This window comes from Candidatus Galacturonatibacter soehngenii (genome assembly GCF_008830185.1).
GTDB classification, from domain to species: Bacteria; Bacillota; Clostridia; order Lachnospirales; family Lachnospiraceae; genus Lachnotalea; species Lachnotalea soehngenii.
Genome location: NZ_WAGX01000002.1, coordinates 57,672 through 115,342, shown reverse-complemented (window position 1 = coordinate 115,342; position 57,671 = coordinate 57,672). Strand labels below are relative to the sequence as shown.

The window sequence follows — 57,671 nt, the reverse complement described above, 5'->3', positions numbered from 1 at the left end:
TTAATATTAAATTGTCTTCAATCTTCATTTTTGATACTACCTATCACTTTTAACTCTCGTTTTTTTATAGATTTTATCAGTACTTTAGGATATTCTAATCTATTTTAGTTGTTTTTCAACAATCTATTTATTATTTTTTAACAATTTACGCCTTGTTTTTTACAATAAAATAATCATTTTTAACCTCTAGAATCAAATTTAATATTTTATTTTTGTGTTTTTAACTAGTTTTTTAAATTTCAACGAGCCTTTTTATGCCGTTTTGTATATATGTATTTTATAACAGGGAAGTTCGAAGAACATTCCTATTAAAAAAAATCTACCTATTATGAAATAATAGATAGATTCAAAGTATAGACAAACGCTTTATGAAAGCAAAGAACTTAAGAACGTAACGTTCTCATATTCTTGCATTATAAAGACTCTGCTCTGTCCTTAATGTTTTTATTAAAATTAATTACTTGGTGTTCATATACCTCATTGATATAAGTAGATGTAATGATAAAGTCTGCTGTTGCTTTATTATTTGCAATCGGAATGTCATATACTTGAGCAATTCGAAGCAATGCCTTAACATCAGGGTCATGTGGTTGAGCTGTTAATGGATCGGAAAAAAAGATTATCAAGTCAATCTTACCTTCCACAATCTTTGCTCCAATTTGCTGATCGCCTCCTAATGGGCCACTGTTATACCCCTTTACAGGCAATCCTGACTTGTCCGTAATCATTCTGGCCGTCGTTCCAGTCCCACATAACTTATGATTTTTTAGTATATCATAATGTGTGATACACCATTCAATCAAATCCTTTTTCATATTATCATGCGCAATTAAGGCAATGTTTTTACTTTTATTAAGCGTCAGTGTTATGTAATCGTCGTTTATCATAATTTTATCCTTTCTGTATATAATCACTAACGTTATTATAAATCATTTTGATGAAAATTAGTACACCTTTTTCAAAAGATATTATTCTTTATAATATTCAAGAATGACATCCCCATTTATTCCAATTGGTTCTATCAGCATAAATTGTGACAGCCAGTCATAGTTTTCTCTTACTAGCGTAGTGGTCACCTCAATCACTAGCGTATTAATTCCTTTTTTCACGATTTGGGATACATCAAAGCAATACGGTCCGCAGATTTTACTTCCACCATCCATACCATTTATATATACGTGTGCGGTTTCATAAATGCCCTCTATTCTTAACTTTAATGCTGATGGTATTTCATTAAGCTCAAACAAAGTCTCATATCGCATGATTCCAGCAAAGTCATCTAAACTCTGTTTCATTCTACTACCAAAACGGTCTATCTTTTCGCTTGCATACACTTGTGGATAAGATTTTGCTTTTAAAAGATCAACTTCTACATTTCCTTTTAATATTTCTTCTTTAACCAATGTCAGGTCTTGATGTTCTTTGCAGTTATATTCTTCTTCAGAAAATACGAATACTTTTGATTCATATGCTTCTAAAGATAGCGAAATACTTCTTCCTTCTTTCTCCTTTTGAAGTAGAATATTGCTATGCAATGCATTGCTAAAAGCATCATACTGGTAACATGGTTTCGTGAAAGGAACTATGACTTTCGTATTAATTGTTTGATATGGATGTTCGTTTGTAAACATTACTATTGTTTCATTATTATGTTCATACTGATAATATCTTAAGTATGGCTCATATGAAGTTGTTGAAATATCAAACAACCCATCTTCTTTAATTGTAGTAACTAGCTTTTCTAAAGGAATCACTTTTATATTTGTTTCTTTCTCACACGCGAAAAGAAAAGGCGTTATATCCTCTCCCATACTTTCTCTTTCTGGTAAGGCATCTATAAAATAAATCTTATGTCCCTCTTTTGCTATGGCTAAAAGCTTATGAAGCAAATCATTTGGTAAGGCTTGTGAATAAGGTATGACAAGTCCTTGAAATACTTCTTTATGAATTGCTACACCTAATTCATTCACAAAAGATTTCAGTATTGCTTCGATTGGTAAAATATCAAAATCAATTTGATTTCTAGTAAGAAGTGCTGCTGGCTTTTGCATAAGCATATATTCACCTGCCCACTCAGCTTCTCCATGATAAAGTAAGCCGATTGGTGCCCTATGAATTCCGTCACTGAATAATTCACTTAAGCGATTCATGTATTCCATTAGTATCTTAAATTCTTTAAATTGTGGATTGTGCCCATGCGCATAAAAATGTGGCGGACAATCTGGGTCAGGATATTCTTTTAGTGTAAAAGAATGCGGTACAAATTCATTTACCCCTCTTACTAGCATATAGTCAGTAATCCACTTCATCATACGAATTCCTTCGGCCCAACCATACGCACCAAATACTTCACACATGACTTTACCCTTTTTATTCTCATCCAGATGACCAAGGGAACTTCCTAATTTACCAAGAACATAGTGGAAGAACTCGCCATCCCATCCAGAACTTGTCATTGATTTAAAATATCCGTGATCCATTCCTGGCAAGAGTTGGTGTAGTACTACATCAATTCCTGCCATATGTTGCCCTTTCATAGCTTTAAAAAAATGTCCCGCACCATATCCAAGTCTTGCATGTGCATTATTATCTTCTATTGTATGTCCAATATAAGATACTTTATGTGCTTCACACCATGCTCCAATTCTTTGACTAAAATGCTTCGAGTATAGGTCACTTACCAAATCCATATAGGCATAACGTACTTTATGTGCCTTCTCCCCTGCATCCACAAACAACAAAGGAAGATAAATGAGTGAGGATTCACCCATCTTTTGATCCATTTGCTCTAACATATCATTTCGCCATGGTAATACCATTTCATTTCTTCCAATTGAACTTAATGCGCCATGCACATTACCAAATCTAGGCTCATCGGAAAAAAATCCTTGAATTGTATTACCAAACTCTTCTTTATATCTTTGGTAATGTGCCTCATATACGGTATGAATCAACACATCCGTAGCCTCAGGGTCAATGGGGTTTAAATAATCCTCTGTTTGTTTTTCTCCACCATGATAGGTTGCCACTAACACCATTACTTTCCATACACCCTCGCCAAGGTCTAAATCAAGCGTCTTATTTTCTTTTACCAAATGAGTGATATTGATTAAGGTACTCGCATCCACCTCTTGATAACTGTTCTTCTTTCCAAGTATTACACCTACTAATTCATCGTTATCATCCTGAAATGCATATTTTATAATTGCCTTAGCATTTTGTATTGGACCAACAAACTCCAATTGATAAAGTTTTAGAAATCTCTTTTTAAGATGAGGATAACTCTTTTTTATTTCTCCATTTGCATACCCAGTTGGAAAATGCGAGTCATCTAAGATCCATACTTTCATATTTCTTTTTTTGGCTTCCTCTAGGATACAATCCATATCCGCCCACCACTTCTTCCCTAAAAAATCTGGATGTGGCCTAGCCTCAATACAAACTGCTTTGATTCCCGATTGTTCTATTTGTTTCATATATTCACGAATAACAACCTCATCTTCACCATGCATCCATAGAAATGGGAATATGTGATTATCATACTTGTTTTGTAATATTTGTTGTATTTTTTTCATTCTGTTGTTCTCCTTAACAGATAGAAAGCACGCTAAAGTGCCGTGCCTTCCATTTTTTTGATATTATTTTCCTTCTTTATTCGTTCCAAACAAAAAGCATAGAATTGCAGATATAACAAAAGCTACACTAGATGCAATTAACCAAGTAGTAAAACTACTATCGATTCCTGCTGGATTAATCATAACTGGACCAGCCAATAATCCTGCTCCACCAAATCCATATGTTCTAGCTCCAAGTACTGCGGTTATCGCTCCTGCAATACCCCCTCCCACAAATGCGCATACAAATGGTTTTTTAAGTGGTAAGGCAATCGAATAGATGATTGGTTCTGTAACACCAAGCAAACCTGATACTAAACTTGATACTCCAAGTGCCTTTTTTTCTTTATCTTTAACTTTTAACACATAACCAAACGCGCTTCCACATAATGCAAATACAGTAACTCCTAAAACTGCATTTACAGGATCGCTACCCATTGTTGTAAAATTGCTGATTAATACAGGAATAAAAGCATAATGCAAACCAAAAATAACAATTACCTGCCAAAATGCGCCTAGCAATAATCCCGCAAAAAGTGGACTCGTATTAAAAATAGCCATAGTAGCTGTTGCAAGTGCACCGGATACTAAGTTCATTACAGGTCCTATGGCTAAGAAAGTAAGTGGAACCATAATGATGATAACGAAACATGGTACAAACATTAATTGTAATATGTTAGGAATGATTTTTTTTGCAAATTTTTCTACCTTAGAAGCTGCCCAAGATGCTACTATAATAGGAAAGATAGAGTTTGTATAACTTGTCAAGGCAATTGGAATCCCTAAAAAAGTTAATGCTGTTCCAGCATTGTAAGCACTTATCATAGTTGGATAAACCAAAGACCCTCCAATCAATGCCGTTACATAAGGATTACACTGAAATACCTTTCCTGCACTAAACCCAATGACAATTGGGAAAAAATATAACAATACATCAGACGCTGCATATAGCACCATGTAAGTTCCACTATCTGCGGTTAAAACTCCTGTTGAAGTTAAAACGGATAAAAATCCCTTTATAATACCTGCTGCAATCATAACACCAAGTGTTGGAAATACACATCCAGATATCGTCTTAAAAAAGCGATTGAATAGCGTATCTTTTTTACCGCCTTCCTGATCTATCTGTGTTGGCATATCCTCTGATATTCCTAGAATCTCTTTTGCAGCTGCGCAGACATTAGCGACTTCATTACCGATAATGACTTGATATTGTCCCCCTTGTATCGCAACTCCAAGAACTCCTTTCGTTTCTTTTAACTGTGCTGTCTGTGTTAATTTTTCATCTTTTAACACAAATCGAAGTCTGGTGATACAATTGGTAATGCTAATAATATTGGAAGCTCCCCCCACTTTCTCTATTATCTCTTCTGCTAGTTTTTTGTGATCCATAACAATCCTCTCCTTTACCATCTTCATGCAAACATATGATTTGTTATCTTCATACTAACACTTGCTTTTCATTTGTATAATAACGGTTTTTCATGAATATATTGACCAAACTTCAGATTATTACACTTTCAAATTGACTTTTCTTTATAAACTCATTAGAATGAGACTAATATATTTGATTTACCTATTTATCTCTTACTTTAAGTCAATGGAGGAACTATGAATCTAACTTCTCTCGATGATAATTTACGTATGTATACCAAAAGTGAATTAAGATACAAAGCAGGATTTCAATCTAACTTTTGGGAAAAGTTACCCGTATCGTATTATAATGATAAACCAGTTTATTTGTTTAATTCTACTGGTTCTTTGTCTGATTCCATTCATAAACTGAGTGTAAAAAAACAATCTCGTTTTTCTCCTTGTCCTTTACACACACATACATGGGTAGAAATTAATTATATGTATTCTGGTTCATGCCCTCAGACCATTAATGACCAAAACTATATACTAAAAGAAGGGCAGGTTATACTAATTGATACAGATACCCCTCATTCAACCCAAGCACTTGGCGATAATGATATCATGATTAGTATTTTGATTGACAAAGATTACTTAAATACTAATTTTTTTAATCGTATGTCCAAAGACAGTATCTTGTCCCAATTTTTTATTAATGCCATTGCTCACAATACCAATCATAATAATTATATCCTATTTCACTCCAACCATAGTAGAAGGATTCCCATTTTTTTCAAGGAATTGTTATGTGAATTTTTTGATCCTTCGCTCAATTCCAATGATATGATTAATAGCTTATTTAATTTAATATTGTCAGAACTAATTAATGTTTATGAAAATGATATGGAAAAACAAAATATTAAGCTAAGCAACAAAATATCTATTATAGCGATACTGCGTTATCTGGAAGGTAATTTTAAAACTTGTACCCTTGATAGCACTGCTGCCTTCTTTAATATGAATCCAAATTATCTTACCACTTTGTTAAAACAACAAACAGGAATGTCTTACAAAGAGTTGGTTCAATACCAACGCTTGAAATATGCAGAAAAACTTTTAGCAAATACGCAACTTCCAATCACTGAGATAGCCAATAACATCGGCTATGAAAATATAAGCTTTTTTTATAGAAAATTCAAACAAGCGTATGGCTGCCTTCCAAAAGAGTATAGAAAAAAACACACAAGTTATTAGAGTTAGCTAATCACTCGTGTGTTCTTTCTAATCTGCTCTAGGACAGCTCAAATGCTCCTGTATAGAGTTGATAATACTTTCCTCTTTGAGAAATTAAATCATCATGACTTCCTCTTTCTATTATTTCACCTTGTTCTAACACCATTATGACATCTGAATTTTTAACAGTTGAAAGCCTATGAGCGATAACAAATACAGTTCTTCCTTCCATGAGTCGATCCATACCTTGCTGTACAATCGATTCGGTTCTTGTATCAATGCTTGATGTTGCCTCATCCAAGATTAACACTGGTGGATTGGCAATTGCGGCTCTTGCAATGGCTAATAATTGTCTTTGTCCTTGTGACAAACTACCTCCATCTCCCGTAAGCATAGTATCATAGCCTTGTGGCAAATGTCTGATAAAGCCATCTGCATTCGCAAGCTTCGCTGCTTCTATTACCTCTTTATCACTGGCATTTAACTTTCCATAGCGTATGTTATCCGCTACCGTTCCCGTAAATAAATGTGTATCTTGTAAAACAATTCCTAAGGATTGTCTTAAATCCGATTTATGAATCTTATCAATATTGATACCATCATATCTAATTTTACCATCCTGAATTGGATAAAAGCGATTAATCAAATTCGTAATTGTGGTCTTTCCTGCTCCTGTCGAACCTACAAAAGCAACCTTTTGTCCTGGCTTTGCATATAAGTTAATATTATGAAGTACCATCTTTTCTTTTGTATATCCAAAGTCCACCTCTTCAAATACAACATCACCCAATAGTTTTGTATAAGTTACGCTGCCATCTTCATGTGGATGCTTCCAAGCCCACATTCCAGTGCGTTCGTTTGCTTCTTTTATTTCTCCACTTTCATCTTCGACTACATTCACAAGCTTTACATAACCTTCATCCACTTCTGCTTGTTCATCCATAATTTTAAATATTCTCTCTGCTCCTGCAAGTGCCATAATAACAGAGTTTATCTGCTGAGACATTTGTGAAATTGGCATATTAAAACTTCTAGTCAACTGTAAAAACGAAGCGAGTGCGCCAAGACTAAAACCGCCTACCCCTTTTATTGCCAGAAGAGAACCAATTACGGCTGTTAATACATAATTAAGGTAACCTAGATTCATCATAATTGGCATTAGAATGTTTGCAAAAATATTTGCATTGTTTGCACTTTCAAATAAATTATCATTTAATTCATTAAATCTATTTTGTGCCTCATCTTCGTGACAAAATACTTTAACTACCTTTTGTCCTTCCATCATTTCCTCAATATAACCATTCACAGCTCCCAAATCTCTTTGTTGAGCCCCAAAATACTTACCACTCTTTCCGCCTACGCGTTTTGTTACCTGGAGCATAATGATAACGAATGCGAAAGAGAGTACTGCAAGGGGAATATTTAGTATAATCATTGAAATGAAAACACTGATAACTGTAACAATAGAAGTCATTAGCTGTGGCAAACTCTGACTTATCATTTGTCTTAGCGTATCTGTATCATTGGTATACAGACTCATCAAATCTCCATGTGCATTTTGATCAAAAAAAGGTATTGGAAGTGTCTCCATATGTGAAAACAAATCGTCTCTAATACGTTTTAAAGTCCCTTGCGTTACTTGAATCATGATTCTATTATACACGTAAGTAGAGATCACTCCCGTGTAATAAATACAAGCCATAACTCCAAGTATCTTTAATAATGGAACAAAATCTGGTACCTCGCTTCCAAGCAAGGGTAAGATATATTCATCAATTAGTTTTTTTAAAAAAAGTGTTCCAATTACACCTACGAAAGAACTGATAAAAATACAGATTGCAACAACAAAACAAGGAAGTTTATATTCTTTAAAAATATAAGCCAATAGTCTTTTCATGGTTTTTCCCGTGTTTGCACTAAATTTTACAGGGCCTTTATTATTATTTGTTCCCGCCATTATGCTTTTGCCCCCTTTACTTGTGATTCATATACTTCTTTATATATCTGATTCGTACTTAACAATTCTTCATGCGTACCAAATCCATCAATCACTCCTTCATTTAAAACAATGATGCGATCTGCATCCTGAATGGAGGAAATTCGTTGAGCGATGATTATTTTCGTAGTTTCTGGAATTTCTTCTAAAAACGCTTTTCGAATATAAGCATCTGTTTTGGTATCAACTGCACTTGTGGAATCATCTAAAATTAATATTTTAGGTTTTTTAAGTAATGCTCTGGCGATACAAAGCCTTTGCTTTTGTCCTCCCGAGACATTGCTTCCGCCTTGCTCAATATATGTATTATATTGAGCCGGAAATTTTTCAATAAATTCACTCGCTTGTGCCAGTTTACAGACTCTTTTTATCTCTTCCTCGGTTGCATCTTTGTTTCCCCAGCGTAAATTTTCAATAATCGTTCCAGAAAACAAGACATTTTTTTGTAGTACCATTGATACTTGATTTCTTAAGCTCTCAATGTCATACTCTCTTACGTCTACTCCTGCAACTTTTACCACTCCACTGGTTACATCATAAAGTCTTGGAATCAGCTGTACCAAAGTTGATTTTGCACTACCAGTACCTCCAATAATTCCAATGGTCTCACCTGATTTGATGGAAATATTAATATCATTTAAGACCAATTTATTTGGATCATTGCTATAACTAAAAGACACTTCGCGCATCTCAATTGATCCGTCTTTCACTTCATATTTTGGAGCTTTTCCATTTGCCAAATCACTTTTTTCCTCTAGTACTTCAATGATACGTTCTCCAGATGATTTTGCTAAAATTACCATGACCAATACCATAGAAATCATCATAAGACTCATTAAGATACTCATTGCATAAGAGAAAAAGCTCATCAATTGTCCAGTGGTTAAACTTCCTCCAACAATCATTTTTGCACCAAACCAAGATAATAACATGATACAAGTATAAATCGTGAATTGCATCAGTGGGGCATTCCAAATAATAATCTTTTCTGCTTTTATAAAATTATCATAGACTACCTTGGAAGCTTTCTCAAATTTACTTATTTCATGTTCTTCTCTTACATATGCCTTTACCACACGAATGCCAGTCAGATTTTCTTGTACACTCGCATTTAAATCATCATATTTTCTAAATACTTTAACAAAGTACGGATGTACCCCAGTCATAATAAAATAAAGTGCCGTTCCAAGAAAAACGGTTGCTATCAAAAAGATAAGTGCAAGTCTTGCATTGATAATAAAAGACATAATCATTGCACTGATTAGCATAAAAGGTGCTCTAACGCACATTCGAATTGCCATTTGGAATGCATTTTGCACATTGGTTACATCTGTTGTTAGTCTTGTGATTAATCCTGCCGTGGAATATTTATCGATATTTGAAAAAGAAAATTTCTGAATGTTTTCATACATATTTTTTCTAAGATTTCTCGCAAATCCTGCTGATGCTGTAGCGGCAAATTTTCCTGCCAAAGCTCCACTTACTAACGATAATATAGATATTACGACCATAAATAATCCAATTCTTATTACATAATCTATATTTTGCTTTTCTAAACCTTTATCAATTATCCATGACATCAATGTCGGTATAAAAATTTCAAATATAACTTCTAACATAATAAATACTGGTGTAAGATAAGTTTCTTTCTTGAATTCACCAATATAACTGTATAATTTTTTTAACATATTCTCCTCCATTTTAATGTTTTCTATCTCCTTGCAAGAGGAATGGTTCTAACTGTAATAGTTCGTCTTCTAACCATCTAATTAAAAAATAAAAACACTACTCTAAGGTACTTGTAATTTTTTCTACTGTTTGAAAAAAACGCTCTACTTCTTCTTCTGATAATACTTCATAGAATTTTTCTTCTCTTTTTTCCAAGCCATCGCCTATAATAGCGTTTACATTTCTTGCCTTATCCGTTAAGACTAACTTTTTTAATCTTGCATCTTCTATTACACTTTCTCTTGTAATATATCCATTTTTCTCTAACAATTGTAATACGCTTGTAACCGAAGATTTTCTTATTCGAAATTCTTTTTCTATATCTCTTTGAAATACATCTCTTTTTTTTGTTTCTACCTCCAAATACTTCATAATAACTGCCTGTGTTCGAGTCAGCCCATGCTTCGCAGCGGCTTGTTCAAGATCTCGCTTCAATTGATAGGATAAATCGATGATTACCTTGGCTATATGCCTTTTCTTGTACATAGCTCACCCTTCCTTAATAGTTTGACTTCTAACTAATTATAGTTCAATAATTTTTATTCGTCAACACAAAATTTATGGCATTTTAAAGGCTGTCAACAAAGTTAACAGCCTGAAGGCACGTGCTTATACGTTCCTTATTAAAAAATTTTTAACAAAAGTTCTTTACCGATATGCAGTTTTTAAAGCCTTAACTAAAACAATAGGATCTTTTTTATGAGGGGTTACCGGACATATTTTAACCAAAGGCAATCCTAGTAATTTGTATACCGCTATCCTAGCAGCACGTACTGAATATTCTTCAGTAAATACGATATCTTCAGGTATTTCAACAAATTGTCCTATCATAGCAAAGTTTGTTGAATTTGCTGGCACTACCATTGGTCTATCACTCATTTTTCTAGGTTGAAATTGTGCAGACACATATGGCATCATACAAGGAAACACATTTACAATATCCGCTTTTATTTCATTTGCCTTCTCTTGCAAATGTAAGTGATATAATAATTCATCTAGAATTTCTTCTCCAGTACAATCTCTCATTGGCTTTTGTACATAATTACCTGTGTTTCCTGTATAAAGTCCATACCCCCATAAGATGAATTCATCGATAGGTTGATTTTTAAAATGTGGCTGTGCAGTAACTACAATGCTTAATAGCCAATTGGAATCTTTAAAGGTCATGAGTGCCCCGCTTCCAGGAATGTTTCCAGAAAGATTTTCAATTAATTTGATCAATTTATCACTTCTACATGTAATGGTAAAACTTTCCCAATTTGTTTCCTCCGGTTTTGTAAAAAATGGTGTTGGATCTCCAAGCCCTTTTTTCTTTTTTGCTACCTTACTCCATAAATCTGCCGACATAGAATTTGCAGTATCCATTTTTGCAGGCGTTGTATAGTTACCAAGGCAAGAGCAATCTGTCATACATCCATTGGTCATAAAACACAAATCTTCATCTTTTAGCAAGATAATATCATCCATATCATTTCGCTTTAGATGCAATGTGGTCGCTGTAATTGTACTATCATCTTTAAAATCGATGTCTGTAACCACACAATCTGTGATAAAATTAACCCCATTATCCTGTAGAAACTGCTTAATTGGAAGAATAACACTATCATATTGATTATATGGTGTCCAAGTGACTCCTTCAAGTGTCTCTAATCGACTAAACTCCAATATCATTCGCTCGATATATCGCTTGAATTCCAATAGACTGCTCCACTTTTGAAATGAAAAGGTAGTTTGCCACATAAGCCAAAAATTCGTTTCAAAGAAATGAGGGGTATTCTTAAACCAATCCTGAATTGTCATATCATCTAACGTATCTTCTGACATCACCATAAGCTTTCCTAAAGCGATTCTATCTTCTTTTTGAAAGCCCATACTTTTTACATCAACAATTTTACCGTCCTTGTCAATTAATCTTGCTTTGGCATAAGTAGGATGAGCATGGTCAAAAGATATGATTTCTTCTGTGACATTTTTGCTTGAATTATCTAGTGATGGTATAGTTGAAAAGAGTTCCCAAAAATTTTCATAAGTATCTTCGTTTAGCATTCTGCCGCCTCGACATACAAAACCACTTTTTGGTGTCCCCATGCCATCATTGCTTCCTCCAATGATTTGTTTTCCTTCAAAAATTGTAATATTTTCGCCCTTAAAATTACAATCACGAATCAAGTAAGCGGCTCCTGCCATACTAGAAAGTCCCGCACCCACAAAATATGCTTTTCTCTCTCCTGGCTCAAAATGTTTCATTTTATCTTCCGCTTTTTTTATTTCCTGATTTTTGGCATTCTTTTTTACTGCCAAAATTGCAGCGACTGTAGCTGCTGCACTTGCGCTGGCCGCTATTGTTTTTACAGCTTTTTTATCCATAAATCATTTCTCCTTTTGAACAAATTTATATCCTTTTAAGAACAATTAATACAGCAAAATCTTTCACCATATCATAATATGTCACTATACATATTCCCTAAAAGTAATCTAATTTATTCAAAATTCAAAAACTAACTTTATTTATTATTATTTTTTAGATAATCTTCATAGGATAGGCGAATCCCATCTCTAATATGTGTCTTATAATTCCAACCAAGTTGTTTTAACTTTCCAATATCCAAAAGCTTACGTGGTGTACCATCTGGCTTTGATTTATCAAATACTAGTTTTCCTTCATACCCTATGATTTCTTTCACCAATAAAGCCAAATTTTCAATAGAAATCTCTTTCCCCGTTCCGATATTAACGGTTTTACTTTCACTGTAATGATTCATTAAGTAAATGCATGCATCCGCTAAATCCTCTGAATAAAGAAATTCTCTAAGAGGCGTTCCACTTCCCCATATTACGACTTCTTCACTTTTGTTTACTTTTGCAAGGTGCATTTTATGAATCATAGCTGCCATAACATGAGAATTGGTTGGATGATAATTGTCTTTTGGTCCGTATAGATTCGTTGGCATTACACTAATAAAGTTGGTTCCATATTGTTTGTTTAAATATTCACAGTATTTCATGCCTGATATCTTTGCCAAGGCGTATGCTTCATTTGTCGGTTCAAGTTCACCTGTTAACAAATATTCCTCTTTTATAGGCTGAGCTGCCATTCTAGGATAAATACAAGAACTTCCTAGAAACAATAATTTTTTTACTTTTTGCAAATGCGCACTTTTGATTACATTCATCTCTAACATCATGTTTTCATACATGAAATCGGCTGGGTAAGTGCTATTTGCCATAATTCCTCCTACCTTCGCCGCTGCTAAAAAAACATACTCAATTTTTTCCTTTGCAAAAAACTCTTCAACCTGTTCTTGTCTTGTTAAGTCTAGTTCAGCTCTAGTCTTTACTAAAATATTATGGTATCCGTTTAGTTTTAATTGTTTTACAATGGCAGAGCCTACCATTCCATTGTGTCCTGCTACATATATTTTTGCATTCTTTTCCATCCTCTTACCTCATTACCTATCCAATTCGTTCCATATATCTATATTGATTTACCATAGTTTTTTTTAATTGCTCTAAGTCAGCCTGTACCATCATAGTTATTAATTCTTGAAAACTAATTTTTCTTTTCCATCCAAGCTCTTTTTCTGCTTTTGTTGCATCTCCGCATAATAACTCGACTTCTGCAGGTCTAAAAAAAGCAGGATCTACATCTACTAATAGTTTACCTGTCTTCTTATCATATCCTTTTTCTGCAATCCCTTCTCCTGTCCATTCTAAGCTTACGCCTATCTCTTCAAATGCTAGTTCTACGAATTCTCGTACGGTATGTGTCTCTCCTGTTGCTAAAACATAATCTCCTGGTTTATCCTTTTGCAACATTCTCCACATTCCTTCTACATAATCTCCTGCATATCCCCAGTCTCTTTTTGCATTTAAGTTACCAAGAGATAATTTATTTTTAAGCCCTAGATGAATACTTGCTACCTGTTTCGTAATTTTTCTCGTAACAAAGTTCTCTCCTCTTCTAGGTGATTCATGATTAAATAATATGCCATTAGAAGCAAATATATTGTAAGATTCTCTATAATTAACAGTAATCCAGTACGAATATAATTTTGCAGCACCATAAGGGCTTTTTGGATAAAACTTTGTATTTTCATTTTGAGGTGCTGTTTCTGGTAGCCCTCCAAATAGCTCAGATGTAGATGCTTGGTAAAATTTTGTATTTGCATTTAATAAATGTATTGCTTCTAACATGCGTAATGTTCCAAGCCCTGTTACATCAGCCGTATATTCTGGAACTTCAAATGATACCCCAACATGAGATTGTGCCGCTAAATTATATATTTCATCTGGTTTAATTTTATGTAAAAGCTGATTGATATTACTGGAATCGGATAAATCTCCATAATGAATATGAAATCTATCATCACATAGTTGACGATCCTCTACCAAATGTTCTACTCTTTCCATATTACAATTACTATTTCTACGAACAATTCCATGAACTTCATATCCTTTATCTAATAATAGTTCTGAAAGATAAGAACCATCTTGACCTGTTACCCCAGTAATTAACGCTGTCTTTCCCATATCTTTTCCTCCAATAATTGTATGTTTAATATTGCTTCTCAAATTATCACTGTTCTTTAATATAACACAAGTATATTGCTAAATTAATCTATTTCTTTGCTCAAAAAAGGTATAATCTTGCTAATAGCAAGATTATACCTTTTCTTTTTATAAAAAACTATTTTCCTATCCATCAATTATATATTCATAACTTTTTCTAGTTAAACAATATCAAGCTGTCGAAGTTACACTGCTTTTGGAACTTATTTTAATTTTATGTCATATTTTGTATTTATTTGTTATTTTTTCATAAATAATAGTATCATTTCATTATATGTATTGTTAGTTTTATACCATTTTTTTAAATTTTCTTCTTTACATTTGGGAAATTTTATGATATCCTTTAACCATGTTGTGGAAGATACCACAATATAAACTAATTATTATTTTTTTTATTTATTATGGAGGTATATCATTATGAACAAAGGTACAGTAAAATGGTTTAACAACCAAAAAGGTTACGGATTTATTTCTGACGAAGAAGGCAATGATGTATTTGTACATTATTCAGGACTTGTTATGGACGGATTTAAATCATTAGAAGAAGGACAAGCAGTAGAGTTCGAAATCGTTAACGGAGCAAAAGGTCCTCAGGCTACAAACGTAAACAAATTATAATCAGTTATTTCAAAATGTGCCTTTTTCATTAATATAAATTTCGTTTGATTTTTTATTTTTGATTAAAGCTATTGTAAGTGACTAAATATGAAAGTGTGAGCAAATGCTCACACTTTTTTCATATAACGTAGGACTTCCTGATAGGACATATTTCCTCCAAACAAATCAAGGGCACTACCAATGGTTACATCTAAATGATTGTTTCCTAGTTCTCTAAGCTTTTGTAAATCATTAAAATTTCCAACACCACCTGCATAAGTAATTGGTATTTTTGCCCATCTCCCCAACATACTTACAAGCTCTTCTTCGATTCCTTGTGCTTTTCCCTCCACATCCACTGCATGGATTAAGAATTCATCACAATAGTCCTTAAAAAAATCTAATGTTTCTTCATTTACTATCACTTCGGTATACTTTTGCCAACGATCTGTTACAATATAATACTGATTGTTCTTTTTGCGACAACTTAAATCTAGAACAAGATTTTCTTTACCTACTTCTTGTCGAATGCGTTCTAGGTTCTTCATATCTACTTTTCCATCTTGAAATACATAGGAGGTCACAATAATATGACTGGCTCCAGCATCCAGGAAATATGCTGCGTTATCTGGAGTCATTCCGCCCCCAATTTGAAGTCCCCTCGGATAGGTTTTAAGCGCTTTTATTGCTTGGTCCTTTGTTTTGTTATAAAAAACGGAGTCCTTATTATTTAGAAGAATAATATGTCCTCCTTTCATTTGATCTTTCTTATAAAAATCTGCATAGTAGGATGCATCCAGTTCTGATACATAGTTTTCAACTGCCAAATCACCTAAATCTATTAAAGTACCACCAACAATCTGTTTTACCTTACCATTATGTATATCGATACAAGGTCTGAACTTCATTTCTTTTCCATCCATTCTTTATAATAATAAAAAGCTAAGTAAAACTTAGTAATTGTTTTACCTAGCTTTTTATTATTATATCCAAATTATACGTACAAAACAAGAATCTTAATTAATTATTTTTTGTTGTTGAAGTATTATTATCGGTCGTAGTGGTATTGTTACCCTCCACTGCATCCTCAACTTTATCACCTGCTGTATCAGCTGCATCTTTTACATCATCAGCCACTTCACCAACAACACCCTTATCTGTAGTGCCTGTAGTGCCTGTGGTGTCTGTTGTACCAGTTGTATCGGTGGTACTTCCTGTCGTATTTCCAGTTGTGCTACCTGTGGTACTATCATTTGTTGTGGTACCAGTATTGCCATTGGCTTTATTGGTATCAGTTGTTGAATTTGTTCCGCTTTCAGTCTTTGTGTTATTTTTTGCATTGTCCTTTGTTGCATCATTTGTACATGCAGTTAAACAAGCAATTGAAACTACCAAAAGCGCTCCAACACAAATTTTTTTCAACTTTTTCATAATTGGTTTCTCCTTTACATAATTACATATTGAATTTCAATATTAATATGCACTTAAAACCAAACTTTTATACATAATTTTTTATTCCTGCGTTGTTGTATCTGTTGAGTTTGAGTCATCTTGAACTTTTTTTAAATCATCTAAATTTTTATTAAAAAAAGTAGGAAAGTTATCAATTAAATAAACCGTATTATTTTCCTGTGTTTTAATATAATATCCATTTACGATTTTGTTTTCATTTCCAATATTAAAAATGACGGTTTTATCAAATTTATCGGTTACTTTAATGATATTGGTAGGATTATCAAGTCCATATTGCGATAAATCAGACGAATTTTCTTCTACTATTCGACTTGCTGATACGTCTTTGAATTTATGAATTAAATTATCCACTAAATTCTGATCAAGCTCAATACTTGTATCGTTTGTGCAAATCCATACATCATTTTCTTTTTGAAATAGATATTGTATCCCTTCGTATTGATAAGAAAAGGATATTATGTTTGCAACATCCATTTTGTGAATGGAAATACTGGCTTCATTCTTTGCTTCATTTGCCTTTTCTTTTCCCTTATTTACTGTTTCTACTACAAAATAAAGTACAATGAAAAGAACCAATAAAACAAATAATGAAATAAGTTTTCTCATTTTACTTTTCTTTGACATTATTTTTTTCTCCTTTTTAGCCATATCACGATTCCTGTTACAATTACGATAAGAGGTAATAAAATCATAATAATAAGACTCCAGAAGTTTATCTGGGCTGCATTTAAGACTAACTTTTGGCTATCCATGCTTTTTGCATGTATGGTGATAGTGCTTTCTTGCTCACAAATCCATTTCAAGGAATTTAAAATAAAATCACGATTCCCCCCCGCTACAGTTTGATTGGCTGAATCATCTAATAAATAATCAGAAGTTGCCAAAATCATTTTACTTTCTGTATTTTCATTAATTGTATTTGTAATGGCTACAGCTAAATCAAATGGGCCCTCTATATCTTCTGCCTCTTTTTCCGTAGACGAGGTATTCGAGGTTAGAAGTTTTCCATACGAAGCGTTTGTTGAACTTAACAGCTTCTCAATGGTTACTGTTTCAGGCTTTGTCTCTAATTGGGTAATACCAAGTGCATAAGGAAGCAAAATCTTTTCCTTTGCCAAAATGAGAGGAGAGGTAATCTCATGGCTTTCAATCACTGGAACAAGATAATGATTATAAGGTCTTGCATAATTATTTGCATCTCCTTCAAACACGACTTCATTTGTCTTTGCCACTCCATACGCCGCTAGTAATTGATTAAAATTCGTTAATTCATCTTCTGTATAGCCCGAAACGATAAATGCGTTTCCACCTGCATTTAAATAATCTTTTATTTTTTCTACTTCTTCTGTTGAAATGTCTTTAAGCGGAGAGTAAATCAATAAACTTTTACAATCACTAGGAACTGCTTCATTTGTTACAAGACTAAGAGATTGAATCGTAATGTTTTGTTTTTCAATCGCCTCTTTTAGTTCACTTGAAAGACTTTGTTCATTGTGCCCTTCCAACGTATAGATAATTGGTAAATTATCAGAGATTACAAAATCAATTGCGCTGGTAAGCTGTCCTTCTCCATCAAAATCTGTTTTTTTTTCATAAGTGGAGTAATCCGTTGTTACCTGATAGATACTACTATAATCAATCACCTTGGAGCGTTTTGCGCTTTCAACTATTATGCTGTTTTCATTTAGTCCGTCTGATGTATAAGCTGAGACAAAATTAGGATATAGTACAGGGTCTTTATATACAACGGATAAATTGGAGGAGAGTGCCTTATATTGATCTAAAAGGGTTACAATCGTCTTATCTTCGCTACCTGTCTGTGCAATCAAATAAAGGGTTACATCCTCTTTCATATTGCTTACTACGTTCTTTGTTTCTTCTGAAATAGTAAAAAGTTTGGTATCACTTAAGTCAAACTTTGTGTATGTAGATGGCAAGTTATGAATAACTAGATTCATTATTACAACTATCGCTAATACAAATGCAGTAATAACCATACTATAGGAACCATTTCTAAGGCTCTTTTTATTGATTAACTTTGGCTCTTTTCTTTCTTTTTTCTGATTCAAAAAATGCTTCATCTTTCATTCACCTCCCATTAACTCCAGCGTCTTTTTTGTACTGACTGAACCGTTAGAAATATAAATATTAAAATCACGGATACATAATAAACGATTCCTGTCACATCAAAGATTCCTTTTACAAAATTCTCGTATCGTGATGCTAGGTCAATGACATTTAATAATTTTGAAATGGAACTTGCAAACAAGGTTGCTTTATATAAGTATAATATTGTTGTGATGCATTCTAGTACAAGTGCCAATCCAGCTGAAAATGCCATATTTTTAGTCATGCTGTAAGCAATCACAGCAATTATGATAATTAGAATGGAAAATCCCATAAATGAGGCAAATGCTGTGCTCGATATAAATTGACTAAGTCCCGTAATCATATAACTTACAAGCAACGCTCCAAAAGAAAGAACTGCTGCTATTACTTGACTTTCTGTTAAGGAAGAAATAAACATTCCAACTGCTAAATAGGCGGCTCCTAAAAAGTAGTAGCCGATAATTGAGGTATAAGCCATCAAGTATGATACCGTACCAAACCTTGATAACAACAATGGATAGAAACAAAATAAGACGATTGGAATAGTAAATATGGTAAGTATTGCAAAGTATTTTCCCAAAATAATATCCATTACCCTTACAGGTGCCGTTAATAAAATTTGATCTGTTTTTTGTCTCTTTTCTTCCGCCAGCAATCTCATTGTTAAAATAGGTACAACTATTAAAAAAGCAAAGACAGACAAAGATAATACATACCCAAAGTGCGAATATCCATATGTCAAATTATATGCCGTAAAATAAATCCCAACCAAAAACATGATAAAGGCCATAAAAATATAACCCGTCATAGATGTGAGATATGATTTTAACTCTCTTTTATAAATTGCTATCATCTTCTTGTTCCTCCTCATTTTGCTTTGATTCAATAGACTGATTTTCTAATATAAGCTGACTTTGTCTTACCTCTTTATCTGTGGCGGTTAACTCAAGAAATACATCTTCAAGTGACATATTTGATACTTTCATTGCTAAAATAGGACATTTTTCTTTCGCCATTTCGTAAAAGATTTTTTCTCTGATATCTATTTGTTGCTTCGTTTTTAATGTAATATCAACTGCATCCTCTTCAACTGAACTATGTATACTAAATTCTATAATTTCTGTCATTTCATTTAGAATTTCTCTAACCTTTGCCTCTTCTTCTTTTATCGTAAGTTCTAAAGTATTAGAGCCAACCATTAATTTACTTAATTCTTCTGGCTTATCACTGGCAACTAACTTTCCTTTCGATAAAATCATAACGTGGTCACAAACTGCACTTACTTCCGATAAAATATGTGAACTTAATATAACCGTATGTTTTTTACTCAGGCTTTTGATTAAATCTCTAATTTCAATAATCTGCTTTGGGTCTAATCCTACCGTTGGCTCATCTAATATAATTACTTCTGGATATCCAAGTATTGCTTGGGCAAGTCCTACTCTTTGCTTATACCCTTTTGACAGATTCTTAATGAGTCGATTACTTACATCTGTTATTTTTGTAAGTTTCATTACTTCATCAATCATTTGTTTTCTTTCTTTTTTTTCAATCTTTTTTAATTCGGCTGCAAACTTTAAATATTCATATGGTGTCATATCTACATAAAGAGGTGGTATTTCAGGTAAATATCCAATCGATTTTTTTGCCAACTCTGGCTCTTCAAAAATATTATGACCATTGATGATTACTTCCCCATCAGAGGCTGCAATATAGCCTGTAATGATATTCATTGTAGTTGATTTACCCGCACCGTTTGGTCCTAGGAAACCATAGATTTGTCCTTTTTCAACTGTAAAGTTTAAATGATCTACTGCGATATTGTCACCATACCTTTTTACAAGGTTTTTTACTTCTATCAACTTTTGTCCCTCCTAGAATTATTATTAGAACAAAGTGTGTGCTTAAATTGGAAAAAAACACACTTTATTACCCATGTAGTAGCATAGTAATAAAATGTGTTTTTTATGAAATATTTTTGTGTATTTTTCGTGAACTCATTCGACTGTTTTTTACACTATAAATATCTTTTCTTAAAGCTCTTTTTCGATTAATGTACCCCTTCTATAAGCACGAAGTAAAGCCTCTAATTCTTTTATTTTTTCTTTTAATTCTTTTCCAATATCGGTATCTCCTACACATCTTCTGTTAGAGAAACTCTCAACAATTGTGGTATCTGAATGAATGTCCTTTTCATTTACGATGGCATCCTCTGCCGATTCGAATGGCTCATGAGAAACCAAGCGAAGACCTACGGAGTTAGAAATTAAAGTATAACCTGCTATTCCTGTTTTTCTTTGATATGCCTTAGAAAACCCTCCATCAATAATCAATAGTTTTCCATTGCATTTAATTGGATTTTCACCTTTTTTAAGTTCCACTGGCATATGCCCATTTATAATATGTCCAGTTTTACTGTCTACATTAAATTCCTCTAGAATTCGATTGACTACATCTTCCTCCTCTAATAGAGAATAATAGTAGTTCTTTTGCTCCTTATGCATCTCTTTGTCGCTTAAAAAATATCGTTCAAACGTAGCCATTTTCGTTTTTCCAAACAAAGGTGAGTTTTCATTCGACCAGATATACCATATGATGTCTTGTCCTTTTTGCCTAACTTCAATATCGTCCTCACAGTAATAAGCTTTTCTTGCATAATTTTCAAGAAAATCATACCAAGCTTTTCCACTGTATTGTTTTCCAAATAATGTAATGGTCTTAAAACTTCCATCTTTATTTAGAGGAACACAGCCGTGATAGAGGAGATTCGAATTATAAACTTTATACAAGCTACCTTTTGAAAATAAGAAACGAACATGCTTTTGCAGTTTTTCACATTTTAAAAATGCCGACTTTAAGCGCTCCATAACTTGTTCTTCTTCTACTGTAAGCTTATAAGGATCTTGTCTGTCGATGGTTGGAAAGTTGGAATCTAACAACTCATATTCTTTTCCATCTATTAGAATACGATTCGTGTCAAAATTAATCTTATCTAAAAGCAACCTATGATTCATTTGAAAATCTGGTCTTCTCTTAATTAACTGTCCCTCAAGCTTAAACTGAATGATTGAAATTGCTTTGTGCATTTTATTGTCTAAATCCAAGTCTTTATCATAATCTCGTGAGGAATTATTGATGTGGAAACATTTGCATTTGTCGTCATTATACGTATTTAATGCAAAAGTTGCAAGCGGTATGAGATTAATTCCATAGCCTTCTTCTAGCATATCTAAATTACCATGCTTTGCAGAAATACGCACAACATTCGCAATACATGCAAGATGCCCTGATGCTGCTCCCATCCATAAAATATCATGATTGCCCCATTGAATGTCTACGGAATGGTATTCCATTAGGGTATCCATAATAATATGCGGCCCTGGCCCTCTGTCAAAAATATCACCAATGATATGCAAATGATCAATAACAAGTCTTTGAATTAACTTGCTTAAGGCGATAATAAATTCCTTTGCTCTACCTATTCGAATAATCGTATTGATAATCTCATTGTAGTACGCTTCTTTATCCAAGACCTCGGCTTTTTCTGTAATTAATTCTTCTATGATGTATGCAAAATCTTTTGGTAAAGCCTTTCTTACCTTTGATCTGGTATATTTAGATGCTACTCGTTTGCTAATTTGGATTAATCTATGTAATGTAATCTTGTACCAGTCTTCAATATTTTCTTCTTCTTTTAAAACAATTTCTATCTTTTGTTCTGGATAGTAAATTAACGTTGCAAGCATTTTTTTGTCTCTGCTGCTTAACGTATTTCCAAATGCGTCATTAATTTTACGAATGACGGAACCTGATCCGTTTTTAAGTACATGCAAAAATTGCTCATCTGCACCATGAATATCAGTCAAAAAATGCTCTGTTCCTTTTGGTAAATTAAGGATTGATTGCAGATTGATTATTTCCGTTGAAGCCGACGCTATCGTTGGATATAGATTCGCAATACTTTTTAAATATTTTAGCTCCAAATCATTCATTCTATTGCCTCCATAAACTAAGTTCACTCCTATGATTCTTTTGGTTTTATAATAATTTTCCTTATATACTTTAACATAAAAACTATGCTATGGAAACCTTTTAGTTCGTTAATTAATTAACCACTAATACCTTTGTCTTTATAGGTACAAATAGCGAGAAGGAAGATTCTTCCTTCTCGCTATTGTATCTTTCTTTATTGGTTAAAAGAGCACTTCGTTATTTTTCCAACTACTACATCTTTACTGCTACCACTATTAGATATACATCCTGTAAAACTATGGGAACCTGAACTTGGTGCTTTTGGAAAGTAAAAGTTTACTTTATTTTTTGTTCCTGTACAGTTGACTAGTGTAACTGCTCCTGTATTGTTATTTTGGTCAAATCCTCTTGCTTTATTTCCAATTGCAGTACAATTCTCCAAATAATGTTTGTCAGCTGTAAAGTTTCCACCAACCTTAAATCCTTGACCATTGCCATCACCACGACCATTGTAGGAAGCTTCACTTTTATAAACCTTTACCGCATTACCTGCTTGATAAAAATCAAATCCATCATCTGAATTGTAGTATGCTTTGCAATCAGTGAATGTGTTACCTGGTCCAATATTTAGTTTTGCTGCAAATCCATCCGCATTTTCACCATTCGTTGCGTTGTCATAATGATACGTGGATGTCACACTAATGATTTGGTTGTTTGATGCTCCATTACTCAATTGTAAACCAGTATCGTGACATTTTGTAATTTCACAATTTTGAACAATGTTATTATTTCCAGTAATATAAATACCATTATCTCCAGCCTCTTGAATTTTTAAGCCTGATATCGTCCAGTAGCTTCCAGATATTTGAAGCCCTCTGTTGCTCGTATTTTCAGGCATCGCTGAAAAATCAATTACTGGTGTACTTCCACTATAGTTAGTTATCTTAATTCGCGAACTAGAAGTCCCATTTTTAGACAACTTAACCGTTGAGGAATAGCTGTGTGTTCCACTCATCATATAAATTGTGCTCCCAGCACTGGCACTTGATACTGCCTTGGCCAGCGTTTTATACGGTTTACTCGAACTGGTTCCCACGTTCGAATCACTTCCACTTGGTGAAACATAATAATTGGTTGCCGCAATGACTGGAACCTCACTGATTAATACCAAACTAGCTAACATCACGCATGTCATTAAAATACTAAATACCCTCTTCATTCTCTTTACCCCTTTTCATTTTATTAGATCCCTCTCAGTTGCCTGAGATGGTAATCTTCCCTCATCTGCAAACGTTTGCAATAACTTGTAAAACTTAAAGCTAGAGATTATTCTAACTTTAATATTATTATATCATTTATTGTTTTTATTTCAATACAATTTATTAAAATAGTCTTGTTTTTATCGCAAAATAATACAAAATATGACAGAGTTCGATAACCTTCTCTGTCATACTTAGAATATTTATACTTCGTCAATTGCTTTTCCTATATCACTTCTACAATATTTATTGGAAAAATCTATCCATTTGGTCGCTTCGTAAGCATTGGCTCTTGCTTGCTTTAAGTCAATACCTTTTGCCGTTACACCAAGAACGCGTCCCCCATTTGTTACAATTTTATCCTCTGTCTTTGATGTGCCAGCATGAAATACATAGTATCCTTCTTTTTCTTTGAAAGACTCAAGGCCTTTAATAACCTTTCCTTTTTCATATGAAACGGGATAACCCTTGGATGCTAACACAACGCAAACTGCGGCATTGTCTTCAAATTCTAAATCAATTGAATCTAGTGTTCCATCAATACATGCTTCAAATACTTCAACTATATCATTTTTCATTCTTGGAAGTACCACCTGTGCTTCTGGATCTCCAAAACGTGCATTATATTCTAATACCCTTGGTCCTTTTTCAGTCAGCATAAGACCAAAGAAAATTATTCCCTTAAATTCTCTTCCCTCTAAAGCCAAAGCATCCACTGTAGCTTGGTAAATATACTGATTGCAAAAATCATCAACTTCCTTTGTATAAAAAGGACTTGGAGAAAAAGTTCCCATTCCTCCTGTATTTAACCCTTTATCACCATCTTCGGCTCTTTTGTGATCTTGCGCAGATGTCATGGTCTTAATGGTTTTTCCATCCACAAAAGCTAAAACAGATACTTCTCTTCCTGTCATAAATTCTTCCACTACGATACGACTTCCCGCTTCACCAAACTGCATATCAAGCATCATGAGTTTTACTCCGTCTTTGGCTTCTTCTAAGGTATTACAGATTAATACGCCCTTACCAAGTGCTAAGCCATCTGCTTTTAATACAATCGGATATTGGGCTTGTTCTAAATAAGCAATTGCCGCATCTGGATTCTCAAACGTTTCATAGGCAGCGGTTGGAATCTTGTATTTTTTCATAAGATCTTTTGAAAAAGCTTTAGACCCTTCTAAAATGGCAGCATTTTTCCTTGGTCCAAATACACGTAATCCTGCTGCCTCAAAAGGATCTACTATTCCACCTACCAAAGGATCATCTGGTCCTATCACTGTTAGGTCAATCTCTTTTTCTTTTGCAAAAGAGACTAGCTTATCAAACTCCATAACTCCTATATTAATGCATTCTGCATATTCCTCAATTCCAGCATTACCTGGGGCACAATATATTTTATCTACCTTCTTGCTTTGGGCAACCTGCCTTGCGATAGCATGTTCCCTTCCGCCTCCTCCAACAATTAATACTTTCATTTCCTTCCTCCTTTGCTCCTTATTTATAAATAACAGCTTTTCCTTCTATTACTTCTACTTTATGATTAGCAATTAAATGAATTGCTTCTGGCAAAATAGACCATTCCGCTTCTTCCATCACTCTTTGTTGTAATGTCTTTGGAGTATCTCCTTGCTTTACTTCTACCGCTTTTTGAAGAATAATCGGTCCTGTGTCTGTACCTTCATCTACAAAATGTACTGTTGCACCTGTTACTTTTACGCCTCGATTAAGAACTGACTCATGAACGTTCAGTCCATAAAATCCTATGCCACAAAATGCAGGTATTAGGGACGGATGAACGTTAATGATTCGATTCGTATACGCCTTTATCATCTTTTCAGGTAATACAACTAAGAATCCTGCAAGTACGATTAAATCAACCTGATAAGAATCAATTCTTTCTAGCAAGGCTTCATTAAATAACTGCCTTGACTTAAAATCCTTTGGAGACACACATTCTGCCTTTATGTTATTTTGTTTTGCTCGCTCTAATGCATATGCACCTTTGTTGTTGCTGACTACTACCTCAATCTTAGCATTGGTTATTGTTTTATGATTAATTCCATCAATAATTGCTTGTAAATTGGTCCCCCCACCAGATACAAGTACTGCTATCTTTAGCATAATGTTACTCCTGTTTTGCCATCTTCAATATGTCCAATGATTACGGCTTCTTCGTTTGCTTCTTTAATTGCTTGTAGTGTCTTTTCAACGTCCTCTTTTTTCACTGCTAGAATCATTCCAATTCCCATATTATAGGTGTTATACATCATCTCTTCTGCAATTTCACCTTTACTAGCCAATAACTTAAAAATAGCAGGTACTTCATAGCTATCCTTTCGAATTACCGCATGTTTTCCTTCTGGAAGCATTCTAGGTACATTTTCATAAAAACCTCCCCCTGTAATATGGCTGCATGCTTTTATTCTTACGTTTGCATTCTTTACATTTCTAAGTGCCTTTACATATATTTTAGTTGGCGCTAACAACGCTTCTCCTAACGTTTGATTAAGTTCTTTATAATGCGTATTTAAGGAATCTGTTGTCATATCAAATACTTTTCTAACGAGGGAAAAACCATTGCTATGCACACCTGAGGATTTTATTCCAATCAATACATCCTCCGCTTGTAATTCTTTTCCAGTAATTAAATCTTTTTCATCTACCACTCCAACTGCAAAGCCAGCTAAATCATATTCATCTTCTGGATAAAAGCCTGGCATCTCTGCTGTTTCACCACCAATTAATGCCGCATTTGACTGGCTGCAACCTTCGGCTACACCTTTTACAATCGTAGCAATTTTCTCTGGTACATTCTTTCCGCAAGCAATATAATCTAAGAAAAATAATGGTTCCCCACCTGCACAGGCAATGTCGTTGACACACATAGCAACACAGTCAATGCCAATCGTATCATGCTTGTCTAAAAGAAATGCAAGCTTTAACTTTGTTCCTACCCCATCGGTTCCTGACACTAAGGTAGGCTTTTCCATATTTTTAAATGCCTCCATTGAAAAGGCACCCGAAAACCCTCCAATATTCGTTAAAACTTCTGGACGCATTGTCTTTTTTATATGCTCTTTCATTAACTCAACTGATTGATATCCTGCTTCAATATCTACGCCTGCTTTTTTGTAATCCATTTTTCTTCCTCCTAGATTAGGTCAAACTGTATTTGTTTGGTTTCCCTTTTTATATCTACATTTGTTCTAAGTATGCTTTGTATTTTAATTCTTCTAATTTGAAAGACTTATTTTCTACCATATCTTCCAGACTTTTTGCATAAGTCTCTACTCTTTTTGATAATTCTTCATCATTTGTTGCAAGAATTTTTGCCGCCAGTAACCCTGCATTAAGAGCACCATTAATTGCTACGGTAGCCACTGGTATTCCTGGTGGCATCTGAACAATTGAATAAAGTGAATCCACTCCACCTAATGACTTTGTCTGTACTGGCACACCAATAACTGGAAGCGTAGTCATAGATGCTACCATACCAGGTAAATGAGCTGCTCCTCCTGCTCCTGCTATGATAACCTTTAATCCTTTTTCCTTTGCTGTCTTTGCATAACGATATAATTTATCTGGCGTACGATGTGCTGATACAATACTAAGTTCATAAGGTATCAAAAGCTGATCAAGCATTTCAGCCGCCTTCGACATCACTGGTAAATCTGAATCGCTTCCCATGATAATTCCAACTACACTGTTCATAACTTCCTCCATTCTAAGTTAAACCAAATGCTCCTCACTAATAACTTAACTGATCAAACGCACCTCGTACATAAGAAAGTGCTTCTTCTATTGTCTCACCTGTTGCTGTTATGTGTCCCATTTTTCTGCCAATTGAAACGGTTTCTTTCCCATAGATGTGAACCTTTACGTTGCCATAACGATATGCTTCTTTCAGTCCCTTTAACTGTGCCTCTCCCGTTTTATCACCGATGATATTTTTCATGGCGGTTGGTTTTATTAGATTTGGATTACCAAGTGGCAATCCAAGAATTGCTCGAATGTGTTGTTCAAATTGAGAAGTATAGCATCCTTCTATCGTATAATGGCCAGAATTATGTGGTCTTGGAGCTAATTCATTAACTAGTATTTTATCATCCTTAGTCACAAATAACTCAATGCATATCATCCCGTATGCATCAAACGCTTCTAGGCAGGCTTTTGCAACTTGAAACGCTTCTTCTTTCGCTTGCTCTGTAATCTGAGCCGGAACAATGGTTTCATCTAAAATGCTATTTTTATGCACATTTTCTGCCACTGGAAAGACTGCAATCTCACCATGAATACTTCTACATGCTAATATTGATACTTCTTTTTTAAAGGGAATAAATTCTTCTATCATAAGAGGAATTCGCCCAGCACCTAGTGCTTCATAAGCAGCTTCTTCTTCCCCTGCTTTTAAAATAACTGCATTTCCTTTTCCATCATATCCTCCCGTACAAGTCTTAAGTATCATTGGATATCCAAAGGTCTCATGCGCTTTTAATAGCTCTTCTTTATTTGAAATCAATATATAATCTGGGATTGGTATGTGATGCTCTCTGAGCCAATTATTTTGCGTGTATTTATTTTGAATATAGGACAAAGTCTTACTAGTAGGATAAACCTGATGCCCCATAGCTTCAAGTTCTTGTAAGGCTTTTAAACTGATATGTTCAAATTCATAGGTAACTACATCGGTTTGACTTGCTAGTTGCTTGATTGCCTCGTGATCATCGAAGCTAGCAACAATATGTTCATCTGCGATGCTATGTGCAGGACAATTGAATGTAGGGTCTAAGATAACAAAATAATAATCCAGTCTTTTTGCATCTAAAATCATCATTTTTCCTAACTGTCCACCACCTATGATACCGATTCTTTTCATGACGTTCTCCTTAAAAAACAATTTTTCTTATAAGTCTAATTGCTAAATATAACTTTATTTATAAGTAATTTTACTAGGTCTTTCGAAAGTAGTCAACTGTTTTCAAAGCATTCTCCTATTAGATTTTCTAATCAATATTAAGAATCTTTTGATACTGTGAATATAAGGAAAACTCCGCTTTACTTGGCATTAAAACCTTTTTTGTAAAACGGAGTAATACGTGCTTTATTCAATCACGTCAAATGGTTTATTTAATTCTTGGGTTCCTTCTAATACAAAACGAGAATCTTTTATAATGGTAATCATATCCCCATTTTCTGTAACAACTGCTATCTCTCCTAATTCTTCATAAGGAAGGGTAATGTCTGTATGACAGTTAAAATACGCCTTACTTATATCTTCTTTTCTTAAAATAGAAATCTCGTTATCTTTTGCTACAATCTCTTTTTTATTTGGATTGTATATCACATTATCTTCTGACCAACTATAGCAGGTGTCTCCTACTGCAAAGTGAGGTCCCATCTTTTCTGCAATTAAGATAGGAAGTTTATCCGCAATGTCGTATTTTTTCGCCACCATATAAGCAGTTGTGTTCGTTCCTATGGCAAATTCTCCCATTGGAAGTGTTTCGTGATTATATAATAGGTTCTCCTTGATGAATTTTTTATTCTCAGCTTCTGTTTCAAAATTTTTGCATCGATAGTCTTTTATTTTACCATCTTCAAATTCTATTTCCAAATCTACATATTTTAATTCATTTAAATACACTTGGCTTACGTGCAAGATACCATTTGTTCCTGTAAGCTTTGGAGATGTAAATACTTCCCCAACTGGTATATTTACATCTGCAACACAGTTTTCAAAATTGGTTTCTTTGTTTTTGTCCTTTAATGTATTTAATTGTACGGTAAGATTGGTACGATTTCCATTTCTTCCTTTAATGACAACATGTGTGCCTCGGTCAAGAGCATCAATTATAATTTGCTGTATTCCTTCATATAATTTATAATCTAGTGTATTAATCTTAACGATTTCATCAAAGATTTCTTCGTAATTTTCTCCAATATCTGGAATTGGATAGGCAATGATTGTAAAGCTTCTTTCTTCTCCTTTGATGTATTGATTTGTAATCTGTCCAGATTCCCTATCATATTCAACCGAAAGCTTTTGCTGTTTGTCAGATAAACGAAAACATTCTTTCTTACTAATTGGAGCAAAAGGATGTTCTCCAAATATCTCCATCACTGCTGGTCCTGCAAATTTAGATGCCTCTTTTTTATATTTTTCATAGGAAACTTTAAGAACACCTAGCTTCCTTTCCACAAATGCTTTGTCAAGGTAAATGGCATTGTCCGCTTTATGATCATAATCAAATTGCTTGTTTGGAATCGCTCCATAATAACCTAATCTATGATGCTGTTTTTTATTAATCGAATTAACGGCCGATCGATGAATGGCAGGACGTAGGCCCATTTCTTTAAACTGTTCAATGGCTCTTTTTACAATACGTTCAAATCCTAAATGATATCGAATATTCACAATTTCTTTTTTAGAAAGATCCTTATTTCCTAGTATAAAGCCCATACGATATCCTTGTGTATAGGTTCTTGCCATAGCATCAATTTGTTCTTCGCTCATAGAATTTAAATGCATTGCTGTTTTTATTTCATTCTCTGTTACGAATTCACCAAATTGATACAAATAGCGTATATCATTTAAATCACTATTTAAAATGATATCAGTCGCAAAAGATAAATCCGTATCAAGTTGCTCTCTAATTCTATACTCTACCGTCATATCGGAATAATCACTAACAAACCAATACAAGACACTCTTTACTTTTTCCACGGATAAGTCTTGCACTTGTTCAAATAGGTTGTAGATTTCAATAAATAATTCATTATGAATTGTAATATCCGTTAATCTACTTTCAAATGCATACACAATCATACCTCTTATTTCAGCATATAAAAAGCTTAGATATGTCGCATAATCCTCACCAAGCATTTTCACCGCATATGTTGGATTGGCATAACTCTTATCATAGTTTGGTCCTAAAATTTCTTCATATAATGCATGATTTAGTGTCTTTAACTCATCCAATGTTTTCTGTTTGAGTTCATCTTGTTGAACCATTTTAACTAGGTCTTTTATTTGCAATATAAACCTAGCTGTTCTATGAAAAAAATCAAGAAATGGCATATCCACACTGTTTTCATCCAATATACTCTCTATTCTTTCCATGGAAAGCTCATATCTTTCCATAATATTGTCATTTTCTTCTTTAAATAACTCATAATACTTCATAATACTTCTCCTTTAGTTCAAAATTACTGCGTGTATCCATACAATCTCATTCTATTTATTATAGATACCAAGTTCCTATCACATAAATAGCAATCCACAAGGTGATGATTATAGCATTTAAAATGGAACCGATTTTGGAAAAAAGATAATAACGCTCCCTTTCTTGGAAGCTTTTGATTCCCTTTCCCAAACCAACAAGCGCAATGATGAATGCCATTAAGCCAATCGAGCCGATATAAATACCTGCTTCTCCTTTATACATATAGGAAAACATCACCAAAGCTAACATGAATATAATGGATATACTCCCAAGAATAGTAGAAACAACACCATTTACTGCATGGCTTTTATCCGTAAACTTTATATATTTTTTTCTCCGTTTCACTTTTTTAACCACTTTCTATATATTTTTACCGCCTGATCAAATAGGAGATATCCGATAACTCCCCCAATTGTATTCAGTACCAAATCATCAACATCAAAGCTTCCTACTTTAAAAATGAGTTGGGTCACTTCTATCACTAAGCTTAACTCAAAACTAACTAAAGTAACCAAAGAAAGCTTTCTCATTTTTGTGCTAAGGACTGGAAGCATACATCCAAAAGGGATAAAACAGATGATATTCCCAAAAATATTGGTAAATACAGCCATCATTCCAAGTTCTCGTCTATATTTTATAAATCTTTTAATCTCCTTAAATAAAATAAGATTATAAGAATATTTTCTATCATAAATGGTTCTTCCCATGCTTTCTGCAAAAAACAAGAAATATACCAAGAAAATTATATATATAATAAAAAGCAAAGTTCCTATCTTTTTTACCTTATTTGCTTCTTTCTCTTTCAAATTCACTTCCTCTTTTCCAGCACTTTTCGTATTACAGCTAAAGCTTAATGCAAACCTCTTAGTAACAAAGTGGACAAGTAGGCTTTGTCCCTTTCTTATCCACTTTGTTATATTTAAAACATTATTTCTGATTTATTTTTATGAAGTCTGCCTCCACCAACAATAAGTAAGATACCTGAAACCACTCCTAGAACCAACACAACGATTCCGACCGTAATATTCAACGCTCCTACTCTGCTCATTGATTTATACGCTTTTTCACCCATATTAATACACCTCCTAAACTATTTTACGCCATATTGCTCATAGTATGCATCAATTGCACGTTTCAGATTATCATCGATTATCACCTTACCGTTATAAGGTTTATTATACAAATGCTCAACTACTTCCTCCATTGTTACAATTGCAGTTGTCTTGATGTTATAAGTTTCTTGGATCTCAGCCAAAGCACTTTTTTCTTTTTGTCCTCGTTCCATTCGATCCACTGATACAACCAGTCCTATTACATCTACATTCCCCTGTGCTTTCATAATTGGTAAGGTTTCTTGAATGGAGGTTCCTGCTGTTGTTACGTCTTCAATGATAATTACTCTATCTCCATCCGAGATAGGACTTCCAAGTAAAATACCAGTATCTCCATGATCTTTTACTTCTTTACGATTGGAACAGTATTTGATGTCTTTATTATATTTTTCACTGATTTGCATGGTGGTTGCTACGGTTAATGGAATTCCTTTGTAAGCTGGCCCAAATAACACATCAAAATCCACTCCAAACTTATCATGAATCGCCTGCGCATAATATCCACCAAGCTTTCTAAGTTGCGCACCTGTTCGATAAAAGCCCGTATTTACAAAAAACGGTGTCTTTCTTCCACTTTTCGTAACAAAATCTCCAAACTTAAGTACACCACAATCCACCATAAACTCTATAAATTCTTTCTTATAATCGTTCACCGTATCATTCCTCTTTTCTCTTTACTTACTTTACTGCTCCGACTAACTCTTTTATCTCTTGAATACTATGCTGCTTCATATAACTTTGCATTCCCTCCAGTACTTCAATTGTCGCATAGGGATTTGCAAAATTAGCTGTTCCAACAGACACGGCGCTTGCTCCTGCAAGAATAAATTCTAATGCATCTTCATAGGTTGCAATCCCTCCCATTCCAATAATTGGAAGCTTTACTGCATTTGCAACCTGATAAACCATGCGAACTGCGATTGGCTTGATAGCTGGACCTGATAATCCCCCTGTCTTATTGGCTAGAGCAAAGCATCTTTTATTCACATCAATCTTCATGCCTGTCAGTGTATTAATCAGGGATAAAACATCTGCGCCACCAGCTTCTGCTGCTCTTGCAGTTTCTGTAATATCAGTGACATTTGGGCTTAGCTTCATAATAATTGGCTGCTTTGCATATTTTTTTACTTCTTTTGTAATGGCTTCCACAGAATTACTATTTTGACCAAATGCAATGCCTCCCTCTTTTACATTTGGACAAGATATGTTAATTTCTAGCATATCCACAGGCTCATCTGCAAGTCTTTCCACAACCTCACAGTAATCCTTTGTGGTTTTTCCACATACATTTACAATAATCTTTGTATCAAACTTCTTAAGGAATGGAATGTCTCTCTTTGCAAAGATTTCTACGCCTGGATTTTGAAGACCAATTGCATTCATCATTCCACCATTTGTTTCGGCAATTCTAGGAGTAGGATTGCCCGCCCAAGCAACATTGGAAACTCCTTTAGTAATAACTGCACCTAGTCTATTCAAATCAACAAATTCACTATATTCTTCACCTGATCCAAACGTACCAGAGGCTGTCATAACAGGATTTTGAAACTCCACTCCTGCTAGATTAACTTTTAGATTCATTCAAACTCCACCTCCGTCGCTAAGAATACAGGGCCTTCTTTACATACTCTTTTATTATGAACATTGGTGTGTTCATCTTTTTCTTTGGATTTGCAAACACACGCTAAACAGGCACCAATCCCACATGCCATCTTTTCTTCCAAAGATAACCATGCCTCGATATCATGCTCCATCGCATATGCTTTGACTGCTTTTAGCATTGGAGTTGGTCCACAGGCATAAATAACTGACGCTTTTAACTTATTTTCCTTTATGACATCAATGACGGTTCCTTTGGTACCAATACTTCCATCCTCTGTTGCTATAAAAAGTTCTCCATATTTCTTTAAATCATCTTGTAAAAATATTTCATCACGATATCCTGAAACAATATATTTTTCACCTTTTAATGCCTTGGCAAGCTCAACCATAGGTGGAATACCAATTCCTCCACCAATTATAATTGCGTTTTTATCTGTGATTGGAAATCCATTCCCAAGCGGGCCAAGAATTCTTATCTCATCTCCTACCTGATAAGTTGCAAATTCTTCGGTTCCCTTTCCTAAAACTCGATATACAATTCTTAACGCGTTTCTCTCTTTATCTATTTCACAAATGCTAATAGGTCTTGGAAGCAACCTGCTACCGTCCTTGCAATAAACCGAAATAAACTGCCCAGGTTTTGCTGCTTTAGCAATCTTCTTTGTCTTTATCCACATGCTATAAACACCAGTTGCTAATGTATCCTGACTCAAAATCAATGCTGTTTCTTGAAATTTTTCTGACATATTCATAATTGTTATCTCCCAATGGCCTGATTAATATCCGCTATCATATCAAGTACTGCTTGTCTTGAAGCATCTGCAAAAGCTGTCTCTCCAAAATGCTTATATGCTTCTTGCTTATATGCAGCAATAATTCCTCTGGAGGAGTTAATGATTGCACCCAAACCATCTTCGTTAAAATAAGGTTTTAAATCCTCTGCTTTTCCACCCTGTGCTCCATAACCAGGCACAAGTATGAACGATTTTGGCATGATTTTTCGAAGTATTTCACCCATCTTAGGATAAGTCGCTCCGACTACCGCTCCAATGTAGCTATAGGAATCTCCCATACAATCTTCTCCCCACTTCGCTACTTTTTCTCCAACGTGTTCATACAACGGCTTTCCATCAATTAACCTGTCTTGAAACTCTCCACTTGATTGATTTGAGGTCTTAACTAAAATAAAGAGCCCCTTTTTTTCTTCTTTACAAACATCCACAAATGGTTTGATTCCATCTGATCCAAGGTATGGATTTACTGTTACAAAATCTTCATCAAAGCAGGAATAGCGTTTTGATCCCACTTGTACTTTGCCAAGATGACCTACTGCATATGCTTCTGATGTAGAGCCAATATCTCCTCTTTTAATATCACCAATGACAACTAGATTCTTTTCTTTACAGTAATTAACGGTCTTTTGAAATGCCTTTAAGCCTTCGATTCCAAATTGCTCATACATTGCTATTTGTGGTTTAACTGCAGGTATCAAATCATAAACTGCATCAACAATTTCTTTGTTGTATTGCCAAATTGCCTCTGCTGCACCTTCTAAGGTTTCTCCAAATTCTGCAAACGCACGTTTTTGAATATGAGGCGGGATATAATTTAACATCGGATCAAGTCCAACAACAATTGGTGCATTTGTTTTTTGAATGTTTTGAATCAGCTTATTTATCATATTTACTCCTTTATCACATCTATTTTGTATATTGATAAACTACCTTGCCATTTACGATGGTAGCCATAACTTGTCCTTTTAATTTCATGCCTGCAAAAGGTGTATTCTTACCCATGGATGCAAAGTCTTTTACATCTACTGTGTATTCCATATCTGGGTTAATAATTACGACATCAGCGACTTTTCCTATTTCTAAAGTTCCTTTATCAAGTCCTATTATCTTAGCTGGATTATAGCTTAGCTTTTCTGCCATCTGCATCGGAGTCAAATAGCCTTTATCCACTAACTCAGTTATCGTAAGCCCAACTGCCGTTTCCAGTCCAACAATTCCAAAAGGAGCTTCTTTTAAGGACTTTGCTTTCTCACTTTCATGATGTGGAGCATGATCTGTCGCTATTACATCCATAATATCATTTTTTAGCCCCAATTTTAAAGCTTTAACGTCTTCTTTCGTTCTTAGAGGTGGATTCATCTTATAGTTTGTATCTCCATTAATAATATCGTCCTCTGTTAATGCAAAATGATGTGGGCAAACCTCTGCTGTTACTTGTATGCCCTTTTTCTTTGCTTCTTCCACTAGCGTTACACTATCTTTTGTAGAACAGTGGCAAAGATGAAGTTTGGCATTTGTTTCTTTGGCAATCATGATATCTCTGGCTATTATGACGTCCTCTACCAGATTACTGATTCCCTCAACTTGAAGCTGCGTGGCTTTTTCTCCTTTATTTAATACACCAGCACCAACCAAATTCTTATCTTCACAATGTGCCATTACAGGAATCTCACATTTTTTTGCTAGCTTCATAGCCTCTTCATATAATTTGACATTCATGACAGACTTGCCATCTTCACTAATAGCAATCGCTCCTGCCTTTGCCATCCCTTCTATATCAGCTAGTTTTTCCCCAAGCTGAGAAACTGTAATTGCTCCGACTTGGCATACATTTACAGGTGCAACCTGCGCCGCTTTATTTAAGACAAACCTCACTTTATCCGCATTATCAATGACAGGTTTTGTGTTTGGCATGGCGCAAATAGTTGTAAATCCTCCTCTTGCTGCCGCACTCGCACCAGAGGCTATTGTTTCTTTTTGTTCAAAGCCCGGCTCTCTTAAATGCACATGCAAATCAATAAATCCAGGCATGACAAAACAACCCGTTGCATCAATTGTGACAAGTTCTTTTAAGTTATCCTCAATCGAAAGCTTCTTTTTTACTATTTTACCGTCTTCAATGAGTAAATCCATCACTTCATCCTGTTTACTGCCAGGATCAATCACTCTACCATTCTTAATTAACAGCCTCATATTTGTTCCTTTCTAAATCAATCATTACAAATATTTCTTTTTATTGTATCACACTACCAAGTGTGTCACAATATGAAATCGTAGCGCTTTTATTAAGTATTGAACTATTATACATTTCTGGTCGTTTGATTAATAAAACGATAAAACGTCATTTTCCTATTTGGTAAATATATGAATTCTTACTGGTCCAATCAATCCAGAGGTTCGACTTATTTTACAAATCTGATTGGACCTTGTATTCCTCACTTCAATGCAAAGTGTATTCATGCCATTTATTAGTATGTTGGAAATATCAAAGACATATGGCCCCCACAATGCTGCCTTTAATTGCTTTCCATTTAAACTAACCTGTGCAATTTCATGTACCTGCCCCAAATCCAATTCAATAAACTGCTTTTCTCTGCCTTCAAAAGAAAAAGTAGTCTGATAAAGCATTGTTCCTGAAAAATGCTTGTATTCTTCGATTTCATTAAAGGGTATCAGTTCATTGTTTTCTTTCATAGAATCTAACGTCGTCCCCATTCTCCATGAATCCTTTAAATCAATCGTTGTACATTCTGGTTCTTGATATATTTTCTTAATCGTTGGTAATGTTTCTTTCTTAATATAGTAAATCACTGCTTCTCGTCTTTTCAGCACTAACTCGATTTTCATACTATCTTCATTTATTTCCTTAACGATGTCTATTTTTTTTATTTCACCAAGCATTGCATCCCATTTTTCAATCGTACCTATGGTATGAATCGTAGCGTCTGTTTTAATTGCTTCTTCTCCTTCATTTACAAAATAATAGAATTCACAGTCACCTTTTTTTAGATGTGTCATTCGAAGCTCCTTTACAGGAGTCTTTGTTACAAAATCTCTTTTTAAATATTTTACTACAATATCTGCTGCATTTTCCACCTTATCTAACTCTATCATTCCAGCTATCTTTTCTGACTTTTCGTTATGTAATACAATAATTTTAATTCCCTCTTTTATACACTGCGTAAGCTTCTTTTTATTGCTTTCATTGATTAATTCGTAATCCTCAATTAGTATGATGCGATAATTTTGTTTTTCTATCTTAAGCTGTCCTCCTTCTATTCTACACTGTGTAGATGTAAAGAGTTCGTTTTCGAGATAATTAAATTCTATTTGATTCTCGTATAAAGAGGTTACAATTTTCCAAGGCAAATTACGTGTCCCACACAAAACTGCTATTTGCGCTTGATTTACTGCATCCGTTATTAATTCGCACATTCGCTTACAATAATCAGAAATTTGATTATAAAATGGCCACCAAATGTTATTTGGTCCAACATCGGGAGGTCTTTCTCCTATTCGTCTAGGGCCATCGATAGAGTAATAGAATGCATGAGGAAATAATAAATTCACCCCTCTTACAAACATCCAGTCCATGTACCACTTCATATCTTCTGCTGTAAAAGCCCATTCAATATTGTCTATGCCACAACAAGCAAAACACTCATTCCCATTTCGTCGCACGTTACGATGTCTTGCACTATCTGATGTACACTTTGCCATGGTACTATGTTGTCCCCTAATTGCTAATCCATTCTCTGGAGCAACCCAGCGCCACACTATGTCTTGTGCTGGAATATGAAAATACTTTAAAAATCCAATATCATCACTTTCATGTGGGTGACCCGTCTGAGCTATTTTATGCTGTTCACACCACGTATAAATCGGATGATAATAGCTCTCCTCCATTTTTTTATGGATTGCTTCTTCATACTGTTTCACTGTCATATTGGCGATATCATTTGAGCGATAGAATAAAAAAGGCAAATCAAGCTCTTTATTCCCTTGCTTGACATAATACGTAAGAAAATTAGTTGTCCAAGGAATCAAACCTGTCATATCCCCTCTTCCCATAATACAAGGTTCGTCGGTAAACATAGCTATTATTGTATCTCCAAAATATTCACTAAGAACTTCATAGTATCGTTCATGGGTTAGCTTGATAAACTCTTTCATTGCTTCGCTATTTAAAAGATCTGCAGAAGCAGGTGCAAAGGGTTCTCCATCATCCTCTCCAAAATGAATGCCTCGAATGTTTCCTTTTGTAAATGTTTCAACAAAAACTAGTACAACCCAGTTTGCCTCTCCTTTTGTGTCAAAATGAACCCTTTGGTTTATTACATCTACTTTTTTTATACTATCTGCAAGGATTTCATTATCTGAAACTTTTTGAACTGCAAGAGTAGATATGATTGTTTCTCCTTCTTTTTTGTCATTAAGTTGTATCCCTTCTTTTGTATAGGGATATTCCAATACCTTTAGTCCTTTACTTGCATAAGAAGGATTCTTCTTTACAACCATGCCATGGGCAGAACCCGAAGGATACATTGCTTCGTCATATAGAATTACCTTCATATTTAGCTTTTTTGCTTCTTTTACTGCAAGGAGTACATATTTCATAAATTCATCTGACAAATATTCTATTTCTTTTGGAATACCAATGCGTGGATGAATGACGAAGCCATTTACTCCTTTTTGATAAAAGTCATTAATTTGGTTGGTTATTTTCTCTTCTGTTAAATTGTCGTTCCAAAACCAGAAAGGATATGGTGTAAATTCTTCACTTGGATATAAGAATGACTGTTTCAAATTCTCTATCATTTTTTCTCCTTCATCGTCATACTAAAATTCTTTTATAACCCTATCATAATTTTATTTCCATAGCAATTAAAATCTTCTTATCATTTTGAGTTGGGCATAACTGGTCACTACAAATCATATGATATAAAAATAATTCTTATTGGAGTAATATTGGAGGGAATATATTGGCTAATGAAATAATCAGTGAGGATTATATCGACATATTGGTAGATAACGAAATTTTGCCTTTATTCAATAATGTAAACTCCACCACTATTGCTTTTGTTAATTCTGTCCTTCATGTTCCGAAAAGTAATTTTGACAAATGCAGTTTAGGCAAAGGACTTTTTCCTTATTCTGTATTTCCTATTCTATATACGTTAGAATCTACTATAAGTCTTGAGAAATCTGGTGTCCAGCAAATTCAACTAAATCCCAACTTTAGCCTTTATGGCCAAGGTGTCTTAATTGGAATAGTCGATACTGGAATTGATTATCAACACGAAGCTTTTCTTGGAAGAGATGGAACTAGTAAGATTATATCTATTTGGGATCAAACCATTAACGATGGCGGGCCTTCTCCCGTTGGCTTTACTTTTGGTACGGAGTATACAAAATCACAAATTGATGCTGCTTTAGAAAGTGATGACCCTTTATCCATCGTTCCTTCCACGGATTTAGACGGACATGGCACAATGATAGCAGGAATTATTGCAGGAACTCCAAATGTATCTGAAAACTTTAGTGGAATTGTTCCAGATTCACAAATTGTTGTCGCCAAATTAAAGCCAGCCAAATTAATTAACAAGGAAATTTTATCTGTTTCTGCTGATAAACTATGTTATCAGGAAAGTGATATTATGTTTGGAGTTAGTTATTGTTTGTCAGTTGCTCAATCTCTTAATCGTCCCTTGGTTATATGTATTGCGCTAGGAAGTAGTCAAGGAGGGCATGATGGGTATGGAGCCTTAAGCAGATATTTGGGCTATGTAACAAGGCTTCCAAGTACTGGTGTAGTAACGTCAGCTGGAAATGAGGGTAATTCCAAAAGACATTTCTTTGGAACGACAAGATTAGCAAACGAAACAACTGAATTTGAAGTAAAAGTAGGAAATCAGGATAGAGAATTCTTTATGGAAATATGGCAGCAAGTTCCCTATCGTTTATCTTTGGATATACGTTCTCCGACTGGGGAATATATTGCACCGATTTATCCAACGCTAGAAGAATGTATTGAAATTAATTTTATCTTTGAACCAACTATTCTTTATGTGAATAATATGATCTTTGATATCCAATCGGGCGACCAGCTTATTTTAGTGCGATTTTCCAACGCTCAAGAAGGAATTTGGAGATTTGGTGTTCGAAACATTGAAAGTACCCAATCAGACTTTAACGTATGGTTGCCCTCAGGGAATCTGATATCAGAAGAAACGTATTTTCTAAACTCAAATCCTGATACTACCATCTCTTCTCCTGGAAACTCACAAGATCCTGCAACCATTACCGCTTATGATCCAACCACAGAAGGTATTGCCACTTTTTCAAGTCGAGGATATACAAGACTTGGAGGAATTAAGCCTGACCTTGCTGCTCCTGGTGTTAACCTAACCTGTCCTACTCTTAACAACAGTTACGGTAGCGTCTCTGGCACAGGTGTTGCAGCCGCCCATACAGCTGGCATTGTGGCAATGGTCTTAGAATGGGGTGCGGTTGAGCAAAATTATGTATTAATCAATGGATTTATTGTAAAGGAATTGCTAATACGTGGCGCAAAACGTTACCCTACCATAACTTATCCCAATAATATTTGGGGATATGGTAAAGTTGATGTCTATGGGCTATTTCGTATGTTAATCGTGTAAGATGTAGAACAATGAGATTGCCTGATAGAAAATTTTAAGAACGTTCCTGCTTCTATAACAAATCCCCTTTGTTAGATGAATCATCTAACCAAAGGGGATTTGTATTAATATAGAATTATTATTCTTTATGCTTACTCTCTACATATTTTTTAATATTAGAAGCGTTTACATATTTTGAAACATCTTCGTTTTCAATTACAATTAAGGTAGGTGCCTGCATCACACCAAATTTTTGAGCCATAGTAATATTTTCTTCTGCATCAATTAGCTGATAGTCTTCATTTGTCAAATATTCTTTTGCTATTTTACAATTTGGACAGGTCTTTGTTGTGAATAAATATTTGGTTCCCTGATTAGCTGGTGTAATGGTAACTTCATCACTTGAAATGGTAACAAAACTTTTATTAGAAGTTACATTTTCATCACTGCTGCAAGCTGTTTCTTTTAATACATTACCATGATAAGAATGATCCACCTCATAAGTAGTACGATTCACATATTCTTGCGCTTTGCCTTCATTCCAGTTTTGTACAGGTCGATAGTATCCAGTAATTCGACTATAGACTTCTGCTGTATTTCCACAAGTAGGACATTTATAATGTTCCCCGCTGATATATCCGTGATCCTTACATACAGAATATGTAGGTGATATCGTATAATATGGAAGCTTATAATTTTCTGCAATTGTCTTGACTAATTTGGCAGCGGCTTTCCAATCTGGTAATTTTTCCCCTAAGAAGGAATGAAATACGGTTCCAGACGTATATAAAGTTTGTAACTCATCTTGTATATCCAATGCTTCAAAAATGTCTGCTGTATAATCGACTGGTAAATGAGAACTATTGGTGTAGTATGGCGTATCACCCTCATGACCAGCCGTGATAATATTTGGGAAATGCTTTTTATCATGTTTTGCAAGGCGATAGGTTGTTGACTCCGCTGGTGTAGCTTCTAAATTATACAAATCACCATATTGTTCTTGGTAATCAGAAAGACGCTCTCTCATATGATTTAAGACATCTTTTGTAAACTCTTGTGTCTCTTTGTTGGTTAAATCCTTGCGAAGCCAACTTGCATTAAGGCCTACTTCATTCATACCTATTAGTCCAATTGTAGAAAAATGATTATCAAAACTGGATAAATAACGTTTTGTATATGGGTATAGACCTTCATAAAACAACTTAGTAACAACATCTCTTTTAATTTTCAACGAACGTGCAGAAAGATCCATCATGCGGTCTAGCCTTTGATAAAACTCTTCTTTACTCTTTGATAAATATGCAATTCTTGGCATATTAATTGTAACTACACCAATTGAACCTGTACTTTCTCCTGAGCCAAAGAATCCGCCTGTCTTTTTGCGAAGCTCTCTCAAATCCAATCTCAAGCGGCAGCACATACTTCTTACATCACTTGGCTCCATATCACTATTGATATAATTTGAAAAATAAGGAGTTCCATATTTTGCTGTCATTTCAAACAGTAATTTATTATTCTCTGTTTCTGACCAGTCAAAATCTTTTGTGATAGAATAAGTCGGAATTGGATATTGGAATCCTCTTCCATTTGCATCGCCTTCAATCATGGTCTCAATAAAGGCTTTGTTAATCATATCCATTTCTTTTTTACAGTCTTTGTATTTAAAATCTACTTCTTTTCCACCTACAATTGCATTTAGCTCCGCCAAATCATCTGGTACGGTCCAATCCAAAGTAATATTAGAAAAAGGTGCTTGTGTTCCCCAGCGACTTGGAGTATTCACCCCATAAATAAAGGACTGAATGGCTTGTTTTACATCATAATAGCTTAAATTATCTACTTTTACAAATGGTGCAAGATAGGTATCAAAGGAGGAAAAAGCCTGTGCCCCTGCCCATTCATTTTGCATAATTCCAAGGAAATTAACCATCTGGTTACAAAGTGTTGAAAGATGACTTGCGGGTGCGGAAGTAATCTTTCCTGTTATGCCTCCAAGCCCTTCTTTAATCAATTGCTTTAAAGACCATCCTGCACAATATCCTGTTAACATTGATAAATCATGTAAATGAATATCTGCATTTCTATGTGCATTAGCAATTTCTTCATCATATATTTCAGACAACCAATAATTAGCCGTTACTGCTCCTGAATTACTTAGAATCAGTCCTCCCACAGAATAAGTAACCGTAGAATTTTCTTTTACTCGCCAATCTTCTACCTTAACATAACTATTTACTATATCCTTGTAATCTAAGATTGTGGATTTCATATTACGGATCTTTTCTCTTTGTTTTCGGTATAATATGTATGCTTTCGCAACATCTGTATAACCAGCTTGCTCTAGTATTGTCTCAACACTGTCTTGAATGTCTTCCACATGAACCTGTGTCTTAGACATCTTCTTTTGAAAATCAGCTGTTACCCTCAATGCCAATAAATCAATAATATCGTTATCGTATTGCTTTTGTGTTGCATTAAATGCTTTTGAAATTGCCTCAGTTATTTTTTTTAAATTAAATTCAGCGATTTCACCATCCCGTTTTACCACATGAAACATTACAATCTCCTCCTTGATTTCAAAAATACAAATGATTTCGTTACCAAAAATTGTAGCAAATAAAAAATCCTTCGTCAACAGAAAGCACTACATATTGTGCTTTTTGTTAATAATACACAATATGTAGTGCTTTTGTATTTTCTACTTGACATTCCATAACCACTTAGTTTATGACTGTTTCATAATATCTCATCGGTATATAAGCTTTTACATAAATACCATCATTTTTGTATTCTTCTTCTAAAAGTTCTCCATATTTTCGAATCATCTGAATTTTTCCAGCTTCATCATATGGAAATAATCGTTCAATTAAAATATTTTGCTTTCTTAAAATTTCTTCTAATTCATTTTGCAGTGATAGCAGACCTTCACCGCTTTTTGCAGATACATTTAGAATCTGATCTGCACGAAAATCTCTCAAATTGATTTTTTCTTCCAACTTATCTTGTTTATTAAAAAGTGTAATAACTGGTTTATCCTTAATCTCAAGGCTATCAAGCGTCTCATATACAATATGCATTTGTTTCTCAATTTGAGGATTTGACGCATCCACTACATGAATAATAATATCTGCATATTTAGCTTCTAATAAAGTACTTTTAAATGCCTCAATCAAATGATGTGGCAGCTTTCTAATAAACCCTACTGTATCTGTAATTAAAACCTGCTGTTTGCTTGGTAATACAAGCATTCTTGTAGTTGGATCTAGTGTAGCAAAAAGCTTGTCCTCTTCCAGTACACCTGCTCCTGTTAAAGTATTTAAAAGGGTTGACTTCCCTGCATTGGTATAACCTACAATAGCCGCCACTGGTGTTTTATTCTTACTTCTTTGGCTTCTTGCCACTTCTCTGTGACGTTCTACTTCTTCAAGCTCTCTTTTTAACTGTGAGATACGATCCTTAGCAAGTCTTCGATCCATCTCAAGCTTTTTCTCTCCTGGACCTCTTGTTCCAATACCGCCTCCAAGTCTTGATAAAGAACTTCTAAGTCCGACCAATCTGGCTAAACTGTATTTTAGTTGCGCAAGTTCGACTTGTATTTTTCCTTCACGTGTTGTGGCTCTTTTTGCAAATATATCAAGAATTACCATAGTACGGTCCATAACTTTTGTACCAAGTGTCTCTTCTAGATTACGAAGCTGTGCGGGTGATAATTCATCATCACATACAACACCCGTAGCTTGAAGCTCTTCAATCAATTCTTTTGTCTCTTCCATTTTTCCTTTACCAATATAGGTACCTGGATGAATGGATTCTCTATTTTGAATCATGGTAGCAATTGCATTTGCTCCTGCCGTCTTTACCAAATCTGCAAGTTCCTCTAACGACTGTCTTGTGTCATCTTCATCATTGATACTCACACCGATTAATATTACATTTTCTTGTATTTCATTAAGCTCGATTAATTCAGCCACGCACGATACCTCACTTTATTACTATCTTGTTTTTAAAAACTCATATTCTCTTTGTGCTAAGCTATCGTTTGGATACAAGCTTATATATTCTTGTATCTTTTGCGAAGCTGTTGTAAAATCACTTAGATATTCATATGCTACGATTTCATTGAATAATAATTCTTGAATCGATTCGCCTTCATTTAATGCAATCCCTGCACTAAAATTAGTTAAGGCTTCTTGATAGTTGCCACTTTCCATATTACACATTCCTATTGTGTTATAGACTGCTCCAAGCCCTTGTGTATTTTGAGCTTTTGCAATGTACTCTTCATATAAAGCCACTGCACTATCGTTGTCCTTTTGTAGTTGATATACTTTTCCTAGATACAACAAAGCCTTTTGATTACCAGAATCCTTTGATTGATTTAAAAACTTCATCGCATTTTCAGTATCTCCTAAATAATAATATATCATACCCTTATTTAGTCCATCATCTTTGCTGTCCTTAATTCCTAATGCTTTGGTTAAATATCCTTTTCCTTGGTCTACATAGCCTTTATTGTTTAGGTTGTTAAAAATATTGATATACATCTCATAATCATTTACATTTGTATTTATTGCATTATCAAAATCGGCTAACGACTTTTCTAGTTCTCCATCTGCAAGATAAACGCATCCTCTTAAATAATATGCCCTTGCATCTTTATCATTGAAATTAAGTATATTCGTATAGGTAGAAATAGCTCCTGCACGATCACTATTTTTGTATTGTGCTAATGCAAGATAAAACGATGTATCAATCTCCAAATCCGTTACTTTTCCTGATGCTTTTTTTAAAGCAAGTTTTAAATTCTCAATCGCTGGTTCATAATCACCTTTTCCAATATAAGCAATCCCTTTTCCTCGAAATACTAGCTGTGCATCTTCCTTTTTATTTGCAGCTGTTTCAAAATAAGCCAACGCTTCATCATAACTTTTATTATCTATTGCATCCATTCCCTGTTTTGTAAAGGAGGGCTCTTCACTGGTTCTACCACAGCCAGCTAGCGTCACGATTACCATTACTATTATGAACAAAAATTTCTTCATTTTATCCTCCGTTTAAACTTTTAAAAATTCTTTTAAAAACCCATGACGCTATTATAACATTAATTTTATGAGAAATACAGATAATATTAAAGATATCCTTTTGTTCTTAGCAAACTACTAAACAAAAGGATATCTATGTCATCTTACTATTTTATAAGGAGTTTATGAAACGTTCAAATGCATCTCTTCCTTCTTCATTGCATTTATAAACTCCTGCATCTTCTAATACTTTTGAAAATACAATGCCAATCTCTTCTTTTAAGATATCCATAATATTTTCCTCATTGATTACACCATACTTAGGCAAGAACTCCTCTACCCATTTAGCATGCTTTCTTATATTATCATTTTCTAGTATATTCTTTCCTGTCAGAATGTATTGTGCTAACTCTTGCATTTCCTCTTTTAATCTAGCAGGCAAAACGGCCAGTCCCATGACTTCTATTAATCCAATGTTTTCTTTTTTAATATGATGTAGTTCATTGTGAGGATGATAGACTCCAAGTGGGCATTCTTTTGTTGTAATATTATTTCGAAGGGTTAAATCTAGTTCAAATTTGTCACCAGATTTTCTTGCAATTGGAGTTATTGTGTTATGTGGTTCGTTTTCTGTATATGCAAAAATAAATGCTGCTTCGTCTGTATACTCACGCCATTTCTTTAAGATATGATCTCCTAGGTCTATCAAACGATTTGCATCCTCACATCGAATACGAAGTACAGAAAGTGGCCAATGTACAATTCCCACTTCCACATCCTCAAAGCCTTTTACTTTATAATATTTTTCAATTGGTGCTTTTGCCATAGCAAATTCATAATTACCGCCTTGAAAATGATCATGGCTTAAAATAGATCCTCCTACAATCGGCAAATCTGCATTGGAACCAATAAAATAATGTGGAAACAACTTAATAAAATCAAATAATTTTCGAAACGTTGCCTTGTCTACCTTCATTGGAACATGCTCGCCATTAAAAACAATGCAATGCTCATTATAATATACATAGGGTGAATATTGTAATCCCCACCTACTCTCATTTATTTCAATTGGAATAATTCTATGATTTTGTCTGGCTGGATGATTGATTCTACCTGCATAACCTTCATTTTCTTTGCACAACAAGCATTTTGGATAACCACTTTGCTTTGCTAACTTTTCTGCTGCAATCGCTTTTGGATCTTTTTCTGGCTTTGAAAGGTTAATGGTAATATCCAAATCTCCATATTTTGTTTTTGTTATCCACTTCATATCCTTGTTAACACGATATCGTCTAATGTAATTGCTGTCTTGACTTAATTTATAAAAGTAATCGGTTGCTTTTCTTGGTGATTTTTCAAATAGTGCCTGAAAGGTCTTAATTACTTCACTTGGTCTTGGTACCAATGTATTCATAATCTTCGTATCAAATAAATCTCGTGTTACGATTGAATCGTCATGAATTATTTTTTGCTGGAGCGCATAATCACAAATCTCTTCCAGTATATCTTCCAATGAACGCTTTTTATTTTCTTTTGGCTCCATATATTCATCTAGTTTAAGAAGTTCTAAGATTTGATTGGTCGCATAGATTTCATCTTCTTTTTCAATTAGACCTGCTTCTAATCCATACGTAATAAGCTCTTTGATTGCATTGTTAATCATGTCATATCTCCTTAAATACTTTGAAAGCCTTGTGGATGGGCTTTATGCCATCTCCAAGCGTCGGCTATAATTTCTTCTAAGTCTGCATGTTCTGGTTTCCATCCAAGAATTGTTTTTGCCTTATCACTTGACGCAATGAGTTTTGCTGGGTCTCCTGCTCGTCTTTTCGATACAACCGCTTTGATTTCTTCCTTTGTTACCTTTCTTGCTGTATCAATTACTTCTTTTACTGTAAAACCTATTCCATTTCCAAGGTTAAATATATTACTGTCATTTCCCTTCATTAGATATTCCACTGCCAGAATGTGTGCCTGAGCCAAATCGGTAACGTGAATATAATCTCTAATACAAGTTCCATCCTTCGTATCATAATCTTCTCCAAAAATAGTAATGGCCTCTCTTTGCTTTAAAGGTACTTGTAAAATAAGAGGAATTAAATGCGTTTCTTGTTTATGTGCCTCGCCAATCATTCCGCTTTTGTGTGCTCCGCAAGCATTAAAATAGCGTAGAGAAACATACTTTAATCCATGTGCCCTGTCTGTCCATTTGAACATTTTTTCCATTGAAAGTTTTGTTTCTCCATACGTATTCGTTGGCTCTGTCTTATCCTCTTCTAAAATAGGAATACGTTCTGGCTCGCCATAAGTAGCTGCGGTTGAAGAAAAAACAATCTTTTTCACATCATGTGCAATCATGGATTCTAATAACACCTTCGTACCACACAGGTTATTATCATAGTATTTAAGCGGATCTACCATGCTCTCTCCTACTAATGAATTTGCCGCAAAGTGAATTACCGCATCAACTTTTTCATTATCTAGCACATAGTCAACAAAAGCTCTGTCTCTGATGTCTCCCTCATAAAATCTGGCCTTCTTATGAACTGCCTCTTTGTGCCCTGTCTCTAGATTATCAATAATTACAACTTCATGTCCTTTATCAATTAATTCATATACCGTGTGACTTCCGATATATCCTGCTCCACCAAGTACTAATATATTCATATATCTCTCCTTTTTACTCTATATTTCTCTTGCTCCATCTCCAATGTCAACTACATAAAAATCTGCTTCATATCCGATTTTTTCCTTGTATTTTTTGCCCACATGCAAAATAAAATCTTCTACCTTATCATTTTTTACAATACTAACACTACATCCACCAAAACCTGCACCTGTCATTCTAGAACCTATTACACCCTCTTCTTCCCAGGCTGCTTCTACTAAAGTATCAAGTTCCATTCCTGTGACTTCATAGTCATCTCGCAAGGAAATATGTGATTCATTCATTAATTTTCCAAACAATTCTAAATTATTCGCTTTTAAAGCCTCTACCGCTTTTATCGTTCTTTGATTTTCATAAACTGCATGTTTTGCTCTTTTTCTACGAATTGGGTCTTTAATTGCTGTCTGAAGTTCTTCAAACTCCTCTTTTGTTAAATCTCCTAATGTTTTAATATCCTTTACTTTTTGAATCTCTGACAATGCCGTCTCGCATTCGCTTCTTCTTTCGTTGTATTTGGAATCTCCTAGTCCACGCTTTTTATTACTAGACGCAATCACAATTTTACTGTTTTCTAATTTAATTGGAGCATATTCATAAGATAGATTACTGGTATCTAAGAAAATAGCATGATCTTTTTTCCCCATAGCACTCGAAAACTGATCCATGATACCACAGTTAACTCCATTAAAATGGTTTTCGGAATATTGACCAATTAATGAAATGTCTACCATGGAAAGTGTAAAACCAAGCATATCTTTTAACATAAATCCAGTTACCACTTCAACTGATGCAGAGGAAGATAAACCAGATCCATTTGGAATATTTCCATATAAAAGAAGATCAAAACCATTTTGTACTGGATATCCTTTCTCAATAAATGCCCATATTACACCTTTTGGATAATTCGTCCAATCTGCTTCTTTACGAAATACAAGGTCATTAAGATTAGATTCCAATACACCTAACTCTTCGAAATTCATAGAATAAAAACGAAGCTTATTGTCCGCTCTTTTTCTTGCAATTGCATAGGTTCCAATGGTCAAAGCGCAGGGAAAAACATGCCCCCCATTATAATCTGTATGTTCTCCAATTAAGTTTACTCTTCCTGGAGCAAAATATGACTTAATTTCGCCTTTATCCCCGAAAATCTCTTCAAACTTCTTTACTAGTTCCTTCTTCATTCTTATTCTCCTTTATATATTATTTTTTCTGTTTTAAAACATATTTTTTGTTCTTTATTCTATTATAACACACTTAGTATGCTTGTAAATATGAAATTCTATTTTTATTATTAATATTGTAGCTCTTTCTAATAAATGTTATTGTAAATTTATCCGTGAATCGTTGCAACAAAATGAACAGGAAATACTTCTTAAATAAGATTATCATTTATAGGAAAGGAGGTTACAAATGAATCCATTAGCACATTTTAATGAAGCAATGTCCTACATTGAGAAAAATCTGATGCATGATATTGATTTGACTCAAATTTCCATTCTTTCTGGTTGTTCCAAATATCATTTTCGCCGCATGTTTTCGTTTCTCGCTGGAATGCCTCTTGGTGAGTATATTCGTCGTCGCCGATTATCACAAGCAGGCATACTCTTGCAAACGGAAAAGATAAAGGTAATTGATTTGGCTTTACAATTTGGCTATGAAACACCAGAAGCTTTTAGTAAAGCATTTCAATCTATGCATGGCGTTACCCCATCTCAGGCAAAAAATAAGAATGTTGAACTAAAAATTTTACCACCATTGACTTTTCAGTTAACTCTTAGAGGAGGAATAGAAATGAATTATCGAATCGTAGAAAAAGAAGCCTTCTATATTATAGGTTTTAAAAAAAGAATTTCGTTACAGTTTAAAGGTGTAAATCCACATATGGAGGAATTGACAAAACACCTTACTCCAGATGTAATCACTACATTAAAAAGTCTATCCGATACACAACCAAGTGGAATAATAAGCGTTTCTGCTAATTTTTCAGAACGCACTGTTGAAAACTCTGAACTTGATCAATATATTGGTGTTGCAACTACCCAAGAAATAAACAGTTCTTTTGATATTTTACCAGTTGAAGCATCCACATGGGCGGTTTTTAAAGTAATAGGAAAATTCCCAGATGCGGTACAAGAAACTTGGTCTAGAATATATGGTGAATGGTTTCCATCTTCTGGATACGAGCTAATTGAAGGACCTGAGCTTCTTTGGAACGAAGGTTTGGATATGAATAAGTCCGATTATAAAAGTGAAATCTGGATTCCTGTTCTGAAAAAGTAAATTTAGGAGCCACAAGGGGCTGTTGCAAAACCATTTCGTTTTGTAACAGCCCCTTGATTTCTCTATTTAATTACATCACTCATATTATAAAGGCCAGGAGCTTTCCCTGCTAAAAATTTAGCGGCTTCAACAGCTCCTTTTCCAAAGACAGCTTTGGAATACGCCGTGTGCTTTATTTCGATTACTTCATCCGTTCCAGCAAAAATCACTTCATGTTCTCCAACAATGGTTCCGCCTCTTACAACACTCATTCCAATCTCTTTTTTGTCACGTTTTTCTCGTTCAAGTGTTCTATCGTATTTGTAAACGTATTCATTGTCAAATACCTCGTTAATAGAATCTGCTAATGCAAGTGCGGTTCCACTTGGTGCATCAATTTTTTGATTATGATGTTTTTCTATAATTTCAACATCGTATCCAGCAGGCACAAATACTTTTGCCGCATCCTGTAAAAGTTTTAACAACGTATTAATACCAAGTGACATATTTGCGGATTTAAGAATGGCTACTTTTTTGCTTTCTTTTTCAATTCTTTCTATTTGCTGATTAGATAAACCAGTTGTACAAAGCACTACAGGAATACTCTTTTGCAAGCAAAAGTCAAGAAGGGAATCCGTCGCTTTTGCCGATGCAAAATCAATGATTACATCTGCATCTATATCACACTCTGAAAATGATTGAAATACTGGATAATCATTCTTTCTCTCTGTATTTAAATCAATTCCTGCAACTATTGTACTTGATTCATCATTTTTTACAATTTCTGAAATAACCTGACCCATATGTCCGTTACAACCGTGCATTATAATTTTTATCATTCTTTACCTCTCATTATTTTCTATCTTTTGATTCTTGCTATCTAAGCGATTGAAATTCCAAAATCTTTCATTGCTTGTGCAAGATTTTTTGCATGTGCCTCTTCCATCTCTGTTAATGGCATTCTAAGTGGTCCAACTTCAAATCCCATTAAATTCATTGCTTTTTTTACAGGAATTGGATTTACTTCACAAAATAGCTGTTCAATCAAAGGAATGGCCTTTAATTGAAGCGCTAAGCTTTCTTCCTTATTCCCTGCATGATACATTGCTACTATGTCATGGGTTTCTCTTGGTGCAATATTTGAAAGTACCGATATAACTCCAAGTCCACCTACTGATAATAATGGTACAATTTGATCGTCATTTCCGGAATATAACTCAATATCACCATTAGTAAGCTGCATTAATTTTATAACCTGTGAAATGTTTCCTGTTGCCTCTTTTATTGCAACCACATTATCAACTTCTTTTACAAGTGTTGCTGCTGTTTCAGGAAGAATGTTACAGCCAGTTCTACTTGGTACATTGTACATAATTATTGGCATATCAATATTTTTAGCAATTTCTGTGTAATGTGCTATCAGACCTTTTTGGGTCGCTTTATTATAATAAGGTGTTACAATTAATGCACCATCTGCTCCGTAGCTTTGTGCTTCCTTTGATAAATAAATCGCAGTATCCGTACAATTGGAGCCTGTTCCTGCAATTACTGGAACTCTTTTCTTCGTTCTATCAACTGCTACCTTAATGCATTCCAAATGCTCTTCATGTGTAAGTGTAGACGCCTCACCTGTTGTTCCGCAAATTATAATAGAATCTGATCCATTATCAATTTGATAATCAATCATCTCTTCTAATTTTTCAAAGTTTACCTCAAGATTTTCTTTGAAAGGTGTGATAATTGCAACGCCTGCTCCTTTAAAAATTGCCATTTTAAATATCCTCCTTAAACAATCCTCATTTTCACTTAATTGTTATGGTAATATAGTCTATCCATAAATTCCTCATTTTGTGCATCTGCATAACGACCTTTTTCAATAACTTCTAGTACGAAAAAAAAGAGTCGACGCGGTGCATCAGACTCCAAAAAGATTTCTTTTTCAGTACTTTCTTTTAGATAGCGCACCATCTTATAGTTATAAGATGACAGTCATACAATTCTTAATTGTATGCCCAGCAAAATATACTCAGGATATACTTTACTTCGGCGTTGTCCCCTTTCTATTGTTCTCAACTATGCCTGACATATCAAACAATATACTTATGTTAAACGCAACCTCTACCAAAGCAGCTCTTGCTGCTACCTATTAAGTTACTTAGACTATAACATCAATCAAAGTACCTGTCAATAACCTTCTTTCGTTTTATTATGGAAATTAAAATTAGTAGATGATCTATCCTTTAATAAAATAAGCTAACCTTGATTTGATTTAGAGTAAATGGTATTATTATTCAAAGAGATTAAAATAAGAACACAATTCTAGTTTTACTTTTTTAAATGATGAATTACATTCGCATTTGCGAAAGATGGAGGCTATTATGACAACAAACGAAAAAGCTTTGCTTCTTCACGAAGAATGGAAAGGTAAGCTTGAAACAATATCAAAAACACCTGTCAAATCCAGAGAAGATTTAAGTCTTGCCTATACTCCTGGCGTAGCTGAACCTTGCAAAGTGATTGCAAACGATAAAGAGGCGGCTTATAAATATACAATAAAATCTAATACAGTTGCAGTTATATCCGACGGAAGTGCCGTTTTGGGACTTGGTAATATCGGTCCTTATGCTGCCATGCCTGTTATGGAAGGAAAAGCTGTACTTTTTAAAGAATTTGGCAATGTAAATGCTTTTCCTATTTGTCTTGATACGCAAGATACGGAAGAAATTATAAAGACAATTGTAAATATTGCACCTGCTTTTGGAGGTATCAATCTTGAAGATATTTCTGCACCACGTTGTTTTGAAATAGAAGAAAGATTAAACGAACTTCTTGACATTCCTGTTTTTCATGATGATCAACACGGGACTGCCATTGTTGTACTTGCTGGTATCATCAATGCATTAAAGGTTACCAAAAAGGATAAAGAAACCTGTCACGTTGTAGTAAATGGTGCTGGTTCTGCTGGTATTGCTATCACAAAACTATTACTTTCCTATGGCTTTAAAGATATTATTATGTGTGACCGCTTTGGTATGATTTCCAGGAATACACCTGATTTGAATTGGATGCAAAAAAATATGGCTGAGGTAACAAATCATACGAATAAAGAAGGGACTTTAGCTGATGCATTAATAAATGCAGACATTTTTGTAGGCGTTTCTGCACCAGATATTGTAACAGCCAAAATGGTTGCTTCCATGAATCAAGATGCTATTATTTTTGCAATGGCAAACCCTGTTCCAGAAATTATGCCAGACATTGCAAAAGCAGCTGGTGCTAAAGTAGTCGGAACTGGTCGCTCTGATTTTCCAAACCAAGTAAATAATGTGGTTGCATTCCCTGGAATCTTTAAAGGTGCACTGGAGGGACGTGCTTCAAAGATTACAGAAGAAATGAAGTTAGCGGCTGCACTTGCTATAGCTGGACTTGTTTCTGATGAGGAATTAAACGAAGACAATATCATGCCAGAGGCCTTTGATGCAAGAGTGGCCGAAGTTGTTAGCAAAGCGGTTAAGGATCATATAAAGTAAATATGAATACTAGAAAAACCTGGAATGATAAACGTTATCATTCTCTTGATTATTATTTAAAAGATAAATATGAGGAAAAAATCTATAAGCTATCTTTAAACGCAGGAATGACATGTCCAAATCGTGATGGTACGCTTGGATTTAGAGGTTGTATCTTTTGTAGTGAAGGTGGTTCGGGAGATTTTGCTTCTAGTAAAGATTTATCCATTACCAAACAAATTGAAGCTGCAAAAGAGTTAATTTCCAATAAGGTTACAAGTTGCAAATACATTGCTTATTTTCAAGCATATACAAATACTTATGCACCAATCTCTTACCTTCGTTCAATTTTTTATGAAGCAATTAACCATCCTGATGTTGTAATTTTATCCATTGCAACAAGACCTGACTGTCTAAGTCTGGAAGTTTTAGAATTAATTGCAAAACTAAACGAGATAAAACCTGTATGGATAGAACTAGGGCTACAAACCATCCATAAAAAAACAGAGCTTTTCATTCGTCGTGGGTATACTCTTGCTTGCTTTGAAGAAGCGGTTCAAAAGTTATCTGCTCTTCATATTCCTATTATTGCTCACGTTATTTTGGGGTTGCCAAATGAAACGTTTAGCGACATGCTTGAAACTGGTGCTTATATAAGCAAATTACCAATTAATGGAGTTAAGCTTCAGCTTCTTCATATATTAAAGAATACCGACTTGGCATCTTATTATGAAGAAAATAAATTTCATATTTTGTCTTTAGAAGAATATACTGATATAGTAATTCAAATACTGGAACGAATGCCAGATGATATTGTGATACATCGCATAACTGGTGATGGGCCAAAATCACTATTAATAGAACCTAAATGGAGCTTGAATAAAAAATTAGTATTAAATCATATTCAGCGACAGTTTAAACAAAAAGATACCTGGCAAGGAAAGCTCGTGTGATACAAGAAATAACAGGAGGTATAATATATGTCTGAATCATTAACACTTTATAAATTAATTGTTTTATATATGCTTGATAAAGTCAATTTTCCATTGACTGAGGCTCAAATTACTGATTTTATTTTAGGGAAAGAATATACCACGTATTTTTCACTTAGACAAGCTATTTCAGAACTTATTGATGCCGACCTAATAAAAGTTGAAACCTTTCGAAATAGCTCACACTATCATATAACAGAGGAAGGACGAAGTACCTTGGAATACTTTGGTAACAAAATCTCCCCCTCTATCGTAGCCGATATTGATGAGTATTTGGTTACAAATCAGTATTCCTTACTAGATGAAGTATCCACAACTGCTGATTATTATAAGACGACGAACAATGATTATGCTGTTGAATGTAAAGTAAGGGAAAAAAATTCGGATTTAATAAGTTTAATGTTAACAGTACCTACAAAAGAGCAGGCAAATGCCATTTGTAATAACTGGAAAATAGAAAATCAGGAGATCTATTCTTATCTCATGGATAAGTTGATGAAATAATAAAAAGAAGAGTGTTCTCTTCTTTTTATTTAGCCTCTTCTTTTATTCGTTTCATATGCTCACTAATTTGTTTTTCATATCCATTCGTACTTGGTTCATAAAACACCATGTTTTCTAAACCATTTGGAAGGTATTGTTGTTTTACATAATGGTTCTTAAAATCATGTGCATATTGATATCCCAATCCGTGTCCTAACTTATTTGCGCCTTTATAATGTGCATCCTGTAGATGAGCTGGTATAGATGCCGTTTTCGTCGCCTCCATAACATTTGTTGCTTTGTCAATTGCAAGAATGGCTGCATTGCTTTTCGGCGCTGTAGCTATATAAGTAACAGCCTGTGCTAAGATAATTCGAGCCTCTGGCAAACCAATTCGCTCTACTGCCTGTGCTGCTGCAACTGCAACACACAAGGCATTTGGGTCTGCATTTCCTACATCCTCTGAAGCACAAATAATAATTCTTCTGGCAATAAAGGTAATGCTCTCACCTGCATAAAGCATTCTACTTAAATAATATACTGCTGCATCTGGATCAGAACCTCTCATACTCTTAATAAATGCAGAAATCGTATCATAATGATTATCCCCTGATTTGTCATAACGAACTACTCTTTTTTGTATACACTCTTGTGCTACTTCTATCGTAATATGAATTTTTTCATCTACAGATTTTTCGGTAGTCAAAACTGCTAACTCTATGGCATTTAATGCACTTCTTGCATCACCGTTTGCGATATCTGCAAGAAATTCTTTTGCCTCCTCCTCGATTAAAACGTCATAGGCTCCCATTCCCTTTTCTTTGTCATAAACAGCTCTATGAATTAACTCCATAATATCTTCTTTGGAAAGTGGCTTTAATTCAAATACAATTGATCTAGATATCAAAGCTGAGTTTACTTCAAAATAAGGATTTTCTGTAGTTGCCCCAATTAAAATTAAAGTTCCATCTTCCACAAAAGGTAGCAAATAATCTTGTTGCCCTTTATTAAATCTATGAATTTCATCTACAAATAAAATTGTCTTTTTGCCATACATTCCAAGATTATTTTTTGCTTGTTCCACTACTTGCTCCATGTCTTTTTTCCCAGCTATCGTAGCATTAATCTGTGTAAATTCGGCACTAGTCGTATTTGCTATTACCTTAGCTATTGTAGTCTTACCAGTACCTGGAGGACCATATAATATAATAGAGCTAAGCTTGTCCGCTTTTATTGCTCGGTAAAGAAGTTTATCCTTACCAATAATGTGTTGTTGCCCAACTACCTCCTCTAACTTTTTCGGTCTTAATCTCGCAGCCAAAGGCGATTCTTTTTGTAATGTATTACTTCTCATATAGTCAAATAAATCCATTGTACTCTCCTTTATCATTCCCCTATGTAGAATTTATCATGAAAACCCTCTTATAGTATCATATCATCAACTGTTACAAATTCAAATCCTTC

Annotated in this window: 50 protein-coding genes and 1 riboswitch (1 of these 51 only partly in view); of the genes, 7 read left to right on the top strand and 43 right to left on the bottom strand. The window is 34.4% G+C overall.

The genetic code is table 11. From position 1 onward, the window contains the following. Positions 1-413: 413 nt before the first annotated feature. From F7O84_RS00705 to F7O84_RS00695, 3 genes are all read right to left on the bottom strand, one after another. Positions 414-887 (bottom strand): methylglyoxal synthase, encoded by a 474-nt coding sequence (locus tag F7O84_RS00705; protein ID WP_151140730.1) that lies wholly within the window; start codon positions 885-887, stop codon positions 414-416. Positions 888-968: 81 nt separating this feature from the next. Further along, positions 969-3,575 carry a glycoside hydrolase gene (locus tag F7O84_RS00700; RefSeq protein WP_151140727.1) on the bottom strand — a complete coding sequence of 869 codons (2,607 nt, stop codon included), beginning with the start codon at positions 3,573-3,575 and terminating at the stop codon, positions 969-971. A 63-nt stretch (positions 3,576-3,638) separates the two neighbouring features. Next, on the bottom strand, positions 3,639-5,006 hold the full coding sequence (locus F7O84_RS00695; protein ID WP_151140725.1) for a PTS transporter subunit EIIC: 1,368 nt from the start codon (positions 5,004-5,006) through the stop codon (positions 3,639-3,641). A gap of 219 nt (positions 5,007-5,225) precedes the next feature. On the opposite strand from F7O84_RS00695, the gene F7O84_RS00690 reads away from it, so the two are divergent. Beyond that, positions 5,226-6,221 (top strand): AraC family transcriptional regulator, encoded by a 996-nt coding sequence (locus tag F7O84_RS00690; protein ID WP_151140723.1) that lies wholly within the window; start codon positions 5,226-5,228, stop codon positions 6,219-6,221. Between the two features lie 37 nt (positions 6,222-6,258). Here the strand turns inward: F7O84_RS00690 and F7O84_RS00685 are convergent, their stop codons facing one another. The 6 genes from F7O84_RS00685 to gmd all read right to left on the bottom strand — a co-directional run bounded on the left by F7O84_RS00685 (position 6,259) and on the right by gmd (position 14,454). Continuing rightward, on the bottom strand, positions 6,259-8,157 hold the full coding sequence (locus F7O84_RS00685; RefSeq protein ID WP_151140721.1) for an ABC transporter ATP-binding protein: 1,899 nt from the start codon (positions 8,155-8,157) through the stop codon (positions 6,259-6,261). Continuing rightward, entirely contained in the window at positions 8,157-9,884 is a 1,728-nt protein-coding gene (locus F7O84_RS00680) for an ABC transporter ATP-binding protein (RefSeq protein ID WP_151140718.1), read from the bottom strand. The genes F7O84_RS00685 and F7O84_RS00680 overlap by 1 nt, the downstream gene beginning before the upstream one ends. A 97-nt stretch (positions 9,885-9,981) precedes the next feature. After that, positions 9,982-10,410 (bottom strand): MarR family winged helix-turn-helix transcriptional regulator, encoded by a 429-nt coding sequence (locus F7O84_RS00675; RefSeq protein WP_151140715.1) that lies wholly within the window; start codon positions 10,408-10,410, stop codon positions 9,982-9,984. A 162-nt stretch (positions 10,411-10,572) separates the two neighbouring features. Further along, positions 10,573-12,291, bottom strand: coding sequence for an oleate hydratase (locus F7O84_RS00670; RefSeq protein ID WP_151140713.1), 1,719 nt, complete (start codon positions 12,289-12,291; stop codon positions 10,573-10,575). A gap of 137 nt (positions 12,292-12,428) precedes the next feature. Then, positions 12,429-13,361: a GDP-L-fucose synthase family protein gene (locus F7O84_RS00665; protein ID WP_151140710.1), complete on the bottom strand. Its 933-nt coding sequence runs from the start codon at positions 13,359-13,361 to the stop codon at positions 12,429-12,431. A 16-nt stretch (positions 13,362-13,377) separates the two neighbouring features. Continuing rightward, positions 13,378-14,454 (bottom strand): GDP-mannose 4,6-dehydratase, encoded by a 1,077-nt coding sequence (gene gmd / locus F7O84_RS00660; RefSeq protein ID WP_151140707.1) that lies wholly within the window; start codon positions 14,452-14,454, stop codon positions 13,378-13,380. Positions 14,455-14,910: 456 nt separating this feature from the next. Between gmd and F7O84_RS00655 the strand changes: the two genes are divergently transcribed. Next, positions 14,911-15,111, top strand: a complete 201-nt coding sequence (locus tag F7O84_RS00655; protein WP_151140704.1) for a cold-shock protein — start codon at positions 14,911-14,913, stop codon at positions 15,109-15,111. 107 nt (positions 15,112-15,218) lie between these two features. Here the strand turns inward: F7O84_RS00655 and hisA are convergent, their stop codons facing one another. The 23 genes from hisA to F7O84_RS00545 all read right to left on the bottom strand — a co-directional run bounded on the left by hisA (position 15,219) and on the right by F7O84_RS00545 (position 39,452). Then, positions 15,219-15,998: a phosphoribosylformimino-5-aminoimidazole carboxamide ribotide isomerase gene (gene hisA / locus F7O84_RS00650; protein ID WP_151140774.1), complete on the bottom strand. Its 780-nt coding sequence runs from the start codon at positions 15,996-15,998 to the stop codon at positions 15,219-15,221. Positions 15,999-16,110: 112 nt separating this feature from the next. Continuing rightward, positions 16,111-16,521, bottom strand: a complete 411-nt coding sequence (locus F7O84_RS00645; protein WP_151140701.1) for a hypothetical protein — start codon at positions 16,519-16,521, stop codon at positions 16,111-16,113. Between the two features lie 81 nt (positions 16,522-16,602). Continuing rightward, on the bottom strand, positions 16,603-17,187 hold the full coding sequence (locus F7O84_RS00640) for a DUF4340 domain-containing protein (protein WP_192451609.1): 585 nt from the start codon (positions 17,185-17,187) through the stop codon (positions 16,603-16,605). After that, complete coding sequence (locus F7O84_RS00635) at positions 17,187-18,644, bottom strand: GldG family protein (protein WP_151140695.1); 1,458 nt, start codon at positions 18,642-18,644, stop codon at positions 17,187-17,189. Before F7O84_RS00635 ends, F7O84_RS00640 begins: the two co-directional genes overlap by 1 nt. A gap of 17 nt (positions 18,645-18,661) precedes the next feature. Next, complete coding sequence (locus tag F7O84_RS00630; protein ID WP_151140693.1) at positions 18,662-19,525, bottom strand: ABC-2 transporter permease; 864 nt, start codon at positions 19,523-19,525, stop codon at positions 18,662-18,664. Next, a complete protein-coding gene (locus tag F7O84_RS00625) occupies positions 19,509-20,534 on the bottom strand; it encodes an ABC transporter ATP-binding protein (protein ID WP_151140690.1) in 1,026 nt (341 codons plus the stop codon). The genes F7O84_RS00630 and F7O84_RS00625 overlap by 17 nt, the downstream gene beginning before the upstream one ends. Before the next feature lie 171 nt (positions 20,535-20,705). Further along, entirely contained in the window at positions 20,706-22,664 is a 1,959-nt protein-coding gene (locus F7O84_RS00620; RefSeq protein WP_151140687.1) for a fructose-1,6-bisphosphatase, read from the bottom strand. A gap of 194 nt (positions 22,665-22,858) precedes the next feature. Then, positions 22,859-23,863 (bottom strand): right-handed parallel beta-helix repeat-containing protein, encoded by a 1,005-nt coding sequence (locus F7O84_RS00615; RefSeq protein ID WP_151140684.1) that lies wholly within the window; start codon positions 23,861-23,863, stop codon positions 22,859-22,861. A gap of 243 nt (positions 23,864-24,106) precedes the next feature. Continuing rightward, positions 24,107-25,378, bottom strand: a complete 1,272-nt coding sequence (gene purD, locus F7O84_RS00610; protein ID WP_151140681.1) for a phosphoribosylamine--glycine ligase — start codon at positions 25,376-25,378, stop codon at positions 24,107-24,109. A gap of 19 nt (positions 25,379-25,397) precedes the next feature. Further along, positions 25,398-26,024 (bottom strand): phosphoribosylglycinamide formyltransferase, encoded by a 627-nt coding sequence (gene purN / locus F7O84_RS00605; protein WP_151140678.1) that lies wholly within the window; start codon positions 26,022-26,024, stop codon positions 25,398-25,400. Continuing rightward, positions 26,018-27,043, bottom strand: coding sequence for a phosphoribosylformylglycinamidine cyclo-ligase (purM, locus tag F7O84_RS00600; RefSeq protein WP_151140675.1), 1,026 nt, complete (start codon positions 27,041-27,043; stop codon positions 26,018-26,020). Before purM ends, purN begins: the two co-directional genes overlap by 7 nt. A gap of 55 nt (positions 27,044-27,098) precedes the next feature. Then, complete coding sequence (gene purE / locus F7O84_RS00595; protein WP_151140672.1) at positions 27,099-27,614, bottom strand: 5-(carboxyamino)imidazole ribonucleotide mutase; 516 nt, start codon at positions 27,612-27,614, stop codon at positions 27,099-27,101. Between the two features lie 37 nt (positions 27,615-27,651). Beyond that, positions 27,652-28,779, bottom strand: coding sequence for a 5-(carboxyamino)imidazole ribonucleotide synthase (locus F7O84_RS00590; protein ID WP_151140669.1), 1,128 nt, complete (start codon positions 28,777-28,779; stop codon positions 27,652-27,654). 225 nt (positions 28,780-29,004) lie between these two features. Continuing rightward, positions 29,005-31,086, bottom strand: coding sequence for an aminopeptidase (locus F7O84_RS00585; RefSeq protein WP_151140666.1), 2,082 nt, complete (start codon positions 31,084-31,086; stop codon positions 29,005-29,007). A gap of 58 nt (positions 31,087-31,144) precedes the next feature. Continuing rightward, positions 31,145-31,471 carry a DUF6142 family protein gene (locus F7O84_RS00580; protein ID WP_151140663.1) on the bottom strand — a complete coding sequence of 109 codons (327 nt, stop codon included), beginning with the start codon at positions 31,469-31,471 and terminating at the stop codon, positions 31,145-31,147. After that, positions 31,468-31,938 carry a VanZ family protein gene (locus F7O84_RS00575; RefSeq protein ID WP_420886614.1) on the bottom strand — a complete coding sequence of 157 codons (471 nt, stop codon included), beginning with the start codon at positions 31,936-31,938 and terminating at the stop codon, positions 31,468-31,470. Before F7O84_RS00575 ends, F7O84_RS00580 begins: the two co-directional genes overlap by 4 nt. A gap of 107 nt (positions 31,939-32,045) precedes the next feature. Continuing rightward, the gene (locus F7O84_RS18895) at positions 32,046-32,198 is read right to left on the bottom strand and encodes a hypothetical protein (protein WP_192451608.1); all 153 of its coding nucleotides are present in this window, start codon (positions 32,196-32,198) and stop codon (positions 32,046-32,048) included. Positions 32,199-32,216: 18 nt separating this feature from the next. Next, entirely contained in the window at positions 32,217-32,891 is a 675-nt protein-coding gene (gene pyrE / locus F7O84_RS00570; protein ID WP_151140658.1) for an orotate phosphoribosyltransferase, read from the bottom strand. A 25-nt stretch (positions 32,892-32,916) separates the two neighbouring features. Next, the gene (locus F7O84_RS00565; RefSeq protein ID WP_151140656.1) at positions 32,917-33,819 is read right to left on the bottom strand and encodes a dihydroorotate dehydrogenase; all 903 of its coding nucleotides are present in this window, start codon (positions 33,817-33,819) and stop codon (positions 32,917-32,919) included. Continuing rightward, a complete protein-coding gene (locus F7O84_RS00560) occupies positions 33,816-34,586 on the bottom strand; it encodes a dihydroorotate dehydrogenase electron transfer subunit (protein WP_151140771.1) in 771 nt (256 codons plus the stop codon). Before F7O84_RS00560 ends, F7O84_RS00565 begins: the two co-directional genes overlap by 4 nt. A gap of 11 nt (positions 34,587-34,597) precedes the next feature. Beyond that, on the bottom strand, positions 34,598-35,521 hold the full coding sequence (gene pyrF / locus F7O84_RS00555; protein ID WP_151140653.1) for an orotidine-5'-phosphate decarboxylase: 924 nt from the start codon (positions 35,519-35,521) through the stop codon (positions 34,598-34,600). Between the two features lie 19 nt (positions 35,522-35,540). Beyond that, positions 35,541-36,827, bottom strand: a complete 1,287-nt coding sequence (locus F7O84_RS00550; protein WP_151140650.1) for a dihydroorotase — start codon at positions 36,825-36,827, stop codon at positions 35,541-35,543. Positions 36,828-36,983: 156 nt separating this feature from the next. Continuing rightward, positions 36,984-39,452, bottom strand: coding sequence for a glycosylhydrolase-like jelly roll fold domain-containing protein (locus F7O84_RS00545; RefSeq protein ID WP_151140646.1), 2,469 nt, complete (start codon positions 39,450-39,452; stop codon positions 36,984-36,986). 164 nt (positions 39,453-39,616) lie between these two features. Between F7O84_RS00545 and F7O84_RS00540 the strand changes: the two genes are divergently transcribed. Continuing rightward, positions 39,617-41,296 carry a S8 family peptidase gene (locus tag F7O84_RS00540; protein ID WP_243140774.1) on the top strand — a complete coding sequence of 560 codons (1,680 nt, stop codon included), beginning with the start codon at positions 39,617-39,619 and terminating at the stop codon, positions 41,294-41,296. 118 nt (positions 41,297-41,414) lie between these two features. Here the strand turns inward: F7O84_RS00540 and F7O84_RS00535 are convergent, their stop codons facing one another. The 6 genes from F7O84_RS00535 to F7O84_RS00510 all read right to left on the bottom strand — a co-directional run bounded on the left by F7O84_RS00535 (position 41,415) and on the right by F7O84_RS00510 (position 50,145). Next, positions 41,415-43,832 carry a ribonucleoside triphosphate reductase gene (locus F7O84_RS00535; RefSeq protein ID WP_151140644.1) on the bottom strand — a complete coding sequence of 806 codons (2,418 nt, stop codon included), beginning with the start codon at positions 43,830-43,832 and terminating at the stop codon, positions 41,415-41,417. A gap of 163 nt (positions 43,833-43,995) precedes the next feature. After that, positions 43,996-45,246: a GTPase HflX gene (gene hflX / locus F7O84_RS00530; RefSeq protein ID WP_151140642.1), complete on the bottom strand. Its 1,251-nt coding sequence runs from the start codon at positions 45,244-45,246 to the stop codon at positions 43,996-43,998. Positions 45,247-45,267: 21 nt separating this feature from the next. Beyond that, positions 45,268-46,317, bottom strand: a complete 1,050-nt coding sequence (locus tag F7O84_RS00525) for a tetratricopeptide repeat protein (protein WP_151140639.1) — start codon at positions 46,315-46,317, stop codon at positions 45,268-45,270. A 151-nt stretch (positions 46,318-46,468) separates the two neighbouring features. Then, positions 46,469-47,959 carry a UDP-glucose--hexose-1-phosphate uridylyltransferase gene (gene galT / locus F7O84_RS00520; protein WP_151140637.1) on the bottom strand — a complete coding sequence of 497 codons (1,491 nt, stop codon included), beginning with the start codon at positions 47,957-47,959 and terminating at the stop codon, positions 46,469-46,471. 11 nt (positions 47,960-47,970) lie between these two features. Then, on the bottom strand, positions 47,971-48,963 hold the full coding sequence (gene galE, locus F7O84_RS00515; protein WP_151140634.1) for a UDP-glucose 4-epimerase GalE: 993 nt from the start codon (positions 48,961-48,963) through the stop codon (positions 47,971-47,973). Between the two features lie 18 nt (positions 48,964-48,981). Continuing rightward, positions 48,982-50,145: a galactokinase gene (locus F7O84_RS00510; protein ID WP_151140631.1), complete on the bottom strand. Its 1,164-nt coding sequence runs from the start codon at positions 50,143-50,145 to the stop codon at positions 48,982-48,984. Positions 50,146-50,374: 229 nt separating this feature from the next. Here F7O84_RS00510 and F7O84_RS00505 point away from each other — a divergent pair, with 229 nt between their 5' ends. Then, on the top strand, positions 50,375-51,244 hold the full coding sequence (locus F7O84_RS00505) for an AraC family transcriptional regulator (protein ID WP_151140629.1): 870 nt from the start codon (positions 50,375-50,377) through the stop codon (positions 51,242-51,244). 62 nt (positions 51,245-51,306) lie between these two features. On the opposite strand, the gene dapB is transcribed toward F7O84_RS00505, so the two are convergent. The 3 genes from dapB to F7O84_RS18890 form a co-directional block, all read right to left on the bottom strand. After that, a complete protein-coding gene (gene dapB / locus F7O84_RS00500) occupies positions 51,307-52,062 on the bottom strand; it encodes a 4-hydroxy-tetrahydrodipicolinate reductase (protein ID WP_151140626.1) in 756 nt (251 codons plus the stop codon). Positions 52,063-52,103: 41 nt separating this feature from the next. Continuing rightward, positions 52,104-52,994, bottom strand: coding sequence for a 4-hydroxy-tetrahydrodipicolinate synthase (dapA, locus tag F7O84_RS00495; protein ID WP_151140623.1), 891 nt, complete (start codon positions 52,992-52,994; stop codon positions 52,104-52,106). A gap of 35 nt (positions 52,995-53,029) precedes the next feature. Further along, positions 53,030-53,191, bottom strand: a complete 162-nt coding sequence (locus F7O84_RS18890; protein ID WP_192451607.1) for a hypothetical protein — start codon at positions 53,189-53,191, stop codon at positions 53,030-53,032. After that, positions 53,173-53,352, bottom strand: a riboswitch (Lysine riboswitch). Its footprint overlaps the gene before it by 19 nt. A 249-nt stretch (positions 53,353-53,601) precedes the next feature. Between F7O84_RS18890 and F7O84_RS00490 the strand changes: the two genes are divergently transcribed. The 3 genes from F7O84_RS00490 to F7O84_RS00480 are packed head-to-tail and all read left to right on the top strand — an operon-like array spanning position 53,602 to position 56,228. Beyond that, positions 53,602-54,753: an NAD(P)-dependent malic enzyme gene (locus tag F7O84_RS00490; protein ID WP_151140620.1), complete on the top strand. Its 1,152-nt coding sequence runs from the start codon at positions 53,602-53,604 to the stop codon at positions 54,751-54,753. A 2-nt stretch (positions 54,754-54,755) separates the two neighbouring features. Beyond that, on the top strand, positions 54,756-55,685 hold the full coding sequence (mnmL, locus tag F7O84_RS00485) for a tRNA modification radical SAM protein MnmL/YtqA (RefSeq protein ID WP_151140617.1): 930 nt from the start codon (positions 54,756-54,758) through the stop codon (positions 55,683-55,685). Positions 55,686-55,712: 27 nt separating this feature from the next. Then, positions 55,713-56,228, top strand: coding sequence for a DUF4364 family protein (locus tag F7O84_RS00480; protein WP_151140614.1), 516 nt, complete (start codon positions 55,713-55,715; stop codon positions 56,226-56,228). A gap of 25 nt (positions 56,229-56,253) precedes the next feature. On the opposite strand, the gene F7O84_RS00475 is transcribed toward F7O84_RS00480, so the two are convergent. Both F7O84_RS00475 and F7O84_RS00470 read right to left on the bottom strand, forming a co-directional pair. Continuing rightward, positions 56,254-57,579, bottom strand: a complete 1,326-nt coding sequence (locus tag F7O84_RS00475; RefSeq protein ID WP_151140612.1) for a replication-associated recombination protein A — start codon at positions 57,577-57,579, stop codon at positions 56,254-56,256. A gap of 50 nt (positions 57,580-57,629) precedes the next feature. Beyond that, positions 57,630-57,671, bottom strand: partial view of a polysaccharide deacetylase family protein gene (locus F7O84_RS00470; RefSeq protein WP_151140609.1) — the final stretch only. It continues 648 nt past the right edge of the window; only the last 42 of its 690 coding nucleotides appear in the window; its start codon lies off the right edge, out of view — the gene reads right to left on this strand; the stop codon is at positions 57,630-57,632.

Excerpts from the sequence above, each read along its gene's own strand:
- F7O84_RS00705 (WP_151140730.1), bottom strand. The coding sequence starts at position 887 with ATGATAAACGACGATTACATAACACTGACGCTTAATAAAAGTAAAAAC.
- F7O84_RS00700 (WP_151140727.1), bottom strand. The coding sequence starts at position 3,575 with ATGAAAAAAATACAACAAATATTACAAAACAAGTATGATAATCACATA.
- F7O84_RS00695 (WP_151140725.1), bottom strand. The coding sequence starts at position 5,006 with ATGGATCACAAAAAACTAGCAGAAGAGATAATAGAGAAAGTGGGGGGA.
- F7O84_RS00690 (WP_151140723.1), top strand. The coding sequence starts at position 5,226 with ATGAATCTAACTTCTCTCGATGATAATTTACGTATGTATACCAAAAGT.
- F7O84_RS00685 (WP_151140721.1), bottom strand. The coding sequence starts at position 8,157 with ATGGCGGGAACAAATAATAATAAAGGCCCTGTAAAATTTAGTGCAAAC.
- F7O84_RS00680 (WP_151140718.1), bottom strand. The coding sequence starts at position 9,884 with ATGTTAAAAAAATTATACAGTTATATTGGTGAATTCAAGAAAGAAACT.
- F7O84_RS00675 (WP_151140715.1), bottom strand. The coding sequence starts at position 10,410 with ATGTACAAGAAAAGGCATATAGCCAAGGTAATCATCGATTTATCCTAT.
- F7O84_RS00670 (WP_151140713.1), bottom strand. The coding sequence starts at position 12,291 with ATGGATAAAAAAGCTGTAAAAACAATAGCGGCCAGCGCAAGTGCAGCA.
- F7O84_RS00665 (WP_151140710.1), bottom strand. The coding sequence starts at position 13,361 with ATGGAAAAGAATGCAAAAATATATGTAGCAGGACACAATGGAATGGTA.
- gmd (WP_151140707.1), bottom strand. The coding sequence starts at position 14,454 with ATGGGAAAGACAGCGTTAATTACTGGGGTAACAGGTCAAGATGGTTCT.
- F7O84_RS00655 (WP_151140704.1), top strand. The coding sequence starts at position 14,911 with ATGAACAAAGGTACAGTAAAATGGTTTAACAACCAAAAAGGTTACGGA.
- hisA (WP_151140774.1), bottom strand. The coding sequence starts at position 15,998 with ATGAAGTTCAGACCTTGTATCGATATACATAATGGTAAGGTAAAACAG.
- F7O84_RS00645 (WP_151140701.1), bottom strand. The coding sequence starts at position 16,521 with ATGAAAAAGTTGAAAAAAATTTGTGTTGGAGCGCTTTTGGTAGTTTCA.
- F7O84_RS00640 (WP_192451609.1), bottom strand. The coding sequence starts at position 17,187 with ATGTCAAAGAAAAGTAAAATGAGAAAACTTATTTCATTATTTGTTTTA.
- F7O84_RS00635 (WP_151140695.1), bottom strand. The coding sequence starts at position 18,644 with ATGAAGCATTTTTTGAATCAGAAAAAAGAAAGAAAAGAGCCAAAGTTA.
- F7O84_RS00630 (WP_151140693.1), bottom strand. The coding sequence starts at position 19,525 with ATGATAGCAATTTATAAAAGAGAGTTAAAATCATATCTCACATCTATG.
- F7O84_RS00620 (WP_151140687.1), bottom strand. The coding sequence starts at position 22,664 with ATGAATGATTTGGAGCTAAAATATTTAAAAAGTATTGCGAATCTATAT.
- F7O84_RS00615 (WP_151140684.1), bottom strand. The coding sequence starts at position 23,863 with ATGAAGAGGGTATTTAGTATTTTAATGACATGCGTGATGTTAGCTAGT.
- purD (WP_151140681.1), bottom strand. The coding sequence starts at position 25,378 with ATGAAAGTATTAATTGTTGGAGGAGGCGGAAGGGAACATGCTATCGCA.
- purN (WP_151140678.1), bottom strand. The coding sequence starts at position 26,024 with ATGCTAAAGATAGCAGTACTTGTATCTGGTGGGGGGACCAATTTACAA.
- purM (WP_151140675.1), bottom strand. The coding sequence starts at position 27,043 with ATGGATTACAAAAAAGCAGGCGTAGATATTGAAGCAGGATATCAATCA.
- purE (WP_151140672.1), bottom strand. The coding sequence starts at position 27,614 with ATGAACAGTGTAGTTGGAATTATCATGGGAAGCGATTCAGATTTACCA.
- F7O84_RS00590 (WP_151140669.1), bottom strand. The coding sequence starts at position 28,779 with ATGAAAAGAATCGGTATCATAGGTGGTGGACAGTTAGGAAAAATGATG.
- F7O84_RS00585 (WP_151140666.1), bottom strand. The coding sequence starts at position 31,086 with ATGAAGTATTATGAGTTATTTAAAGAAGAAAATGACAATATTATGGAA.
- F7O84_RS18895 (WP_192451608.1), bottom strand. The coding sequence starts at position 32,198 with ATGGGTGAAAAAGCGTATAAATCAATGAGCAGAGTAGGAGCGTTGAAT.
- F7O84_RS00565 (WP_151140656.1), bottom strand. The coding sequence starts at position 33,819 with ATGAATCTAAAAGTTAATCTAGCAGGAGTGGAGTTTCAAAATCCTGTT.
- F7O84_RS00560 (WP_151140771.1), bottom strand. The coding sequence starts at position 34,586 with ATGTCAGAAAAATTTCAAGAAACAGCATTGATTTTGAGTCAGGATACA.
- pyrF (WP_151140653.1), bottom strand. The coding sequence starts at position 35,521 with ATGATAAATAAGCTGATTCAAAACATTCAAAAAACAAATGCACCAATT.
- F7O84_RS00550 (WP_151140650.1), bottom strand. The coding sequence starts at position 36,827 with ATGAGGCTGTTAATTAAGAATGGTAGAGTGATTGATCCTGGCAGTAAA.
- F7O84_RS00545 (WP_151140646.1), bottom strand. The coding sequence starts at position 39,452 with ATGATAGAGAATTTGAAACAGTCATTCTTATATCCAAGTGAAGAATTT.
- F7O84_RS00535 (WP_151140644.1), bottom strand. The coding sequence starts at position 43,832 with ATGTTTCATGTGGTAAAACGGGATGGTGAAATCGCTGAATTTAATTTA.
- F7O84_RS00525 (WP_151140639.1), bottom strand. The coding sequence starts at position 46,317 with ATGAAGAAATTTTTGTTCATAATAGTAATGGTAATCGTGACGCTAGCT.
- galT (WP_151140637.1), bottom strand. The coding sequence starts at position 47,959 with ATGATTAACAATGCAATCAAAGAGCTTATTACGTATGGATTAGAAGCA.
- galE (WP_151140634.1), bottom strand. The coding sequence starts at position 48,963 with ATGAATATATTAGTACTTGGTGGAGCAGGATATATCGGAAGTCACACG.
- F7O84_RS00510 (WP_151140631.1), bottom strand. The coding sequence starts at position 50,145 with ATGAAGAAGGAACTAGTAAAGAAGTTTGAAGAGATTTTCGGGGATAAA.
- F7O84_RS00505 (WP_151140629.1), top strand. The coding sequence starts at position 50,375 with ATGAATCCATTAGCACATTTTAATGAAGCAATGTCCTACATTGAGAAA.
- dapB (WP_151140626.1), bottom strand. The coding sequence starts at position 52,062 with ATGATAAAAATTATAATGCACGGTTGTAACGGACATATGGGTCAGGTT.
- dapA (WP_151140623.1), bottom strand. The coding sequence starts at position 52,994 with ATGGCAATTTTTAAAGGAGCAGGCGTTGCAATTATCACACCTTTCAAA.
- F7O84_RS18890 (WP_192451607.1), bottom strand. The coding sequence starts at position 53,191 with ATGGTGCGCTATCTAAAAGAAAGTACTGAAAAAGAAATCTTTTTGGAG.
- F7O84_RS00490 (WP_151140620.1), top strand. The coding sequence starts at position 53,602 with ATGACAACAAACGAAAAAGCTTTGCTTCTTCACGAAGAATGGAAAGGT.
- mnmL (WP_151140617.1), top strand. The coding sequence starts at position 54,756 with ATGAATACTAGAAAAACCTGGAATGATAAACGTTATCATTCTCTTGAT.
- F7O84_RS00480 (WP_151140614.1), top strand. The coding sequence starts at position 55,713 with ATGTCTGAATCATTAACACTTTATAAATTAATTGTTTTATATATGCTT.
- F7O84_RS00475 (WP_151140612.1), bottom strand. The coding sequence starts at position 57,579 with ATGGATTTATTTGACTATATGAGAAGTAATACATTACAAAAAGAATCG.